General features: G+C 63.6%; 55 protein-coding genes, 1 tRNA gene and 1 pseudogene (1 of these 57 cut by a window edge). 26 read left to right on the top strand and 31 right to left on the bottom strand.

The features are described 5' to 3' along the window. Positions 1-82 precede the first annotated feature (82 nt). The gene (locus MLE18_RS01635; protein ID WP_243366730.1) at positions 83-1,339 is read right to left on the bottom strand and encodes a DUF3300 domain-containing protein; all 1,257 of its coding nucleotides are present in this window, start codon (positions 1,337-1,339) and stop codon (positions 83-85) included. A 311-nt stretch (positions 1,340-1,650) separates the two neighbouring features. On the opposite strand from MLE18_RS01635, the gene MLE18_RS01630 reads away from it, so the two are divergent. The 6 genes from MLE18_RS01630 (at position 1,651) to MLE18_RS01605 (ending at position 10,243) form a co-directional block, all read left to right on the top strand. Continuing rightward, positions 1,651-2,124 carry a hypothetical protein gene (locus MLE18_RS01630; RefSeq protein ID WP_243366728.1) on the top strand — a complete coding sequence of 158 codons (474 nt, stop codon included), beginning with the start codon at positions 1,651-1,653 and terminating at the stop codon, positions 2,122-2,124. A gap of 433 nt (positions 2,125-2,557) precedes the next feature. Next, a complete protein-coding gene (locus MLE18_RS01625) occupies positions 2,558-3,205 on the top strand; it encodes a hydrolase (protein WP_243366726.1) in 648 nt (215 codons plus the stop codon). 298 nt (positions 3,206-3,503) lie between these two features. Beyond that, a complete protein-coding gene (locus MLE18_RS01620; protein ID WP_243366724.1) occupies positions 3,504-5,018 on the top strand; it encodes a metallophosphoesterase in 1,515 nt (504 codons plus the stop codon). 1,197 nt (positions 5,019-6,215) lie between these two features. After that, positions 6,216-6,761, top strand: coding sequence for a hemerythrin domain-containing protein (locus MLE18_RS01615; RefSeq protein ID WP_243366722.1), 546 nt, complete (start codon positions 6,216-6,218; stop codon positions 6,759-6,761). Between the two features lie 171 nt (positions 6,762-6,932). After that, positions 6,933-7,223, top strand: a complete 291-nt coding sequence (locus MLE18_RS01610; RefSeq protein WP_243366720.1) for an antibiotic biosynthesis monooxygenase family protein — start codon at positions 6,933-6,935, stop codon at positions 7,221-7,223. Between the two features lie 542 nt (positions 7,224-7,765). Then, a complete protein-coding gene (locus MLE18_RS01605) occupies positions 7,766-10,243 on the top strand; it encodes a PAS domain S-box protein (protein WP_243366718.1) in 2,478 nt (825 codons plus the stop codon). Positions 10,244-10,787: 544 nt separating this feature from the next. Here the strand turns inward: MLE18_RS01605 and MLE18_RS01600 are convergent. The 4 genes from MLE18_RS01600 to MLE18_RS01585 all read right to left on the bottom strand — a co-directional run bounded on the left by MLE18_RS01600 (position 10,788) and on the right by MLE18_RS01585 (position 12,893). Further along, positions 10,788-11,039: an Arm DNA-binding domain-containing protein gene (locus MLE18_RS01600; RefSeq protein WP_243366717.1), complete on the bottom strand. Its 252-nt coding sequence runs from the start codon at positions 11,037-11,039 to the stop codon at positions 10,788-10,790. 216 nt (positions 11,040-11,255) lie between these two features. Beyond that, positions 11,256-11,349: transfer RNA gene (locus MLE18_RS01595), tRNA-Ser, on the bottom strand. A 149-nt stretch (positions 11,350-11,498) separates the two neighbouring features. Continuing rightward, positions 11,499-12,020 carry a tRNA adenosine(34) deaminase TadA gene (gene tadA / locus MLE18_RS01590; protein ID WP_243366715.1) on the bottom strand — a complete coding sequence of 174 codons (522 nt, stop codon included), beginning with the start codon at positions 12,018-12,020 and terminating at the stop codon, positions 11,499-11,501. A gap of 60 nt (positions 12,021-12,080) precedes the next feature. After that, positions 12,081-12,893, bottom strand: a complete 813-nt coding sequence (locus tag MLE18_RS01585) for a phosphoribosylformylglycinamidine synthase subunit PurQ (RefSeq protein WP_243366713.1) — start codon at positions 12,891-12,893, stop codon at positions 12,081-12,083. A 138-nt stretch (positions 12,894-13,031) separates the two neighbouring features. Between MLE18_RS01585 and MLE18_RS01580 the strand changes: the two genes are divergently transcribed. From MLE18_RS01580 to MLE18_RS01530, 11 genes and pseudogenes are all read left to right on the top strand, one after another. After that, complete coding sequence (locus tag MLE18_RS01580) at positions 13,032-14,666, top strand: CTP synthase (protein ID WP_243366710.1); 1,635 nt, start codon at positions 13,032-13,034, stop codon at positions 14,664-14,666. Beyond that, positions 14,666-15,208, top strand: coding sequence for a KdsC family phosphatase (locus tag MLE18_RS01575; RefSeq protein ID WP_243366708.1), 543 nt, complete (start codon positions 14,666-14,668; stop codon positions 15,206-15,208). The genes MLE18_RS01580 and MLE18_RS01575 overlap by 1 nt, the downstream gene beginning before the upstream one ends. 115 nt (positions 15,209-15,323) lie before the next feature. Next, positions 15,324-16,769, top strand: coding sequence for an RNA polymerase factor sigma-54 (gene rpoN, locus MLE18_RS01570; protein WP_243366704.1), 1,446 nt, complete (start codon positions 15,324-15,326; stop codon positions 16,767-16,769). A 38-nt stretch (positions 16,770-16,807) separates the two neighbouring features. Further along, on the top strand, positions 16,808-17,347 hold the full coding sequence (gene hpf / locus MLE18_RS01565; protein WP_243366702.1) for a ribosome hibernation-promoting factor, HPF/YfiA family: 540 nt from the start codon (positions 16,808-16,810) through the stop codon (positions 17,345-17,347). Further along, a complete protein-coding gene (locus tag MLE18_RS01560; RefSeq protein WP_243366700.1) occupies positions 17,347-17,799 on the top strand; it encodes a PTS sugar transporter subunit IIA in 453 nt (150 codons plus the stop codon). The genes hpf and MLE18_RS01560 overlap by 1 nt, the downstream gene beginning before the upstream one ends. Positions 17,800-17,896: 97 nt before the next feature. Beyond that, the gene (gene rapZ, locus MLE18_RS01555; protein ID WP_243366699.1) at positions 17,897-18,784 is read left to right on the top strand and encodes an RNase adapter RapZ; all 888 of its coding nucleotides are present in this window, start codon (positions 17,897-17,899) and stop codon (positions 18,782-18,784) included. A gap of 10 nt (positions 18,785-18,794) precedes the next feature. Beyond that, on the top strand, positions 18,795-19,232 hold the full coding sequence (locus tag MLE18_RS01550) for a PTS sugar transporter subunit IIA (RefSeq protein WP_243366698.1): 438 nt from the start codon (positions 18,795-18,797) through the stop codon (positions 19,230-19,232). A 3-nt stretch (positions 19,233-19,235) separates the two neighbouring features. Beyond that, positions 19,236-19,691 carry a PTS sugar transporter subunit IIB gene (locus tag MLE18_RS01545; RefSeq protein ID WP_243366697.1) on the top strand — a complete coding sequence of 152 codons (456 nt, stop codon included), beginning with the start codon at positions 19,236-19,238 and terminating at the stop codon, positions 19,689-19,691. A gap of 184 nt (positions 19,692-19,875) precedes the next feature. Beyond that, a pseudogene (locus MLE18_RS18175) lies at positions 19,876-20,103 on the top strand (PTS sugar transporter subunit IIC); the annotation flags it as partial. Between the two features lie 159 nt (positions 20,104-20,262). After that, positions 20,263-20,493, top strand: coding sequence for a hypothetical protein (locus tag MLE18_RS01535; RefSeq protein WP_243366695.1), 231 nt, complete (start codon positions 20,263-20,265; stop codon positions 20,491-20,493). Between the two features lie 96 nt (positions 20,494-20,589). Beyond that, positions 20,590-21,513, top strand: a complete 924-nt coding sequence (locus tag MLE18_RS01530) for a manganese-dependent inorganic pyrophosphatase (protein ID WP_243366694.1) — start codon at positions 20,590-20,592, stop codon at positions 21,511-21,513. A gap of 79 nt (positions 21,514-21,592) precedes the next feature. Here the strand turns inward: MLE18_RS01530 and MLE18_RS01525 are convergent, their stop codons facing one another. From MLE18_RS01525 to MLE18_RS01460, 14 genes are all read right to left on the bottom strand, one after another. After that, on the bottom strand, positions 21,593-22,153 hold the full coding sequence (locus MLE18_RS01525) for a DUF2087 domain-containing protein (protein ID WP_243366693.1): 561 nt from the start codon (positions 22,151-22,153) through the stop codon (positions 21,593-21,595). Between the two features lie 460 nt (positions 22,154-22,613). Next, positions 22,614-23,498, bottom strand: a complete 885-nt coding sequence (dapA, locus tag MLE18_RS01520) for a 4-hydroxy-tetrahydrodipicolinate synthase (protein ID WP_243366692.1) — start codon at positions 23,496-23,498, stop codon at positions 22,614-22,616. 48 nt (positions 23,499-23,546) lie between these two features. Next, the gene (locus tag MLE18_RS01515; RefSeq protein WP_420705176.1) at positions 23,547-24,452 is read right to left on the bottom strand and encodes a UshA-like (seleno)protein family 2; all 906 of its coding nucleotides are present in this window, start codon (positions 24,450-24,452) and stop codon (positions 23,547-23,549) included. 10 nt (positions 24,453-24,462) lie between these two features. Next, entirely contained in the window at positions 24,463-24,738 is a 276-nt protein-coding gene (locus MLE18_RS01510) for an HU family DNA-binding protein (RefSeq protein WP_243366688.1), read from the bottom strand. Between the two features lie 103 nt (positions 24,739-24,841). Continuing rightward, positions 24,842-25,669 (bottom strand): MinD/ParA family protein, encoded by an 828-nt coding sequence (locus tag MLE18_RS01505; protein WP_243366685.1) that lies wholly within the window; start codon positions 25,667-25,669, stop codon positions 24,842-24,844. Next, positions 25,666-26,535, bottom strand: a complete 870-nt coding sequence (locus tag MLE18_RS01500; RefSeq protein WP_243366684.1) for a GGDEF domain-containing protein — start codon at positions 26,533-26,535, stop codon at positions 25,666-25,668. Before MLE18_RS01500 ends, MLE18_RS01505 begins: the two co-directional genes overlap by 4 nt. Then, a protein-coding gene (gene prfB, locus MLE18_RS01495; protein ID WP_243367469.1) for a peptide chain release factor 2 occupies positions 26,522-27,632 on the bottom strand; the annotation gives its coding sequence in 2 pieces (ribosomal slippage) (positions 26,522-27,556 and positions 27,558-27,632; 1,110 coding nt in all). Before prfB ends, MLE18_RS01500 begins: the two co-directional genes overlap by 14 nt. An 11-nt stretch (positions 27,633-27,643) precedes the next feature. After that, positions 27,644-29,167, bottom strand: coding sequence for an apolipoprotein N-acyltransferase (lnt, locus tag MLE18_RS01490; protein ID WP_243366683.1), 1,524 nt, complete (start codon positions 29,165-29,167; stop codon positions 27,644-27,646). Further along, entirely contained in the window at positions 29,145-29,960 is an 816-nt protein-coding gene (locus MLE18_RS01485) for a hemolysin family protein (RefSeq protein WP_336605550.1), read from the bottom strand. The genes lnt and MLE18_RS01485 overlap by 23 nt, the downstream gene beginning before the upstream one ends. An 81-nt stretch (positions 29,961-30,041) precedes the next feature. Beyond that, a complete protein-coding gene (locus MLE18_RS01480) occupies positions 30,042-31,115 on the bottom strand; it encodes a hypothetical protein (RefSeq protein ID WP_243366679.1) in 1,074 nt (357 codons plus the stop codon). Positions 31,116-31,127: 12 nt separating this feature from the next. Continuing rightward, complete coding sequence (mnmG, locus tag MLE18_RS01475) at positions 31,128-33,008, bottom strand: tRNA uridine-5-carboxymethylaminomethyl(34) synthesis enzyme MnmG (protein WP_243366677.1); 1,881 nt, start codon at positions 33,006-33,008, stop codon at positions 31,128-31,130. A 7-nt stretch (positions 33,009-33,015) separates the two neighbouring features. Further along, positions 33,016-34,248: a M20 family metallo-hydrolase gene (locus tag MLE18_RS01470; RefSeq protein ID WP_243366675.1), complete on the bottom strand. Its 1,233-nt coding sequence runs from the start codon at positions 34,246-34,248 to the stop codon at positions 33,016-33,018. A gap of 148 nt (positions 34,249-34,396) precedes the next feature. Then, positions 34,397-34,633 carry a PxxKW family cysteine-rich protein gene (locus tag MLE18_RS01465; protein WP_243311537.1) on the bottom strand — a complete coding sequence of 79 codons (237 nt, stop codon included), beginning with the start codon at positions 34,631-34,633 and terminating at the stop codon, positions 34,397-34,399. A 131-nt stretch (positions 34,634-34,764) separates the two neighbouring features. Then, positions 34,765-36,087, bottom strand: coding sequence for an amidohydrolase (locus tag MLE18_RS01460; protein ID WP_243366673.1), 1,323 nt, complete (start codon positions 36,085-36,087; stop codon positions 34,765-34,767). Between the two features lie 173 nt (positions 36,088-36,260). On the opposite strand from MLE18_RS01460, the gene MLE18_RS01455 reads away from it, so the two are divergent. The 3 genes from MLE18_RS01455 to MLE18_RS01445 are packed head-to-tail and all read left to right on the top strand — an operon-like array spanning position 36,261 to position 38,271. Beyond that, positions 36,261-36,776: an adenine phosphoribosyltransferase gene (locus tag MLE18_RS01455; RefSeq protein WP_243366671.1), complete on the top strand. Its 516-nt coding sequence runs from the start codon at positions 36,261-36,263 to the stop codon at positions 36,774-36,776. Between the two features lie 2 nt (positions 36,777-36,778). After that, positions 36,779-37,528, top strand: coding sequence for an S-methyl-5'-thioadenosine phosphorylase (mtnP, locus tag MLE18_RS01450; RefSeq protein ID WP_243366669.1), 750 nt, complete (start codon positions 36,779-36,781; stop codon positions 37,526-37,528). Then, complete coding sequence (locus MLE18_RS01445; RefSeq protein ID WP_243366667.1) at positions 37,525-38,271, top strand: alpha/beta hydrolase; 747 nt, start codon at positions 37,525-37,527, stop codon at positions 38,269-38,271. Before mtnP ends, MLE18_RS01445 begins: the two co-directional genes overlap by 4 nt. 3 nt (positions 38,272-38,274) lie before the next feature. On the opposite strand, the gene MLE18_RS01440 is transcribed toward MLE18_RS01445, so the two are convergent. The 5 genes from MLE18_RS01440 to MLE18_RS01420 all read right to left on the bottom strand — a co-directional run bounded on the left by MLE18_RS01440 (position 38,275) and on the right by MLE18_RS01420 (position 44,162). Then, entirely contained in the window at positions 38,275-39,888 is a 1,614-nt protein-coding gene (locus MLE18_RS01440; protein ID WP_243366665.1) for a PAS domain-containing hybrid sensor histidine kinase/response regulator, read from the bottom strand. A 382-nt stretch (positions 39,889-40,270) separates the two neighbouring features. Beyond that, entirely contained in the window at positions 40,271-41,869 is a 1,599-nt protein-coding gene (gene cimA / locus MLE18_RS01435) for a citramalate synthase (RefSeq protein ID WP_243366663.1), read from the bottom strand. Positions 41,870-41,975: 106 nt separating this feature from the next. Next, positions 41,976-43,208 carry an aspartate kinase gene (locus MLE18_RS01430; RefSeq protein WP_243366661.1) on the bottom strand — a complete coding sequence of 411 codons (1,233 nt, stop codon included), beginning with the start codon at positions 43,206-43,208 and terminating at the stop codon, positions 41,976-41,978. Then, positions 43,205-43,705: a tRNA (adenosine(37)-N6)-threonylcarbamoyltransferase complex ATPase subunit type 1 TsaE gene (gene tsaE, locus MLE18_RS01425; protein ID WP_243366659.1), complete on the bottom strand. Its 501-nt coding sequence runs from the start codon at positions 43,703-43,705 to the stop codon at positions 43,205-43,207. Before tsaE ends, MLE18_RS01430 begins: the two co-directional genes overlap by 4 nt. Positions 43,706-43,709: 4 nt before the next feature. Then, positions 43,710-44,162 (bottom strand): CBS domain-containing protein, encoded by a 453-nt coding sequence (locus MLE18_RS01420; protein ID WP_243366657.1) that lies wholly within the window; start codon positions 44,160-44,162, stop codon positions 43,710-43,712. Between the two features lie 592 nt (positions 44,163-44,754). Here MLE18_RS01420 and MLE18_RS01415 point away from each other — a divergent pair. Further along, on the top strand, positions 44,755-46,368 hold the full coding sequence (locus tag MLE18_RS01415; RefSeq protein ID WP_243366655.1) for an SGNH/GDSL hydrolase family protein: 1,614 nt from the start codon (positions 44,755-44,757) through the stop codon (positions 46,366-46,368). Between the two features lie 146 nt (positions 46,369-46,514). Here the strand turns inward: MLE18_RS01415 and MLE18_RS01410 are convergent, their stop codons facing one another. The 3 genes from MLE18_RS01410 to MLE18_RS01400 are packed head-to-tail and all read right to left on the bottom strand — an operon-like array spanning position 46,515 to position 49,176. After that, positions 46,515-48,068 carry an NAD(P)H-hydrate dehydratase gene (locus tag MLE18_RS01410; RefSeq protein ID WP_243366653.1) on the bottom strand — a complete coding sequence of 518 codons (1,554 nt, stop codon included), beginning with the start codon at positions 48,066-48,068 and terminating at the stop codon, positions 46,515-46,517. Beyond that, positions 48,065-48,448 carry a holo-[acyl-carrier-protein] synthase gene (locus tag MLE18_RS01405; RefSeq protein ID WP_243366651.1) on the bottom strand — a complete coding sequence of 128 codons (384 nt, stop codon included), beginning with the start codon at positions 48,446-48,448 and terminating at the stop codon, positions 48,065-48,067. The genes MLE18_RS01410 and MLE18_RS01405 overlap by 4 nt, the downstream gene beginning before the upstream one ends. Continuing rightward, the gene (locus MLE18_RS01400; RefSeq protein ID WP_243366649.1) at positions 48,445-49,176 is read right to left on the bottom strand and encodes a pyridoxine 5'-phosphate synthase; all 732 of its coding nucleotides are present in this window, start codon (positions 49,174-49,176) and stop codon (positions 48,445-48,447) included. Before MLE18_RS01400 ends, MLE18_RS01405 begins: the two co-directional genes overlap by 4 nt. Positions 49,177-49,330: 154 nt before the next feature. Between MLE18_RS01400 and MLE18_RS01395 the strand changes: the two genes are divergently transcribed. Further along, a complete protein-coding gene (locus tag MLE18_RS01395; protein ID WP_243366647.1) occupies positions 49,331-50,668 on the top strand; it encodes a UDP-glucose dehydrogenase family protein in 1,338 nt (445 codons plus the stop codon). A gap of 86 nt (positions 50,669-50,754) precedes the next feature. Here the strand turns inward: MLE18_RS01395 and MLE18_RS01390 are convergent, their stop codons facing one another. Next, the gene (locus MLE18_RS01390) at positions 50,755-51,351 is read right to left on the bottom strand and encodes a nitroreductase family protein (protein WP_243366645.1); all 597 of its coding nucleotides are present in this window, start codon (positions 51,349-51,351) and stop codon (positions 50,755-50,757) included. A gap of 199 nt (positions 51,352-51,550) precedes the next feature. On the opposite strand from MLE18_RS01390, the gene MLE18_RS01385 reads away from it, so the two are divergent. Then, positions 51,551-51,913, top strand: a complete 363-nt coding sequence (locus MLE18_RS01385; protein WP_243366643.1) for a PilZ domain-containing protein — start codon at positions 51,551-51,553, stop codon at positions 51,911-51,913. A 22-nt stretch (positions 51,914-51,935) separates the two neighbouring features. Here the strand turns inward: MLE18_RS01385 and MLE18_RS01380 are convergent, their stop codons facing one another. The 3 genes from MLE18_RS01380 to hisH form a co-directional block, all read right to left on the bottom strand. After that, positions 51,936-52,277, bottom strand: a complete 342-nt coding sequence (locus MLE18_RS01380; protein ID WP_243366640.1) for a hypothetical protein — start codon at positions 52,275-52,277, stop codon at positions 51,936-51,938. 70 nt (positions 52,278-52,347) lie between these two features. Then, complete coding sequence (hisF, locus tag MLE18_RS01375; RefSeq protein ID WP_243366638.1) at positions 52,348-53,127, bottom strand: imidazole glycerol phosphate synthase subunit HisF; 780 nt, start codon at positions 53,125-53,127, stop codon at positions 52,348-52,350. Then, a complete protein-coding gene (hisH, locus tag MLE18_RS01370) occupies positions 53,117-53,758 on the bottom strand; it encodes an imidazole glycerol phosphate synthase subunit HisH (RefSeq protein WP_243366636.1) in 642 nt (213 codons plus the stop codon). Before hisH ends, hisF begins: the two co-directional genes overlap by 11 nt. 196 nt (positions 53,759-53,954) lie before the next feature. On the opposite strand from hisH, the gene MLE18_RS01365 reads away from it, so the two are divergent. The 3 genes from MLE18_RS01365 to MLE18_RS01355 form a co-directional block, all read left to right on the top strand. Next, positions 53,955-54,275, top strand: a complete 321-nt coding sequence (locus tag MLE18_RS01365) for a saposin domain-containing protein (protein WP_243366634.1) — start codon at positions 53,955-53,957, stop codon at positions 54,273-54,275. Positions 54,276-54,484: 209 nt separating this feature from the next. Then, complete coding sequence (locus tag MLE18_RS01360) at positions 54,485-55,162, top strand: type 1 glutamine amidotransferase domain-containing protein (protein ID WP_243366632.1); 678 nt, start codon at positions 54,485-54,487, stop codon at positions 55,160-55,162. A 94-nt stretch (positions 55,163-55,256) separates the two neighbouring features. Beyond that, positions 55,257-55,708: the 5' portion of a TIGR00341 family protein gene (locus MLE18_RS01355; RefSeq protein ID WP_243366630.1), read on the top strand. Its footprint extends 556 nt past the window's final position; only the first 452 of its 1,008 coding nucleotides appear in the window; its start codon is at positions 55,257-55,259; its stop codon lies off the right edge, out of view.

The following is a 55,708-nucleotide window of genomic DNA, read 5'->3' as shown; positions in this document are numbered from 1 at the left end:
CGCCCGGCTCGTTCGCGCCCTCCAATGACCGAGCGGGAGCGTGATGTCCAAACATAAATGTACCCGGAAGGCTGGGCGATGGTCAGCGGTGCCCGCCGCCTCTGCCTCCTCCGCCATGTCCTCCACTCGGGCCTCCGTAGCCACCTGGAGCGGACGGCCCTGGTCCGATATACGGATTCTGGAAGCGTCCGCCCTGGGGGGGAGCCGGAGGAGGCCCAACCTGACGCCCGGGATTGGCCGCCGGGAGCGAGCCTTCACGGCCGCCCCATCCGTGCGGCGTCCCTTCGGGGTGGGGCTGATGGGCGGGCGGGGGAGCAGCCACGGCGGGCGGGGTCTGACCGCCAGCTTGCCCCTTGAAGCCCGGCGGAGGCGCGGCCACGGATGGAGGCTCCGCATGGCGCGGCGGAACCGTCTGCGGGGGAGGGAGAACGCGTGCCGGAGGCGCTGCCACAGGCGGCGCTCCATAGGCGGGCCCTCGCTGGATCGGGGAGGCCACGGTCCCGGGCTGGCCGTAACGATGCCCAGGGGTGCCGGAGGTGTGCCCGTAGCCCTGCCGGCGCGAGGGTTCGTACACCCAGGGCCTGTAGGCGGGAGCGCCCGTGACCACCACCCGGTTGAACGAGGCCACGCGGTAGGGGTTCACGACGACGCTGCGCCTGCGGTAATCGAAGCGGCACCAGTCGGTCACGGCGATGCCCACGGTCACTCCGGCCGCGAATACGACCCCGTAGCGGGGATAGTATCCCGGGAACCAGGCCACGGGCTGATACGACGGATACCGCCAGGAGCCATAGACCGTCAGCGGGTCGTAGTAGGGGACGTACACCACTCCGGCCGCCGCCGGCTGCACCAGGATGTCTTCGTCTTGGTAGGTCACGCTCTGCCGGGAATCCGAGACCAGTGTCCCGGCATTCCGTGCGCTGCGGCGCAGTTCCTGGATGACGTCCGTCACCTCGGCCTCCTCCGACAGGAATGCGTCCCCAAGCCTGGCGGTGTTGTCCAGATTGCGGGCCATTTCGGACAACACCGCGGGATAATGGCAAAGGGATTTGACGCTGGCGTCCCAGGGCTGGTCCAGCAGGGCGGCGTTGAGGCGGTCGGCGTCGAGGCTAGGATACTGCCTCAGCCAGGCGTCGGCCTCCCGAAGCTCGCCCGGATAGGTGGAGGCCATGAGGATCTGCGAGAGCAGCGGGTCCGGGTAGAGGGCGATGGGCGCGAGAAGCTGGGCCAGTTCCGCCCGGGAAAAGGAGCCCGGTCCATGCTGGGCCTCGGCAGTGCCGGGTATGACCCAGGCTACGGAGAGCGCAGCGGCGAACATCATGAGCCGAAAAATCTTCACGGTAGCCTCCAAGTCCCCTTGCGAGACGAAAGGTACTTTGGCGCTGGGCAGGGCGACCCGGTGCTCCCAGCTCGATACTCATCATATAGCGCCATCCCGATGGGTTGCCAATGGCGGTCGGGAACAGGGGAGGGCGCCCCTGCCGCCATGCCTTGTGAGGTCTGGCTTCGTTTAGTATAAGCGGCAGCTTCGGTGCGCGCCTTCAATAGAATGCGTCCCAACCTCAGCCTATTCGATGCCGGGAGCCGTACGTCATGTCTGGTCAGTCAGGCTGTTTTTCCTTCTGTCGATATTGAAAAAAGGAGATTGCAATGTCCAAGGCGTCCAAATTTGTCACTTCGACTTTTTTTGCAATGTGTCTTTGTGTCATTCCGCTATTTGCATCCGTGTCCTCGGGTATGGATATGACATCCGGAGTTCCTCGCATCGGAGACACTTCCAAAAGAGATGCAAAGGCGATGGCTGAAGAGAAAATGAAGTATGACTCCGTCAATAAGGGCGTTGATACGATGGTTGAGGGCTCTGATATGATGCTCAAAAAGGACAAGCAGGCGATGTCTGATGGGCAGAAGCTGATTGTCAAAGGGCAGAAAATGATCAAATCCTCAGCGCCGAAGGATAAGGCGGGCATGAAAATGTTGAGCGGCGCGGATATGATGTTGAAGGCCTCAGAGCTTATGATGGGGAACGTCGAGTCGGACATGAAGCAGGGCGAGACCATGATGAAGGACGGTGTTTATATGCTTCTTCAAGGGAAGGGGATGCTGATGGATGGTCTAAAATAGGACGTTCTCCCGAGTTTGCTGATTTGCGCTGTACGTCTAGCGGAAGTTGTTCCCCAAATTACGGCGGATCGCATCCGTTTTGTTTGAATGGCTTCTGGTGACAGTGCTGATGTCAGAGATTGTTGGGGACGACCGCTCGTGGGTCGTCCCCTTTTTATTGGGCACTTTGAAGGTTCCAGCGCGCGGATGAATTTTCCCAGGCGAAATGTCCGCGCCCTATTCTGGCGGCAGAATCCCTTCAGATCTGGTCAATCGTACAGGAGCAAGAACCGGGAGGAGAGCGGAGGCGGGTCAGTTCGAGAAACCGCTTGAACGGGTGTTTCGGCTGTCCTAGATTGCATACAATTGTGATCTGTTCCGAAACCCCGCCAACATCCGCTCGAAAGGGCCATGCGAGATGAAACGTATTCCAATGGCCTGAAAGGAGAAAATCATGAAAACGGAACTTCTGAATCCTCAAAACAGTGCGGTGATCTTCATCGACCACCAGCCGCAGATGACCTTCGGCGTGGAAAGCATCGACCGCCAGACGCTTTTCAACAACGTCCTGATGCTGGCCAAGGCGGCCAGCATCTTCAAGGTGCCCACCATCCTCACTACAGTGGAAACCAAGAGCTTTTCAGGGAACATGTGGCCTCAACTGCTGGACATCTTCCCGGGACAAGAACCCATCGAGCGCACCAGCATGAACTCCTGGGAGAGCAAGAGCTTCGTGGAGGCCGTGGCCGCCACCGGCCGTAAAAAGCTGGTCATCGCCGCCCTCTGGACCGAAGTCTGTCTGGCGTTCCCGGCGCTGGAGGCCCTCGGCGCGGGCTACGAAGTCTATGCGGTGGAGGATGCCTCGGGCGGGACGAGCCTCACCGCCCACAACGCCGCCATGCGCCGAATGGAGCAGGCCGGGGCCGTGCCGGTCACGTCGCTGCAGGTGCTGCTCGAATACCAGCGCGACTGGGCGCGCAAGGATACCTACGACGCCTTGCTGGCCGTGGTGAAGGAGCACGCGGGCGCCTACGGCCAGGGCGTGGAGTACGCCTACACCATGGTGCATGGAGCGCCCGCCAGCCGGGCCAAGGGCAAGTAGGGGCGGTGCTGTCCCGGCCGCGGCCTCAGTGATCGCGGCCGGGGATCGCATTCGAACAGCGGCGGGGAGCACAGCTGGATGCGGTGTGACCCGCCAATTGTTTGGCGTCATCCGCGCGTGAACACCCCGTGAGTCGATGCCGAAATTCCAGGGGGATAACCACCGCTCGCCTATCCTTGCAGTCGAGGCCGCGGACTTGACAAGCAGGGCCGAAAACTATTTGTATTAGGAACACTTCCGTACGGGCATACTCCCTCGTGACGATTCAGCACCGGCAACGAGCCATATCGGAACAGCCATGGACCTACTCGATTCTTCGCAGACGAACGTGCTTGAGCTTTCGTGCCGTGTAAGGCGGAGGGACTTCCTGCGCGTTGCCCTCTCCGGGGCAGCCCTCTTGGCCGCGCCAGCCATTTGCGGCGGTTTCAGCCCTGCCTGGGCCGCGAAAAATCAAAGCCGGCCCGCCAACCCCGTTGTTGGGGCAGTCCCCGCCGATGTCTGCACGGGCGGAGATCCCGCTTCCTTTACGGCCGCTTCCGCTGACCGGGCCGGAATGTTCCTGCTCTTCTCCGACGTTCATTTCAACCCATTCGCCGACCCAGGCAAGGTAAAAGCCCTCGCGGCCGCCCCGGCGGCCGAATGGGGGGCCATTCTCGCCGATGCCGCCCCGGTGTACAGCCCTTACGGGCAGGATTCCAACAACGCACTTTTCCAGTCCTTCCTTGATGATATGGCAAGCCGCGCGCCCAGGCCGGATTTCCTGCTGTTCCCCGGCGACCTGCTGTGCCACGGTTTCTGGACCCTGTATCCGCGATTGACCGGAGACTCCTCGAGCGGTGGGCTCCTGGGCTTCATCGGAAAGACCGCCGAGTATTTCCTGGCCGAGGTGACCCGCCGTTTTCCCGAGGCCCCTCTGTACCTCGCCCTGGGCAACAACGACAGTTTCGAAGGGGATTTTCGGATCGTCCCGGACAGCCCCTACCTTTCGGTCACCGCCTCCAGCATTGCGCAGCGCGCGTTGAAATCCGAGGCCGACAGGGCGGCCTTCCTGGAGTCCTACCCCCGATACGGATGCTACTCCTTGCCCCTGCCAGGCCACGGCGGCAGGATCGTTGTCTTCAACAACATTTATTGGGCCAAAAGGTACCCCAATCAAGGTGTCGGAAAGCCGGTGCTGGACTTTCTCACCCAGGAGCTGGCCACCGCTGGCCGCCGAGGCGAGAAAGTCTGGCTGATGGCGCACGTTCCCCCTGGCGACAACTCCAAATCGAGCGCCGCCAAATATCTCAAGACGGGGAAGAACGTATACGCTCCCTTGCTCGCCGATGCCTGGAACGACGCTCTGGCCAACCTCCTCGTGGCTCATTCGCAGACCGTCAGGGCGTCCTTTTGCGGGCATGTTCACCGGGATGAATTCCGGCTCGTGTACCCCAAAGGGCGGGAGCTTCCCGCCGCTTCCCTGCGCCTGGGGCCGTCCATTTCGCCCGTCACGGGCAACAACCCGGGCTATCAGGTCTATTCCTACGACAGGCAGAGCTTTGAACTGCTCGACACGGCAGTTCACTACCTCGACATCGGTGCCTCCCGGCCTGCGTGGGAGGTTGAATACACGTATTCGCGGGCATACGGCAGAGGGCTGCGCTCGCCCGGGGACTGGCAGGCAATGTACCAGGAACTCAAGACCTGTTCCGGCAGGCGCAAAACGTTCGAAGAGGCGTTTGATCTGCGGAGCACGCACATCGACGAAGTCAACGGGCGCACCTTCCCCATATACTGGGACGCACTCGGGGTGACCGCACAGACGTCAATCTGATCGCCCTGGTTCAGAACGTTCAATCAAGCAGAGTTATTCGGTAGCTGGATTTGATCCAGACCGTTGCCCGGACGCGAGTGGAGCATAAAAAAGCCCGGACTGTTCAGTTCGGGCTTTCGTTGCGATTTCAGGCGGCCTGTTGCTGCTCGAGGGGGTGTCCGTCAGATCAATAGTCTTTCAATTTGTATTGGTTGTATGTTTTGAATGTGATTTTTTGAGTTACCCGGAAAGTTACCAGGGTTTGAAATTTCTTCCGCCCATTTTGGGGGCCAGAAAACTACCCCCAAATTAGGCAGAAACTGCGAGTGGTTTTCCTTCACCGGTCCAGGTTTGGAGATGCCCAGACATCTGCCTCCCCTCCCCAATTTCCATTTTGCACGAGTGAAAAATGAGAGCGCATCCGGTTTACAACGCGTAGACTACAAGTATTTAGCCTGCCCCTTATCCGCTCTGTCCCGGTCCTGTTCTCAGGTCGTCAGCGACCTGCTTTTGCCTACCGCCCCGCGCGCGTAGTTGTGCATTCTAGGGGCCTACGACATGCTCACATATCTCATCAGGATACGTATGTTTTGCAAACCCAAACCAAGCAAAACGCCCCGTATTTCTACAGGGGCGTTCGCTGTATCGGTGCTCAGGAAGGGGACTTTTCAACTCCATTGGGGCGTTTGCTTGTCCCTGGCATGTATTCCCCGTCTAAAGGCTTATGATTCATCTTAGGGCCAGAATCTGGCTTGTGGGGCAGTGAAGTTCATCTGACGTTTGCCTTGTTCACGACGCATGGAGCCAGCATCCTTCCCGATGATTGAATTACCCCCTGCCGAGCACACACAAGTCCACAATATTCAGGAACACCCTTTATGGACCAACCCAAGGTGAGGTCTCAAACGCGGACGACGGCTTAACAAGGGTTCCTCAACTTGTAAGGTTGCGGAATACTGGGCTTGGTGAGTTAGAGGGGTTATTTGGGCAATGAAGGGATAAAACACTGGCAACAATTGGCAGTAATAGACTACTGTTATTTTCAAACCCGTTAACTCCTGTCCCAAAGTTTACGAGAAAACCGGGTCAGGATTTTTCGAGCCCCAGCTTGGGGTAGCCCATCGCCAGCATAAGAGGGGGGAGTTCATTGTCGGGAGACTAACCTCGCTGGCTATTGGCTTTGTATAACCGTCTGAGAAGAACCTAAGGAGCGTCCCTGTGCAACCTATTGGCCCCCTCATGCATGAGCATCGGCTCATCGAACGCCTACTTAAACTGGTAGCGCACGAAGTGGAGCATATCGAATCAGGCCAGCAACCCGACAGCGATTTCATTGATCAGGCAGTGGATTTTTTTAGGATCTACGCCGATCGCTGCCACCATGGCAAAGAGGAGGAGATCCTGTTTCGCGAATTGGCGAAAAAGCCGCTTTCACCGGGAGAGCAAAAGGAATTGGCTGAACTTATGGAGGAGCATGTTCAGGGTCGCTTTTTAGTGCGAGCCATCTCCGAAACAAACCTCGGTGTCGGGCGTCACGACAACACTGTCTCGGTAAAAACCCTCGTTTCACTTTTGCGCCAGTTGATCGACTTCTACCCGCTGCACATTGCGAAAGAGGACAAGCATTTTTTCCATCCAATCATGAGCTATTTTTCTCGCCAGGAAATGGATGCCATGCTCCAGGAGTTTGATGAGTTCGATCGACAGATGATCCACGAGAAATACACAAACCTCGTGAGTACCCGAGAGGACGCCCAAAACTAGCATCAATGAATTCCGAGCGATCACACCCGACAAGGTCCCCGACTGTTGCCCTCTACGTCTAGGGTCAGGTGAAGCTGGTAGGTAACCTTACAAAGGCAAGAGCTACTTTTGGTAACAGATTTGGGTTAAGTTAAACCGAAATACACTGTAACACGTATTGGGGGTGTCAGCATGTATGTCGTCATAATCTCGTTTCCACCTATAGTGGCAGGCAAAGATGCTGAGTTTATAGAATGGTTTGGTTTAACAAACAAACAATTTTCAACGTTTAAGGGCTTTATCAAAAGACGGCTTTTAAAATCTTTCGGGGAGGGAAACTATGCGGCCATCGTAGAATTCGAAAGCAAAGATGCTTTCAACGCAATGCATGGCAGTTCTGCCCATGACATTGCCGGAGAGCATGTGAAACCGCTATTCGACGGGAGCCCAACGCCTCAATTTTATGAGGTGGTCATAGGTTAGGTCCAGAAATCAAGGCCGAGCAAGATGAGGATGTGTCTTGCTTGGACAAATACTGTTGGTTGGCGAAGTTGAGTCGGACCAGTTCTCAATGGGCCACAAGCTGGTAAGGGAGGCACTCCGACAAATCGGCGTACCTTCCCCTGTTCAACAGGTGGGCTTTTTCGTCGTTGGTTTGCGGTTCGATCGTTCGGAAGGTGGAGCGCTCTCAGAGCCAGGATTGATTCTAGGGGCTAAATCCGGCTGTGGAGCAGTGAAGTTCATCTGACGTTTGCCCTGCTAATAACGATTTATTATCAGCTCCAGTCCGATGTCCGGATTGTGCCCAGGCCGGGTACACATCTTCCCCGCCATTTCCCTGTACTTTTGTGGTTTCACCCGAGGGTTGGATAGCAGGCTAAACTAGCCGATATGCTTGCTCAGCCGACGCCAATCACTTGCGACCCTGTATAAATTATGGCACGAAATGTTTAATTTAAATGGAGCGAGTGTGTCGTGCAGCAGAAATTCTAGCCCTAGATGGGCCTAAACCTGGAGCGCGCCGCATGAACATAAAGGCGAAGTGGGGCACGTTTCGTAGGTCTGTTCGCTACAGGCTTACTTTTATTGTCCTGGCCAGCGTTCTGCCCGTTGGATTCGCAGCAATCGCCCTAGTATACAGCAGCTTCCAGCAAAGGCGTGAAAGTATCTGCCAGGACATGCTGGATACCACCCGCAAACTCTCCATGACAATGGATCGGGAACTAGAGGGAACTCTGGCGGACTTGCAGGTGCTGGCCAAGTCGTCTGAGCTTTCTTCTGGTGATTTTAAATGCTTGTATGACCAGACCCTTATAGCTCTTGTTAACCGACCCGGCGCTGACATCATTCTGGCCGACGAGACAGGGCAGCAGTTGATCAATAGCTATCTCCCCCCTGGGGCTCCTCTTCCCAAACGCAATGTTCCTGAACGAGTCCTGCGCATCTTTGAGACAGGGAAGGGGGGCGTGAGCAGTATATACAAAGGGGCTGTAACTGGACGTTACCTCATCAGCATTGATGTTCCGGTGTTTCGTGACGGCCGCGTGGCGTATGACCTTGCATTGACCTTGCCTGTAGATACGCTGTTGCAGGCTCTCGCCCTGCCTGCCTTGCCTCAAGAATGGACGGTTACGATTCTGGATAGCGCCGGTATGGTCGTAGCCCGTACACGGGATCAGGCACAATTTGTCGGCACAAAACCCAACTTGCCCGCGCTGACGAAGCACAAGGAAGTCGCAAATGAGGGGGTACTGGAGGGATTAGGCATGTCCGGGTGGCCGGTTCTGGCAGGGTTCAGCCACTCGACTGTTTCAGGGTGGACCTTGGTCATCAGCGTGCCCAAGGCTCATGTCATGCAGGGCTTGTGGCGATGGGTGGCCATGGCTCTTTTTGGTACGGCATTCCTTGGAGCTTTCGGGTTCGTCATCGCTTTGCGGCAGGGCCGCAAAATATCTTCTTCCATTACCGGACTCATTAAACTCGCAGAGGCACTGGGGAGGGGTGAAAGGTTAGAGGCGGAGAAGTCAAGATTTACTGAGACCCAGGTGGTGGCAGATGCTCTTCAAGGAGCATCGGACCTCCTCAGGCAGCGTGAGGTAGCCTTGATTTTGAGCGAAGCACGTTTTCGCACTGTTGTTGAGGACCAGACAGAACTTATCGCCCGGTACAAACCCGATGGCACATACACGTTCGTCAATGAAGTCTTTTGTCGCTTCTTCGGCAAGACAGAGACAGAGTTTGTCAACCATGGTTGGCAACCTCTTGCAGTTCCTGAGGATGTGCCGATGGTCGAGGAGCGCATTCGCAGCCTTTCCCCTGATAACCCGGTGGTTGTCATTGAGAACCGCGTCTTTGACGCCAAAGGTGAAGTCCGTTGGATGCAGTTTGTCAACCGCGCCTTCTTCGACAAGGACCATGCCCTTAAGGAAATCCAGGCTGTTGGGCGCGACATCACCGAACTCAAGCGGATTGAAGCATTGTTACGGGAGAGCAATGAACGCTTCAGTCTGCTGGTGCAAAGTGCCGGGGATGCCCTCTATCTAGCGGACTTATCTGGCAGGCTATTGGACGTGAACCATGAGGCGGAACGCCAGTCCGGTTACACAAGAGAGGAATTGCTGGGTATGCATGTCGTTGACTTGGATGTGAATGACACACCACAGATGAATGCTTTCATCGATCCAGTGAACGATGATGCGACGGTTTCATTTGAGACCAGACACCGTAATAAAAGCGGCCTTATATACCCTGTGGAAGTCAGGGCTACCCCCATCAGGGAGAATGGAAAGAAACTGTGGCTAGGCTTTGCCCGGGACATCACTGACCGCAAGAATGCGGAGAAGTTCAAAGCCGATGTTGAGGGCATCATCCGGCACGACATCAAGTCCCCCCTGACGAGTTTGCACGCCCTAACCGAATTGGTTGAGCGTGGTTCGATCAACGGGTCGATCATCTCACACATTCCGAAAATCCGGCGTTCCATCAGGCAAGTCATCATGCTGGTGGACTCATCTGACAAAATCATGAAGATGGAACAGGGCGAGTATGCTCCAATCAGTTCCAGATGTTCGCTCCGGGCTCTTTTCGAGGACATCCGGCTGGCGTTGGCCGACCATCTAGCCGCAAAAAACGTCAGGCTTGAGTTGGTTCATACACAGCAGCATCTTTACGGAGAGGAATTCCTTCTCGAAGACATGCTACTGAATCTAGTCAAGAACGCAGTGGAAGCCTCACCTGAGGGTGGCTGCGTGATGGTTACTTGCCGGAAGGAGCCACCCTGGGACCACATTGACATACACAACCAGGGTGCAATTCCTCCTGAAATCAGGGAGCGCTTCTTCGACAAGTATGTCACCAGCGGCAAACGATTGGGCACCGGCCTGGGAACCTATAGCGCTCAACTCATCGCCAAGGCGCACGGCGGTCGCATTGATTTCACCACTTCGGAGACGGAAGGGACAACCGTGACGGTCATCCTGCCCTGTTCAAAGGCTTCTTCATAATTCCGATGCCGCCAGGCAAACCTGTCAAGGCCCGGTGGTGCTATCTCAGTCCATGAGCGCGCGCATTTTTCATTTTTACAAGAGCACGATAAGCTTAAGGGAGGCACCCCGACTAATCGGCGTACCTCCCGCCATCCAACAAATAGGCATTCCGCGACTGGCTTGCCGTTCATACACTCGGAAGGGGAATGTATACGTCCTCAGAGCTTGGGATTCATCCTAGAGCCCGAATCGGGCTGTGGAGCAATGTAGTTCATTTGCCTTTTGCCCTGTTCGCTGCGCTCCCTGCGGACCCGTTGCCTATGTTCGGATTGCGCCCCAGGCGATACGGCCAGAGGGGGCAGGGTAGGATAGCTCATACGGCGTGTTCACGTCGCAGTCCGTGAGGCCGTCCGGCATACAGTCCCGGCAGAGTGCCTTGATGGCCAAGAGCAGGGAGCGGGAAACGTTGGGCGGTATCTTTCCGAAGCTTTAGTGCCAGAGGTCGCAGGGGTGTCGCTCGTCTGGTCCGGAGACGCATATGGCCACCTCACGGGTTGGTCCGCTAGAAAACCAGACGCAGAACGCCCGAAGGGCATCCAGCGGGGAACGGCGCTTGCCCTGGAGCACGTTCGTGGCGCTGTCTGGCGTCTTTCAAGCCCACGTCCGGGTAGACGCCAAGCGAGAGCATCTTTTCCTTGCCCTCGAATGAGTAGCGCAGCCGCCACCACTTTCCGCCGTTGGGGCGGACCTCCAGGACAAGGCCGCGCTCGTCAGGGAGCTTGCAGGGCTTGGGTCCGGGCTTGGCGTTCTTCACGCCAACACCCGCCAGGGGGGGATCCCGGCATGGCATCCTCCGAGCCGTGGTACGGAAAAGAGTTACCAGGCGCCGAAACCTGTTGCCCGGATTGACACCCAGGTTGTTACCCGGATGTCAACGGACCATACTGGACCGGCCCGGACTGTTCAGCCCAGGCTTATATTTTAATTTCAGGTGTTTATGGACTTTGTTGGACTTGCGTGGAAGTTGATATGGCGGAGAGGGTGGGATTCGAACCCACGTGCAGGTTATTAGCCCACAAACCGATTTCGAGTCGGTCCCGTTACGGCCACTTCGGTACCTCTCCGCGCCGTGAAGGAAAGGCACCTTAGAGAAATCCCGCCTCGGTTGCAAGCCTTCGGTACGCTTAACGGGGATCATTCTTGCGGCCGTTTGGTCGCACGCGCTGCGGGGGGCTGTTCGGCGCGGGACTTGTGCTTGGAATTGGAACGAAGCTCAGGCGTTGCGGGCCTTGCGCCGGGCGGCGAAAAAACGCGACAGCGTTGCCCCGCACTCCTGGGCCAGCACGCCCTCCAGCACGGCCGGGCGGTGGTTCGTGAAGGGCAGGGCGGCCCCGTCCAGGTTGGAGACCAGGGCCCCGGCCTTGGGGTCGCGCGCGCCGAAGACCACGCCGTCCAGCCGGGCGTGGATCACCGCGCCCACGCACATCAGGCAGGGCTCCAGGGTCACGGCCAGGATGCAGCCGCCCAGGCGGTAGTTGCCGATGGCTTGGCCGGCCTGTCTGATTGCCAATATTTCAGCGTGGGCCGTGGGGTCGCTCAAGCCGATGGAGGCGTTGCGGGCCTGCGAGAGAATCCGGCCCGTGGCGGTCTCGATCACCAGCGCCCCGACGGGGGCCTCCCCGGCCTTGCCCGCCAGCCAAGCCTGGCGCAGGGCGCGGGCCATCACCGCCCGCCAGGACCGCCAGTCGGTGGGGGGGGTGTTGGCGTCCAGCGCGCGGGTGCGGGGGAAATTCATCGTTTTAGAAGAGCGGGCGCATCCCAGGTGGGATGCGCCCGCATTCGTTGCGGCCTTGGTTCAGGCGTTTTCCTTGATGTGGCGCACGGCGTTCTCCAGGATGGAGATGCCGAGCCTCGGCGCTTCGCCGCGCATCCAACCCGGATGGTTGGTGGGGTGGTTGAAGGCCTCGGGGTGGGGCATGAGCCCCAGGATGCGCCCGGAGGGGTCCGTGAGGCCCGCGATGGCCATGGGCGACCCGTTGGGGTTGGCTGGGTATTCCATGGTGGGCTTGCCCGTGGCCGGATCGGCGTATTGCAGGGCGATGAGGTTCTCGGTGACGATGCGCGAGAAGGTGGCGTTGTCCTCGGGGATGATCATGCCCTCGCCGTGGCGCACCGGAAGATCCAGCTGCTCCAGGCCCTTGGTGAACACGCAGGGGCTGGCCTGGTTGACGCGCACGGTGACCCAGCGGTCCTCGAAGCGGCCGGAGTCGTTATTGGACAGGGTGACCTGGCGCTCGAAGTACTTGCCGTCCAGGGCGGGCAGCAGCCCGAGCTTTACCAGCAGCTGGAAGCCGTTGCAGATGCCCAGGATAAGGCCGCCGTCCTCGAAGAAGGTGCGCAGCTGCCCAAGCAGGGCCTCGCCCGCGGCGGTTTTCGCGTATTTCCAGCGGATGGCCCCGGCCTGGCCGGCGCCGAGGTCGTCGCCGTCGAGAAATCCGCCGGGAAAGATAAGAAAGTTGTAGCCGGGCAGGCTCACCCGCCCGGCCGTGATGTCGGAAAAATAGACGATGTCGGTCTGGTCGGACCCCGACAAATTGGCCGCGTGGGCGGACTCCGCCTCGCAGTTGGTGCCGTATCCGGTGATGACCAGGGTTCTGACTCGGGCCATGAAAGTCGCTCCAGGGGTTTCTTGAAAAAATCGGACCGGTCGCTTAGACGTGTTCGGAGACATTACGTGCCCCCGAGCGAAGCGTCAACCGGGAGGGGGCTTTATACACTTTTGCTATCGGCAAGGAGGCCGGGCTTCATGAAAACCAAGTTTATTTTCGTCACCGGGGGCGTGTTGTCCTCCCTCGGCAAAGGGTTGTGCGCCGCCTCCATCGGCGCGCTGTTGCAGGCGCGCGGCCTGAAGGTGACCATCCAGAAGCTCGATCCTTACATCAACGTGGACCCTGGCACCATGAACCCGTTCCAGCACGGCGAGGTGTACGTCACCGACGACGGCGCCGAGACCGACCTCGACCTGGGCCACTACGAGCGCTACCTCGGCGTGCCCATGAGCCAGAACAACAACTTCACCTCCGGGCGCGTCTACAACACCGTCATCCAGAAGGAGCGCCGCGGCGACTACCTGGGCGGCACCGTGCAGGTGATCCCGCACATCACCGACGAGATCAAGCGCTCCATCCTTGGCGTGGCCCGCGACGAGGACGTGGCCATCATCGAGATCGGCGGCACCGTGGGCGACATCGAGGGCCAGCCCTTCCTGGAGGCCATCCGCCAGCTGCGCTCCGACCTGGGCAAGGACAACGTGCTCTACATCCACCTGACGCTCATCCCCTACCTGCGCGTGGCGGGCGAGCTCAAGACCAAGCCCACCCAGCACAGCGTCAAGGAGCTGCGCTCCATCGGCATCCAACCCGACATCATCATCTGCCGCTCCGAGATCGAGCTGGACTCCTCGCTGAAGTCCAAGATCGCCCAGTTCTGCAACGTGGACGCCGACGCCGTGTTCACCGCCGTGGACGTGAAGAACATCTACGAAGTGCCCCTGAAGCTCTACGCCGAAGGCGTGGACCAGAAGATCGCCATCCTGCTGCGCCTGCCCGCCAAGAACGCCGAGCTGCGCCCCTGGGAGGAGCTGACCCACGCCCTGGCCAACCCCAAGGGCGAGGTGTCCATCGGCATCGTGGGCAAGTATGTGGACCTCAAGGAGGCCTACAAGAGCCTGCACGAGGCCCTGATCCACGGCGGTGTGGCCAACAACTGCCGCGCCAACCTGGTCTACGTGAACTCAGAGGAGATCACCCAGGAGAACGTGGTGGAGCGCCTGGGCGAGCTGGACGCTGTGCTCGTGCCCGGCGGCTTCGGATCGCGCGGGGTGGAGGGCAAGATCATCGCCATCCGCTACGCCCGCGAGAACAAGGTGCCCTTCTTCGGCATCTGCCTTGGCATGCAGCTGGCCTGCATCGAGTTCGCGCGCAACGTCCTGGGGCTCACGGAGGCCAACTCCGAGGAGTTCAACCGCTTGAACCCCGACCCCATCATCTACCTGATGCGCGAGTGGTACGACTTCCGCACCAAGAAGCTGGAGCGCCGCGACGCCGACTCCGAGATGGGCGGCACCATGCGCCTGGGGGCCTACCCCTGCGTGGTCAAGCCCGAGACCAAGGCCATGGAGGCCTACGGCAAGCCCCAGATCGAGGAGCGCCACCGCCACCGCTACGAGTTCAACAAGGCCTACTACGCGCGCATGGAGGAGAAGGGCATGGTCTTCTCCGGCCTGTCGCCCGACGAATCCCTGGTGGAAATGGTGGAGCTGCCCGAGCATCCGTGGTTCCTGGGCTGCCAGTTCCATCCCGAGTTCCACTCCAGCCCCATGAAGCCGCATCCGCTCTTCAGGGAATTCATCCGCGCGGCCAAGGCCCGCCGCAAAGCTTGATGAGGAGGCGCGCCCGGCCCGGCTTGACGAGCCGGGCGCTCCGCCTTGCCAGGGACGCGCGCATCCTGGTCCTGGATGTGGACGGGGTGCTCACCGACAACGGGGTGCTCTACGACGCGGACGGCCTCGTGCTGAAGCGCTTCAGCGTGCTCGACGGCCTGGGCATCAAGCTCTTGCAGCATGCGGGCGTTGAAGTTGCTGTGATCAGCGGCCTGGACAACGCCCAGGCCCGCCGCCGCCTCAAGGAGCTCGGAGTGGCCGAATTCAACGGCGGCCACAGGCGCAAGCTCCCCATCCTGGAGGATATGCTGCGCGTCCGAGGACTTGAGTTCCGCCATGTGGCCTACATGGGCGACGACCTGCTGGACCTGCCGGTCATGGCCAAGGTGGGCCTGCCCATGGCTCCGGCCGATGCCCAGCCCGAGGCCCTGCGCCGGGCGGCCTGGATATCGCGCAGGCCCGGCGGGGGCGGCGCGGTGCGCGAGGCGGTGCGCCTGCTGCTGACCGCCAGGGGCGCGAACCTGACCCCGCAGGAGGATTGATCCCCAGGACATCTTGCGTGAAGCCAGGAATTAGTGCATAAGCAGCCTTCGCGGCGGATATTCGGCATTTTTCTTGCTAGCCGTCATATTCCGTACCGAGGAGGAAACCCGGCCGATGGCCCTGGAGCTCAGACAGCAACTCAAACTCTCTCAGCAGCTGGTGATGACCCCCCAGCTGCAGCAGGCTATCAAGCTGTTGCAGTTGTCCCGACTGGAACTGATGGAGACCGTGCAGCAGGAGCTGCTCGAGAACCCGCTGCTGGAAGAGGTGCTTGTCGAGGATGAGCGTCCCGCCCCGACCATAGCCGAGGATTCCCATTCCCCCGACGCCACCACCGATGAAGGCGCCATGCAGCGCGAGCTGCTCAAGACCGCCGAGTGGGACGACTACATCGGCGACTTCGCCTCCACCTCCCGCCAGGCCACGGTGCGCGAGTACGAGGCCCCGGAAGAGGGCTTCTCCTTCGAGGCCAGGCTGACCTCCAAGACCTCCCTTGAGGGGCACCTCTCCTGGCAGATCAATCTTTCCGAATTCACCCAGCAGGAGCGGGCCGTGGCCGACGCCATCGTCGGCAATCTGGATCATATGGGCTATTTCCGCTCCTCCCTTGAGGAGATCGCCCAGGAGACCGGCGCGGACGAGCCCCTGGTGGAATCCGTGCTCCACAAGCTGCAGCGCTTCGACCCCGTGGGCGTTGCTGCCCGCACCCCGCAGGAGTGCCTGCTGGTGCAGCTGGAGGTCTATGGCTACACGGACCCCATCCTGCTCGAGATCGTGAGCGACCACCTCGAAGACCTGGAGAAGAAGCGCTACAAGCCCCTGGCCAAGAAGTTCAAGCTGAGCCTGGAGGATATCAGGCAATACCTCGATATCATTCAATCGCTGGACCCAATGCCCGGCTCGCACTTCAGCTCTTCCGAGCCGGTGTACGTGAACCCGGACGCCTTCGTGTACAAGTACGGGGACGACTTCATCATCGTGCTCAACGAAGATGGGTTGCCCAAGCTCCAACTGTCTCCCTACTACATGGAGGACATGAGCCGCGGCAGCGGCGCCTCGGGCTCCGACAAGGACTACCTCCAGGACAAGATGCGCTCCGCCCAGTGGCTGATGAAGAGCCTCTATCAACGCCAGCGGACCCTGTTCAAGGTGCTGGAGAGTATCGTTAAATTTCAGAGAGGCTTTTTCGAGCACGGCGTGACCAAGCTCAAACCCTTGATCCTCAAGGACGTGGCCGACGACATCGGCATGCACGAGTCCACCGTGAGCCGCATCACCACGAGCAAGTACGTAGCCACTCCGCACGGGATCTACGAACTCAAATTCTTCTTCAACTCCTCACTGGAACTCGACGACGGCACCTCCGTCGGCTCCGAGTCGGTCAAGGCGCTCATCAAGCAGCTCATCGCCACCGAGGACTCCAAGAAGACCATCAGCGACGAGCAGATCGCCGAGATTCTCAAACAGAAGTTGCAAGTCAACATCGCACGCCGTACTGTGGCAAAGTACAGAATGGCCATGGGGATCGAATCGTCGTCCAAACGCAAGGAAATTCTCTAAAACCCCGCATCCCCATGCGGTAAGACCTTGGAGGCTCTATGAACATCGCATTCCACTTCAAGAATTTTGAACCTTCTCCCGGCCTGCGCGAATACGCCAGCAAGCGTTTCGAGAAGCTTTCCAAATACATGAGCAACGCCGACAACGCCGAGATGGTCGTCACCCTGATGGTCGAGAAGACCCGCCAGATCATCGACGTGTTGCTGGACGCCGACGTCATGCACATCTCCGCCCATGAGCGCTCCGACGACATGTACTCCACCGTGGACCTCATCACCGACAAGCTCGAAGCGCAGATCCGCAAGATGCGCGAGAAGATGAAGGACCGCCGCAAGCAGCCCGAGGCCCCCGTGACCATGGGCGTGGTCAGCTTCGACGAAGCGGGCAAGGTCAACGCCATCGAGGAGTCCGATAAGTACAACCCCAAGCCCATGAGCGTTGACGAGGCCGCCGAGCAGGTCACCGCCATGAAGTTCGAGTTCCTGGTGTTCCAGAACGCCGACACGGACCGCATCAACGTGATCTACAAGCGCAAGAACGGCGACTTCGGCCTGATCGACCCTGGAGTATCCAACTGATGCGCCTGGGCGAGTACCTCCGCAAGGACTTCGTGCTCGACAGCCTCGCAGCCGACAGCAAGCCCGACGTGCTCGCCGAGCTCGTGGCCCCGGTGGCGCAGGCCTTCCCGGACATCGACGCGCAGAAGGCCCTGCGGGTCCTGCTGGACCGCGAGAGCCTGGGCACCACCGGAATAGGCGACGCTGTGGCCATCCCCCACGGTAAGATGGACTCCCTCAAGGAGATCGTCATCGTGGCCGGACGCAGCAACGGCGGGGTCGACTTCGAAGCCCTGGATCACAAGCCCTGCCGCATCTTCTTCCTGGTGCTGGCGCCCGAACACGTTGCGGGAATGCATCTGCGCATCCTGGCGCAGATTTCGCGCCTGCTCTCGGACGAGAGCTTCCGGGGGGCATTCCTCGACGCCCCGGACAGGGAGAGCCTCTGGCGGGTGCTCACCAGCCACGCCTGATAAGCGTCATGTACTTGCGCCGGTAATCTGCTACTGTCCGTCCCCGCCGCGCCCCGAGCGCGGCGGGGACTTCCACATTCACAAGGAGCGTGCCGCTATGGACTCCGGCGCGAACAGGCTTTCCGTGGTGGTTATCACCGGGCTGTCCGGGTCTGGAAAATCCACCGCCATCAACGTTTTCGAAGACATGGGCTACTTCTGCGTGGACGGCCTGCCCGCCATGCTCATACCCAAGCTCGTCACCCTCTTCGATGAACAGTCCGCGCACCGCTACCGGGGCCTTGCCCTGGGCATGGACGTGCGCCAGGCGGATTTCGACTCCGACTGGCTGGACGCCCTCGAAACCCTCAAGGCTTCCGGCAACCCGCCGCAGATCATCTTCACCGAGGCCTCCACTCGGGAGATCATGCGCCGCTACGCCACCACCCGCCGCCCGCATCCCTTCGAGTCCGAAGGCTACGGGCTGGGCGAGGCCGTGGAGGAGGAACGCCGCCGCATGGCAACCCTGCGGGAGGCAGCCGACCTGGTGATGGACACCACCGACTTCTCCATCCACGACCTGCGCCGCCAGCTCCACGAAAAATGGATGTTCCTGGAGGGCAAGGGGCCGGACATGAAGGTGCACATCATGAGCTTCGGGTTTAAATACGGCCTCCCAACCGAATCCGACCTGCTCTTCGACCTGCGCTTCCTGCCCAACCCCTATTTCGAGCCCTCGCTCAAGGAGATGTCCGGCAAGGATGCCCCCGTGGCCGACTACGTGCTCAAATCCGAGGAGGGCAGCCTCTTCCTGCCCAAGTTCCTCGACTTCCTCTCCGGCTTGATCCCCCTCTACGCCAAGGAAGGCCGCTACCGGCTGACCATCGCCCTGGGCTGCACCGGCGGCAGGCACCGCTCCGTGGCCACGGCCGAGGCCCTCTTTGACACATTGCGGAAGGAGGGATACACCGTCTCCCTGGAACACCGGCATATCGAAAAAGGCTGACAGACCAACGATGAGCGATACTTCTACCGTCCCCGCCGCCGTAGGCGTGGTCATCGTGACCCACACCGACTACGGGCAGAAACTCCTGGCCGCGGCGGAAATGATCCTGGGGCAACAGCAGCACGTGCGCACCGTGAGCGTGGAGGTCGGCGTGGACACCACGCAGACCGTGCAGATCCTCGACGCATCCATCAAAGAAGTGGAGCAGGGCGGCGGCGTGATGATCCTTACGGACATGTTCGGGGGCACCCCCACCAACCTGTCCCTCTCACTCATGGCGCAACACACCATCGAGGTGGTCACGGGCGTGAACCTGCCCATGCTCATCAAGATTCTCTCCTCCCGCTCGAAACCCCTCTCGCAGCTGGCCGCCGAGGCCAAAACCGCTGGGGTGCAAGGCATCGTGGTCGCCGGCGAGATCCTGCGGAAAAAGGTGGCCGGGGAATAACGCGTGGTCTGGGTGCGCATCGACAACAGGCTGGTGCACGGCCAGATCATCGAGGCCTGGCTGCCCTATACCGACGCCAGGACGCTGGTGGTGGGCAACGACGAACTGGCCAAGGACGAACTGCGCCAGCAGATCATGTCCATCGCCATCCCCCTGGGGGTGGAGATCGTCTTTCTGGAGGTCGCCCAGGTTGGCGCCTACCTTGAGGACAAGAAGCTCCGCGACAAGAACGTCCTGGTGCTCTTCGCCGACTGCCGGGACGCCACCAGGAGCCGCAAGGCCGGGTTGGGCTACTCCTGCCTGAACCTGGGCAACCTGCACTACGGGCCGGGCAAGAGACAGCTCTGCCAGCATATCGCCCTGAGCAAGGACGACGAGCTCTGCCTGGAGGGTCTCCAGGCGGAGGGGGTGAGCATCGACTACCGCTGCATCCCCAGCGATCCCGCGGAGCTGGCCTGACGGCCGTTTGCGACGGAGCGGCGTGGCGGCTATGGCCCGGGCTTTTCTTTTCCGGGCGTGGCGGGTATGGTTTGTGTTCTTGAAATCCTGAAGACCGGGATGAAACGATGGAAATACACGCCGCCCTTTTTCCCTACGTTGTCGCCAACGCTTTTTTTTTGCCCTCTTTTCCTGCTTCCGCTTCCTGATCAACCTGCCCCTGCTTGACCGGCCCCTGGCCGTGGGCTTCTTCTGGGGCGCGATAACGGGCGACTTCACCGTAAGCCTGGGCGTCAGCCTCTTTTTCGAACTCGTCTGGCTTGATCTCTTCCCGGCCGGCACAATCATACCCCCGCAGTCCCTCGCGCCGACCCTGGCCAGCCTTGCTGTGGCGCATCACTTTGGCATAACGCAGCCTTCCGTCGCCGCCCTGGTCATGGTGGCGTCCCTGCCGCTGGGCCTGCTGTTCGCCCGGCTCGAGCGCTACCACCGACAATACGAGAACCGCGCGCATTCCAGCCTGCTGGCCTGGGCGCGCTATCCCGCCAGATCGTCCGGGCCCGTCAGACTCACACGCGGCTCGATCCTGGTGATGGCTCCCCTGAACATGGCCGTTTTCGCCCTGTCCCTCATCCTGCTCACGGTCTTCACCGCGGTGTTGCTGCCCATGGCCTCGCCCCTGCTGGGGCGCATCCCCATGACGTGGCCGCATCTGTGGGTCATCGCCAGCATCGGCGTGGTGCTTTCGCTCAGGCACCGGCCCGCCTACGCCATCCTTCTGGGGGGCGTGGGCCTGGCCCTGGCCACCCGGCTTGTGCATTGAGGCGCACCTTGCTGAGGATCGTGCTTGGCAAGGGACGACCTTTGTGATATTTGGCGCAAATTCATTTCGCATAATCACCTCAGGAGGGATTCGAACATGGCAGCGTACGTCGTTGGACACAAAAACCCGGACACCGACTCCATCACCGCGGCGATTGCCGTCGCCGACCTGATGACCAAGCGCGGCATCGAAGCCGTCGCCGCGGCCCAGGGCAAGACCAACCCTGAGACCGACTTCGTTCTCGGCAAGTTCGGCGTGAAGGCCCCCGAGATCGTCACCGACGCCACCGACAAGAAGATCATCCTGGTCGACCACTCCGACCTGGCTCAGAGCCTGGAGAACCTCTCCAAGGGCGAGATCCTGGGCGTCGTGGACCACCACAAGCTGGGCGACGTGACCACCCCCAACCCGCTGGAAATGTGGGTCTGGCCCGTGGGCTGCACCGGCACCATCATCAGCAGCATGTACGATTTCTACGGCATCGAGATGCCCAAGGCCATTGCCGGCATCGTGCTGTGCGCCATCCTGTCCGACACCGTCATGTTCAAGTCCCCCACCTGCACCCCCGAAGACAAGAAGGCCTGTGACAAGCTGGCCAAGATCGCGGGCGTGACCGACATGATGGCCCTGGGCATGGAGATGTTCAAGGTGAAGTCCGCCGTGGACGGCACCCCCATCCGTGACCTGGTCTACCGCGACTACAAGGACTTCAACATGTCCGGCACCGGCGTTGGCATCGGCCAGCTGGAAGTCGTGGACCTGTCCATCCTGGACAAGTACAAGGCCGAACTGCAGGCCGACATCGTCAAGGTGAAGGCCGAGAAGGGCCTGCACTCCGTGTTCCTGCTGCTCACCGACATCATGAAGGAAGGCTCCGAGATGCTGATCGCCTCCGACGACCCCTCCGTGGTCGAGAAGGCTTTCGGCCTGAAGCCCGAGGGCACCTCCGTGTGGATGCCCGGCGTTATGAGCCGCAAGAAGGATGTGGTCCCCAAGTTCGAGAAGGTGTTCGGCGCCTAGTCGCCCCCTGACCGGACAAAAGTCCGTCCGGCCCGGAGCGGGAAACCGCTCCGGGCCTTTTTTGTTTTGTTCGGGGGGGTCAGCTGGCTGTGGAGGTCGTGACGGTACGGACCTGCCGGATGAGCTCAAGGGCTTCGGGTGAAGGGCGCCGTTCGATCCTGCGGTATTCGCGGCAGTCCCGGCTGCGCTCCACCATGCGCAGGTCGCACAGCTGGCGCCGCAGCAGGGCGTGGTCCTCGAAGAGGTGCAAGGCGGCCAGGGCTTCGTTGATGCCCGCCTCATTGAGGACGGCGCCAGGGGTCAGGCGCGACCAGATCACCCACAGGCAGGGCTCGCGGTGGCTGAACTTGCCCGGCCAGCGGATCAGACGGCCCTGGGCGTCGAAGTAGCGGCTCATGCGCCGCACGCGCACGTAGTCGACCGCCGGTTCCTCCGGCTGGAACACGGGCTGGGCAAGCCGAAGGCGAGCCACGCAATTGGCCCGGTAGTGCTGGAAGTTGCGGAACCCGGCGGCCCGGGCCAGCATGTTCATAAGCTCCAGGTGGCTCGGGGTCGTTTCGGCCTGCTGGAGCTGGCTGCGCAGGGAGCGCGCGCATGCGCCGATGTCCTCGGCGTGGAAGGGCATGGGGATACGAGACATCGCTTATCCTTTGAGCGTGCCTGTCCTGGAGAGGATTCCGGTGATCGCCGACTTCCGGACCGGCACGGGATAAGGTGTCGGTGGAATGAAGAATGGCAGGTTTAGCTCCCCCTAGGGGGCGGCGATGCCTGGGTGAACTGCCGACCGAGGCCCTCGTAGCGCAAGGCAGCAGATTTGGCAATCAGTGCGATGTGTCGATCCGAGGTGAGTATCTTGGGGAGGCGCTGCCTCCCCAAACCCCACCGGCAGGGGAGTGGCTCCCCTGCACCCCCAACGGCTTCGCAACGTTCTCAGGTGCGCCCGGCCTGGGGATGCTGATAAAAGTTGAGGCCGCCCCGAAGGGCGGCCTCAATATTGTACCGAACATGTGACCAGGCGGCAGGGAAGATTAGGGGCCGGAATGGGATTCCAAAGGGAGGAACTCCCTTTGGCCGCCGGAGGCTTTCCCTCCCGATCACTTCTACGCGGCGATCAGCCCCGCCTTGCGCAACACGTCGGCCAGCTTGGCCTCGTTGTCGGCGGACAAGCCAACCAGCGGCAGGCGTATTTCAGGGGTGATGCGGCCCATGAGCCCCAGCGCGGCTTTGACCGGAATGGGGTTGGTCTCAAGGAACATGGCCCGGTTGATGGGGGCCAGCTTGTAGTGCAGCCGCTTGGCCTTCTTGACGTCGCCCTTGCGCCAAGCCTTGCAGAGCTTGCGCATCAGGCCGGGGGCGACGTTGGAGCTCACCGAGATGACGCCGTGGCCGCCGACCGCCAGGGTGGGCAGCACGGTGAAGTCGTCGCCGGAGAGGATGATGAAATCCTCGCCGCAGTACTCGATCAGGTCGGAGACCTGGCAGAGGTTGCCGGTGGCCTCCTTGATGCCCACAACCTCGGGGGCCTGCTTGCGCAGGGCCGCCACGGTCTGGGGCAGCAGGTTCACGGCGGTGCGGCCGGGCACGTTGTAGACGATGATGGGCATGGGCACTTCCTTGGCGATGGCCTTGAAGTGCTCGATGAGCCCAGCCTGTGTGGGCTTGTTGTAGTAGGGGGTGATGAGCAGTGCCCCGTCGGCTTTGGCGTCCTTGGCGCAACGGGTCAGGTCGATGGCTTCGATGGTGTTGTTGGACCCGGCCCCGGCAAGCACCGGAACGCGCCCTTTCACCTGGTCCACGCAGATGCGCACGACCTGCTCGTGCTCAGCGTGGGAGAGGGTGGGGGACTCTCCGGTGGTTCCGCAGGGAACCAGGCCGTCGATGCCCTCTTCGATCTGCCATTCGATGTGCGCACGGTACGCTTCCTCGTCGACCTTGCCGTTCTTGAACGGGGTCACGAGCGCCGTGAAGGCTCCTGAAAACTGCATTCTGCCCTCCAAAAGGTTCGGTGTCGCAGGGTCGGCCCGAGGGCCGGGTTACTGCTTCGCGGTCTTGTCGCCAGGGTCGGGTACGTCCTGCAGCAGTTCCGTCATCTCCTGGTCAGGCTGGATCTTCTCGTCCAGCACCAGGGCCTGGGTCGTATAGTTGCTGCCCATCTCCCACTTGAAGTTCCTGTCGCCGGGCATGGCGAGCAGATCAAGCGTGTAGATGGCCTTGCCCTTGCTGTAGCTGTGCATCCAGAGGATGCGTCCGCCCACGTAGGGCTTGGCGGAGAAGCCCACGCCGGGGCCGCTGCCCAGCAGCAGGTCGAGGTCCGGCCGGGTCTTCTCCAGATAGTCGGACTCGGCCTGCACGCCCCAGGGACTCACGCCGACGACCATCACGGACTGGGAGCGCAGCTCCTTGATCTTGCGGTTGATGGCCAAGGCCTGGTCCTCGGTGGGGCCGTCGCCCGGCTTCTTGCTCATGGGGAAGAACACGACGCCGATCTTGCCCTTGGGCGTATCGATCAGCTGGGTCCTGGGCTCCTTGGGGTCGAGCGTCACCCAGCCCTTGGGGGCGGCGATGCCCTTGGAGGCCAGTTTCGCCGCCTCGGCCGGGGTGAGCGCGCCCGCGTCGTAGCGCAGGGAGTCGTAAGCCTTCACCAGCGGCCCGTAGGCCTCCTCCACGGCGTGGTCCGCACCGTCGTCGGAGATGAACTCATACCCGCCCGCAATGAAGATCGCAGCCGGTGCGGAACCGGCGGCGGGGCGATACTGTTTGAAAGCGCTGGCCCTCCGGGTCAGCCCACCGATGGTGTGGTTGCCTCAGGTGGGGCAGGGCTTGAGATAGCCCCAGCTGTTGCCCGAAAAGACGACTGTGAGCACCGGTTCAGCCAAGGCGGCCCCGGCCAGAAGCGAAAAAAGAAGCATCGCGGCGAAAAACGCCGAAACATGGCGCATGAGGCAGAACCTACTTGTTGAGATATTCCTTGAGTTCCTTGCCGGGCCTGAAGAAGGGCAGGCGTTTGGGCGCGACGTTGACCACTTCCCCGGACTTGGGGTTGCGGCCGGTGTAGCCCTTGTAGCCCTTCACCTTGAAGCTGCCGAAGCCGCGAATCTCCACGCGGTCCCCATCGACGAGGGCCTGCTTGATGGAGTCGATGAACGAGTTGACCACGGCGGAGGCCTCGTCGGCGTGAATGTCGCGGCTTTCGGCCAGGGTGTTGATAAGCTCGCTTTTGTTCATTGCTGTCTCCGTATCGGCTTATCCGGCACACAGCCGGGAGGCCAGGGTTGAAACGGAAATTGACGTTTTCGTTTCTATCGCGGATACAGCGCAAGCAGTCAAGTTAACCATGCGTTATTTTTTTCAAAATCTCTTTTTCCGCCAATTCTGGTCTGCACTCCGACCTATATCGGGCGATCTTGATGGCCAGGCTGAGGATGTCCTGCGAGGCTCTGCACTTCGGGGCGTGCTTTATCAGGGGGGTCTGCCTGCGAACGGCATCCGGCACATTCGGGTCGCTGTGCACGCAGCCCATGTAGCTGATTTCCAGATCAAGGAAGCGTTTGCAGGCCCCGGCGAGGCGTTCGAAGGTCAACTGGCCCTCCTTGGGATCGCTGACCTGATTGACCACCACCTGGAAGTCCGAAATGCCGTGCTGTGAATTGAGCACCTTGATGACGGCGTAGCTGTCCGTGAGGGAGGTGGGCTCCGGGGTGACCACCATGATGCGCATGCGCGTCATGGCCGCCAGGGAGAGCACGGTCTTGCCGATGCCCGCGCCCAGGTCGAAGACGATGTAGTCGTATTCGCCCAGCGCCGAGTTGAGCTTGGAGAACACGGAGTCGCGCATGTCGTCGTCGAGTTCCAGCAACTCGGGCACACCGCTGGCCGCCGGCAGGAAGTCGAACCCCTCCGGCTCCACGCAGGCCACCACGTCCGCCGGGCTGACGCCGGGTTGGAGCAGGTCCTGCAGGTTTTTTTCGGGCGAGATGCCCAGCAGCACGTCCACGTTGGCCAGGCCCACGTCGAAGTCCATCATGAGCATACGGTAGTTCGCCCGGTACAAGGCGTAGGAAAGATTGAGCGCCAGGTTGCTCTTGCCCACCCCCCCCTTGCCGGAGAGGATGCACAGGCTCATGGTGCAGCGTGGGTTTGCGGATTGTTTGCTCATTTATCTGGCCCCGTGAAAAGAAACTGTTTTTCCTGCGCATGGACCAGGGTGGCCTGGGGGGCCTGCAGGAGGTCAGGGATAGGAGCCTTGACGATACGGTTCTTGCCCTGGGCCTTGGCCTCGTAGAGCGCCTTGTCCGCCATAGCGACGAACTGATCCACTGAGAGCGGCAGCTTGCCTTTGGTGCAGACCACGCCGGCGGAGCAGGTGACCCGCACGGGTTGTTCGGCCCCGTCGCAGGGCACAGATTGATCGCGCAGGGCGTCGAACATGCGCTCCAGGGACGCCTCGGCCTGCACCAGGCCCGAGCCGGGCAGCACCAGGGCGAATTCCTCGCCGCCGATGCGCGCGGCCAGGTCGTAGCCGCGCTTGCCGCCCAGCATGATCCCCGCGAGCATGGTCAGCACGCGGTCGCCGCAGATGTGGCCGTAATTGTCGTTGACGGCCTTGAAGTCGTCCAGGTCAAGGATGGCCAGGGAGAGGTTGTTGCCCGCCCGGTGGGCGCGCTCCAGCTCCATCTTGAGGGTCTTCTCGAAGGCCCGCCGGTTGGCCAACCCGGTCAGGGGGTCGTGGCGGGTCTGGTGGGTCAGCTCTTCCAGGGTGCGCTGGATGCGCGAAAGGTGCCTGGTGGCGTCGCCTTTCGCGGGCAGTGCGAGCCACTGCTGGAACTGGCCCTCCCGGCAGATGTGCTCCCATTCGTCAAGGTTCAGCCCCATGCACAGGCGCACCAGGATCAAGCCGTCCTCGCCGTCGGCGATGGAGGCCAGACCCTGGTGCTCAAGGACTCCGCGCAGGCGAGTGAGTTCCTCGAGGACCTCGCGGCTGCGCTGGGAGAGGTTGGTTTGCGGGGGCTTATTTCCCGGCATGGAAGTGCAGGAGGTAATCACGGATGAAGGTGTCGATGTCGCCGTCGAGCACCGCATCCACGTCTCCAGCCTCGCTGTAGGTTCGATGGTCCTTCACAAGCCGGTAAGGCTGCAGCGTGTAGGTGCGGATCTGGCTGCCGAACCCGATGGCGTCCTTGGATTCGTACTCAGCCTGCCGCAGGGCCTGCTGTTTCTTGATCTCCAGGTCGTACAGGCGCGCCTTGAGCACCTTGTAGGCAGATTCCTTGTTGCGGTGCTGGGATTTCTCGTTCTGGCACTGCACAACTATGCCTGTGGGCAGGTGCGTCAGACGGATGGCCGAGCTGGTCTTGTTGACGTGCTGCCCGCCGGGTCCGCTGGCCCTGAACACGTCGACGCGAACGTCCTCCTCGCGGATGTCGATCTGGATGTCGGCGCCCGCGTCGGGATAGACGTCCACCGAAGCAAAGGACGTGTGGCGACGCCCGGAGGAGTCGAAGGGCGAGATGCGGATCAGCCTGTGGATGCCCTTTTCCGCCTTGAGGAAGCCGTAGGCGTAGGCCCCGTTGATCTGGAGCGTCACGGACTTCACGCCGGCCTCGTCGCCGGGCAGGAAGTCCAGCATGTCCACGCCGAACTCGTGGCGCTCGCACCAGCGGCGGTACATCCGAAGGAGCATCTCGGCCCAGTCCTGCGCCTCGGTGCCGCCCGCGCCGGGGTGGATCTCCAGGATGGCCCCGGAGGCGTCCTCCGGGCCGGAAAGGAGCGTGGCCAGCTCGGCCGCGCGCACCTGTCCGGCGAGCACGCCAAGCTGGTCCTGCAGGGCCAGGAGCACCTCCTGGCTGGCGTCGTCCTGGGCCATGGAGAGCCATTCGTCCAGGTCTTCCCGGGAGGTGCGCAGGGTCTCGAACTGGGCGATCTTGCCGGTCAGGTCGCTTTTTTCGCGCAGGAATGGGGTGAGGCGCTCGGGGTTCTGCCAAGCCTCGGGCTTGGAGAGTTCGGCCTCAATAGCTTCGAGGCGCTTGGCCTTGCCTTCCAGGTCAAAGCCGCCCCCAGAGGGAGTCGAACTGGTCCTGAAGGTCCTTGGCCTGGCCTTTGAGATCGGGATACTGCAGCAGTGCCATATGTGTTACGTGTCGCGCTCGCGTTTGGTCGTGATCGCCGAACGGAGGAACAACGCCAGAGCCGCCAATGCAGCCCCGGCCTCGATCCAGCCGTGCAGGCGGTGGTAGGGGGAAGTCTCCGATACGAGGGGCACGCCGGATACGGCCGTGGCCGTCTGCGTGAACAACGCCGTTTCGGAGAGGATGCGCCCCTTGGGATCGATCAGGGCCGTAATGCCCGTATTGGTCGCCCGCAACATGGAGCGATTCTGCTCCACACAGCGCAAGGTTGCAAGCTCCAGGTGCTGCCTCGGGGCGGCCGAGAGGCCGAACCAGGCGTCGTTGGAGATGCTCACCAGGATGTTGGCCCCGTCCTCGACCCGTTGTTGGGCCAATTCTGGAAAGATTACCTCATAACATATCAGCATTCCCATTGCAAGGCGGCCGCTCCTGAGCGGCCCGACCCGGACCCCGGGCGTGAAGGCCCCGACGCCTTGCAGCAGGAAGGACAGAACAGGGACGTCGCGCCCGAAGGGAGCGTATTCGCCGAAGGGCACCAGGTGCTGTTTCTCGTAATAGCTTTCCTCGCCGCCGGGGCCGAAGAGGTAGGCGCGGTTGAAGATGTCCGCCTCGCGCGACGTGCGCTCGTAACCCGGGGCCCCGGCCAGCAGCGGTACGCCGGCCTTGCGCACGAAGGCCCGGACCATGTCTGATTCGCGGCTGCGGTCCTGCACGAAGAAGGTCAGGGAGGTCTCCGGCCAGATGACGATGTCGGGAGGGGAGGCCAGCAAGGGCGTGGTCAGGTCAATATAGGTCTGCACCGCGCGGGGCAGCAGCTCCTCGTTCCATTTGGCGGCCTGGTCGATGTTGCCCTGGACCAACACCGCGGAGGCGGCGCTGGTGGAGGACACGGGGCGTTCCAGGGCCCATAAGCCGTAGCCGAACACGGCCATGGCCAGCGCGCAGGCGGCCACCCTGGGGGCCGCGCCAGGCCCCGCGGCCCAGACGCCGCAGGCGGCCAGCAGGCCGGAGAGCCCGTAGGCGCCCACCACGCCCGCCGCCTGGATGGCCGCGGGCCAGGGGGAAAAGGCCACGGCCAGGGGCAGCCAGGGAAAGCCCGAGAACATCCAGCCGCGCAACGCCTCGATGCCGGTCCAGGCCAGGCCCGCCAGCACGCCGAGGGCCAGCGGCCCGAGGCCCCGCCGGGCCACGCGCAGCATCCAGCAGAACAGGGCCGTGTAGAGGCCCAGCACCGCCCCGAGGAGCAGGGGACAGGGCACGGCCAGAACCCACGGCAGGGAGCCGAAATCGTGCCCGGGGATGGCCGTCCAGTACAGGCTTGCCGCCGCGCCCAGGGAGCCGGCCAGCCAGCCCGATTTGGCGGCTTTGCCCGGAGTCGGGGCCTGGCGCGCGAGGCAGACCAGCCCCAGCGGCACCAGCAGCACCAGCGCCGGGAACCTGCCCCACGGGTTGGCGAAGGCGAAAAAGCCCGCCGCCGCGACAAGAAGCACCAGAGCCCAGCCCGCGTCAGGCCGGGAAATCGGTCTCATCCTGGCTCTGTTCCGGCAAGGGTTCCGCTAGGACCCAGCTGACGGCCCTCTTGTTGGCTTCGGTAACGGTGAAGCGATAGCCCGCCGCCTCGAAGGTGTCGCCCTGTCTGGGGACGCGTCCGCCCAGGTCGCTCAGGTAGCCCCCGAGGGTCTCCATCTGCTCGGACTCCAGGTTGATGCCGAAGCGCTCGTCCAGCTCCTCCAGGGGGAAGCGCCCGCTCAGGCGCAGGCGGCCTTCGCCCATCTCCTGGAATTCCGGTGGCCTGGTGGGATCATGCTCGTCTTCGATTTCGCCCACGATTTCCTCCAGCACGTCCTCCAGGGTCACCAGGCCGGACGTGCCGCCGTATTCGTCCAGGGCGATGGCGATGTGGATGCGGCGCTTGCGGAACTCGGCGAGCATGTCCTTGAGATTCTTGGTCTCTGGGATGTAGAGGGGGGTGCGCATCACCTGGGAGAGGGGCGGCGTCTCGCCGTGGGGGCCGACGACGAACTTCAGCAGGTCCTTGGCGTGCACCACGCCGATGATGTGGTCGCGGTTCTGGCGGTAGATGGGAATGCGGGAGTGGCCGTGCTCGGTGATCAAGCGGCAGACTTCCTGGATGCCGTCCTCCTCGTCGGCGCAGATCATGTCCGTGCGGGGAATCATGACGTCGGCCGCCAGCTTCTTCCCCAGGGAAAGCACCTTGAGCAGAACCGAGGCGTCCTCGGCGTTGATCTCGCCTTCCTCCTGGGCGGCCTGGATCAGCTCATTCAGGGGATGCTCCTGGCGCCCCCTGAAGAATTTGTTCACCAAATTCCAAAATCGTCCTTCCGATCCGTCGTCCAACTCGGTCCTCCGTTGCGAAATGTTAAACAGTCAAGGCGCGGCGCATTATGCGATGCCCTTGTTACGATACAGTTCCAGGTGCAGCCCGAAAACCCAGTCGTCGATGACGGGCACACCGAAATCACGGTTCACCAGGGTCCAGTTGAGCCCCGTGAGGGGGGCCTGCACCGGGGCGCCCTGGGCGACGAAGCCCAGCCCGAGGGAAAGGTCCAGGCGGGAGGCGCAGTCGTCGTAGCACTTCACCAGGCGCGACAGCAGATAGTGCGTCCTATGGCCGCCGAAGTCCACATCCGCGAGGGTGATGCGCATGAAATATTGCTGGCCGAGCCGGATGGGCAGGTGACGCCGGTGCAGGGTCTCGGGCGTCAACTGCACGCGCGCGCCGCCGCCGGAGAGGTTTTCCAGCAGCAGATCCTGCGAGCCGTCGTGGTCCAGCGAGAAGCTCGGGTCGCCCCAGGTGTCCGGGTCGTTGGGGTCGCCCCGGCGGCGCACCTCGTCCTCGGTCCAGAGCTGGAGGCTCCTGACGTACTTGTCGGGCACCTCCACGCGCAGGTGCTGGCGGTTCTGGTTGAGCTCCAGGCGCTGCGGCCGGGAGATCGTCAGCCGCACCACGCCGTCGGCGTCCTTGGAGACGTGCTCGATACCGGACATGAAGCCGAAAGTGGACTGGACCTCAGGCTGCTCGGGCAGGCGCAGGCGGAAGGCCAGCTCCAGCGTGCGGCCCACCCAGGCCTGGTTGGCGTTCCTCACGGAGGAAAGCTCCAGCTTCAGGGTGCGCGGCCCGGCCTCCAGAAGGACGCCGTCCGTGGAGCGGGTGGGCTTGTCCTGGTGGTGGAAGCTGACGCGGACCTTGCTGCGCTGGGATACCGCCGCATCCAGGAGCTGCGAGATGCGACTGGGAGTCGTGAGCCAGGTGACGGGGTGTTTGGGCAGGAAGCCCGTGGGCTTCTTGCCGAAGACGATGGAGAGGGCGGCCAGCAGGAAGAACGCGCCGAAAAAGCCGCCCACCAGGAGCACCGACTCCAGGGTGACCCTGCCCGCAAGGATGTCCTGAAACATCCGGGAGAAAAAATCCTCCAGCGCCGCCTGGTTTTGCAGTGGTGACGGGAGAATGTCCATGGCGGTTTCCTGCTAGGTCCGGCCGGTTTTTTTGAGGTGTATTTCCAGGCAGGCCAGGGCCGCAGGCGTGACGCCAGATATGCGCGACGCCTGCCCGACGGTTGCCGGCCGAACCGCCGACAGCTTCTCCATGACCTCCCGGGAGAGCCCGGCAACTACCGCATACTCCAATTCGACCGGAAGTTCCAGGGATTCCAGATGCTCCATGGATTCGACGAGCTCCATCTGGCGCTTGAGGTAGCCGTCGTACTTCACGCGGGTTTCTGCCTCCTGGAGCACTTCGTCGCCGTAGGCATCCAGGCCGGGCCAGAGCGGAGCCAGACTCCTGATTTCGAGCTGCGGCTGGCGCAGCAGGTCGGCCAGGCTCACGGCCTTGCCGGGCACGCTGGCCCCGATGGCGGCCAAAGTGTCGCGTGTGGCCGCATCGGGGCGCACGCGCACGGACTCCAGCCCCTCAAGCACCGCGCCCAGCTGCTCCCGTTTGGCGCTGAAGAGGCGCCAGTGCGCGTCGTCAACGAGGCCGAGTTCGCGGCCGAAAGGGGTCATGCGCTCGTCGGCGTTGCCCTCGCGCAGCAGCAGGCGGTGCTCCGCGCGGGAGGTGAACATGCGGTAGGGCTCGGTGGTGCCCTTGGTCACCAGGTCGTCCACCAGCACGGCCATGTAGGCCTGGTCGCGCCTGGGCAGGAAGGGGGGCATGCCCCGCAGGGCGCAGGCTGCGTTCAGGGCGGCCCAGAGCCCCTGGGCCGCGGCCTCCTCGTAGCCGGAGGTGCCGTTGACCTGCCCGGCCAGGTAGAGCCCGGGCAGGGTTTTTGTTTCAAGTGTCGCTTTAAGTTGCGTGGGGTTGGCGTAGTCGTATTCGATGGCGTAGCCGGGCCGCACGATCTGCGCCCTCTCCAGGCCCGGGATGGTGGCCAGCATGGCCTTCTGCACCGATAGCGGCAGGCTGGTGGGGATGCCGTTGGGGTACATCTCCGGGCTCTCGATGCCTTCTGGCTCCACGAAGATCTGGTGGCGCTCCTTCTCGGGGAAGCGGGCCACCTTGTCCTCGATGGAGGGGCAGTAGCGCGCCCCGGTGCCCTTGATGACCCCGGTGAACATGGGAGAGCGGTCGAACCCGGCCCGGATGGCCTCGTGGGTGCGCTCGTTGGTGTAGGTCAGCCAGCAGGGCAGCTGCGGCAGGACCACGCCAGGCGAGCGGAAGCTGAAGGGCGTGGGCGGGTCGTCGCCGGGCTGGATGGTCATCTGCTCGAAATCGACCGAGTCCTTGAGCAGGCGCGGGGTGGTGCCCGTCTTGAGCCTGTCCAGGGCGATGCCGTACCCGGTGAGGCTTTCGGAGAGGCCCTGAGCGGCGGGGTCGCCCAGGCGCCCGCCGGGAAAGTTGGTCAGGCCTACGTGGATGAGCCCGCGCAGGAAGGTGCCCGCCGTGATGAGCACGGCCCGGGCCGGATGCGTCTCACCTAGGCTGGTGGCCACGCCGGAAGCGCGCCCGCCCTCTGAGAGGACCGCCACGGCGGTGTCCTGGCGGACCCAGAGGTTCGCCTGGGAGAAGATGTCGCGCTTGACCACGCGCAGGTAGGCGTCGCGGTCGATCTGGGCGCGCGTGGCCCGCACGGCGGGGCCCTTGCGTGTGTTGAGCTGGCGGAACTGGATGCCGGCGGCGTCCGCCCAGAGGCCCATCATGCCGCCGAGCGCGTCGATCTCGCGGACCATGTGGCCCTTGGCCAGGCCCCCGATGGCCGGATTGCAGGAGAGGTGCCCGATGCGGTCGGCGTTGATGGTCAGCAGCAGCGTGGCCAGGCCCAGGCGCGCCGAAGCCATGGCCGCTTCGCACCCTGCGTGGCCCGCGCCCACAACGATCAGGTCGAAGCGGTCGGGGAAAGGCGGTTTGGGCATGGTGCGGTCAGGAACCCCCGGCGAACAGGGCCCTGGCCATCACCTGGGCGTCGCCGATGTTGTGCTTGATCTGGGAGCGCTCGTTGGGCTGGTGGGCGTTGGGCACCCAGGTGGCCCAGACCACGGCGTCGAATCCGGCGCGGCGCAGGTAGGCGCCCACGGTGCCGCCGCCGACTCCCTTGGGGGTGGGGTTGCCGCCGTACACGGCGCGCACGGCGTCCACCATGCGGCCCACGATCTCGGCCTCCACGGGGGTGGCTGGCGCGGCCTGCTCCTTCTGGACCACGTCGTAACGCATCTCGACGCCGTATGTGGAGCAGATCTCCCGGCCCATCTCGTAGATGGCCTCCAGCACGTCGTCGAGCTCGTACTGGGGCAGCACGCGGCAGTCCACGTAGAAGACGTCGCGCCCCGGGATGGTGTTGACGTTCTCCACGTTGGCCTCCTTCTTGGTGGGCTGGAACGTGGAGTTGGAGGGCTTGAACAGCGGGTTCACGGCCGGGAACCGGTCGTGCAGGCGGGTGAGCCGCAGGATCATGGCCGAGGAGGCCACCAGGGTGTTCACGCCTTCCTCGGGCGAGGAAGCGTGGCACTGCTTGCCGATGACCGTGATCTTGAGCCAGAGCATGCTCTTCTCGGCGATCTCCACCATCTCGGAGGAGGGCACGCCGAAATCGGGGATGAGGAAGAGGTCCTTGGGCCCGAACATGTCCTTGTGGTTCTTGAGCAGGTAGTCCAGCCCGTATTTGGAGCCGTTCTCCTCGTCGGCGACCAGCAGGATGCCGAAATTCACGGGGGGCTTGGCGCCAAGCTCCATGATGGCCTTGGCCACCAGCAGGGAGGAGACCACGCCCTGGTGGTTGTCCTCCACGCCGCGGCCCACGAGCGTCTCGTCTTCGATCTTGAGTTCGAAGGGGTCGGAGGTCCACAGCTCAAGATCGCCGGGAGGCACCACGTCCAGGTGGGAGATGACCCAGAAGGTGCGGGATTCGTCCTCGCCGGGGATGATCGCCGCCACGCTGGGCCTGTGGCCGCAGGGCACGCGGGTGTCGGGCGCGCGGTACTCGCGGATGCCCGTGATGCCGATGGATTCCATCCAGGCGATCATGGCGTCGGTCTTCACGCGTTCGCCCTGGCCGCCGTTGTCTGGGCCGATGGCCGGGATGGAGACGAGGGTGCGCTGCAGGTCTATGACGGTTTCGCGCTGTTTGGCGATATGTTCAAGAATGCCGGCTAGCATGTCGTGGGCTCCGGGGCTGAGGCTTCGGCGCGTCGTTGCTGGTTCATGATGCGTCGGTGTAGCCCGGCGAAGGGGGCGATGGCAAGGCGGGCGCAAAGAAAAAGGGCGGGGATGCGCACATCCCCGCCCGCAATACGCGAATGGGAGCCTAACGGCCGCGCGCGGCGCGCTTGGATGCCTTCAGCGGGTTCACCTTGACCTTGCCGCCGGTGTCCTTCTCAGCCTTGACGTGGGTGGCGAAGTTGCAGACGTTCTTGGCCCACTTGCGCTCCGGCAGGGGGTAGCTGGTGCAGTACTTGACGCCCTCGACTTCCTTGGTGCGGTCGCAACCGTCGCACTTCTCGACAATGGGATGGCACTCGATGCCGTTCACCGCATAGCTCATTGACTTTATCCTCCGTTCACGCCCGCAGGCGATATGCGTTCATCCCGGCAGGGAGCACGCGTTCACGCCCGCAGGCGGAATGATACTTGCCGTTCGGAAACCAGACCTTTTTCATCATTAACCGGGCGATGTCAAGCGCCTGCGAGCCATTTTCGCACCGAATTCATCTCGCGCAGCAGGGCGGGGTAATCGAAGCTTGTGAACCGCCCGTCATCGTAGAGCACGTCGCCCGCCACCATGGTCAGCCGGACGTCGCCCCCGTTGGCCGCGTAGGCCAGGTGCGACACTGGGTTGTTGAGCGGCTGCAGGTGCGGCAGTCCGCCGCGCAGGGCGGTCAGGTCCGCCGGGGAGCCCGGGGCCAACGAGCCAAGCTCCGGCCAGCCCACGGCCCGGGCCGAATCCACTGTGGCCATGTCCAGCACGGCATGGGCGGGCAGGGCGGTGGGGTCCATCTCGCGCACCTTGCCCAGGAGCGCCGCCGCGCCCATCTCCGCGAACATGTTCAGCGCGTTGTTGCTGGCCGCGCCGTCGGTGCCCAGGCCCACGGTCACCCCGGCGGAGCGCAAGGCCAGCACCGGGGCCATGCCCGAGGCCAGCTTCATGTTGCTGCGCGGGTTGTGGGCCACGGCCACGCCCTTGGCGGCCATGAGTTCTATCTCCTCTTGCGTCACGTCCACGGCGTGGGCCACCAGCAGGCCAGGGCGCATCAGCCCCAACTCCTCCAGTACGTCCACGGGCCGCTTGCCGAACCGCTCCAGGCACAAGGCCGTCTCGGAGGCTGTCTCTGCCGCGTGCAGGGTCAGGATCAAGCCGTTGTCCCTGGCGATGCCGTCCAGGCGCAGCAGGGCGGGGTGGTTGGTGGCGTACACCGAGTGGGCCACCAGGCAGGGGCGCAGCAGCGGCCGGGAGGCGCAGAAGGCAATCAGCTCGTCCACCTTTTCGAAGGCGCGCTCCTGGCTGGGGGTGGAGGGCGTGGGAGTGTCGAAAACGCCCTCGCCCAGCACGGCCCGGATGCCGATATCCGAGGCGGTGGCGGCCACGGTTTTCTCGAAAAGGTACATGTCGCAGAAGGCCGTGGTGCCGGATGCCAGCATCTCGGCGCAGGCCAGGGCGGTGCCGATGGCCACGATCTCTTCGCTGAGGCGGGCTTCCGCGGGCCAGATGTGCCTGGTGAGCCACTCCATGAGGGGCAGGTCGTCCTCCATGCCCCGGAAAACCGTCATGGGGGCGTGGGTGTGGGCGTTGACCAGCCCCGGCAGCACGATGTCCGCCGAGAGGTCCAGCGTGCGTTTGGCGGGCGTGGCGGACAGCTCGGACCAGGGGCCCACGGCGGCAACGAGGCCGTCCCGCACGGCGAGTGCGGCGTCCGTGAGCACCTGCCGTTGCCCGTCCTGGGTGACGAGGGTTCCGGCGCGGATGAGCGTGTCGCAGGGGGGGAGGGGGGCGGCTTTCATCGGCGGGTGATGCCAGCATGGGCGCGGAAGTCAAGCCCCGGCTATCCGGGGGTGAACGTAAGCGCTGCATTCAGCTAATGTTTTCAGGATGATGGCCCCACGCTCCGGCTTGACGCGCTGGGGGTTTACGCGTAGTTGGCTGAAGGATTTGACACCACTTCAGGAGAGTTCTCATGGATCTGCGCGCCTATATCCGCGACATCCCGGATTTCCCCAAGCCCGGCATCCTCTTCTATGACATCACCCCCCTGCTGGGGCACCCCGCCGCGTTCAGGCACTCCATCGACCTGATGGCCGAACGCTTCCAGGACAGCGGCGCCACCAAGGTTGCCTGCGCCGAGGCGCGGGGCTTCATCTTCGGCGCGGCCCTGGCCTACAAGATGGATATCGGCTTCGTGCCCGTGCGCAAGCCCGGCAAGCTCCCCTGGAAGACCACCACCGTCACCTACGACCTTGAGTACGGCACGGACACCCTCTGCATGCACGAGGACGCATTCCTGCGCGACGAGAAGATCCTGCTCATCGACGACGTGCTGGCCACCGGCGGCACGCTGCAGGGCATGCTCAAGCTCATGGACGCCTGCAGCGTGGACATCGTGGGCATCGGCGTTCTGGCGGAGCTGGTGTTCCTGCAGGGACGCGAGAAGCTCGGCAACATCCCCTTGGAAAGCCTGGTCAAGCTGGGGTAGCCATGAAAATTGCCATCATCGGCGGCAGCGGCCTGGACAACCCGGACATCCTTGAATCGCCTCGTGACGAGGAGTTTGACACCCCCTACGGCAAGCCCAACTCCACCCTGCGTCACGGCACCATAAATGGCAGGGATGTGGTCCTGCTGGCGCGGCACGGCCGCTCTCACACCTGCCCGCCCACCTGGGTGAACTACCGGGCCAACGTCTGGGCGCTGAAGAACGCCGGGTGCACGCACATCCTCTCCACCACGGCCGTGGGGTCCCTCAAGGAGGAGATCAAACGCGGCGACCTGGTGATCCTGGACCAGTTCATCGACTTCACCCGCCAGCGCGCCATCACCTTCCACGAGCGCTTCGAGCCCCACTGCCCCGTGCATACGCCCATGGCCGACCCCTTCGACGAGGGGCTGCGCCAGCGCCTTGTGGCGGCCTGCGCCCGCTTCGGCTACGCGCACCATCCCCGGGGGACGGTGGTCACCATCGAGGGGCCGCGCTTCTCCACCAGGGCGGAATCGCACATGTTCCGCTCCTGGGGCGCGGACGTGATCAACATGAGCGTGGCGACAGAGGCCATCCTGGCGGCCGAGGCGGGCGTACCCTATGCGGCGGTGGCCATGTCCACCGATTACGACTGCTGGAAAACGGATGAAGCCCCCGTCACCTGGGAGGACATCCTGCACATCTTCCAGCAGAACGCGAAGAAGGTCACGGACGTGCTCATCGAGGTCATCTCCGGCCTGGATTCATGAACGACACCGCCTGCCTGCTGATCCACGGCTTCGCAGGCACACCCTTCGAGATGCGGCCCCTGGCCGACACACTTGAGGCGGCCGGGGCGCGCGTGAGCACGCCTGCGCTCCCCGGCCACGCCGCCAGCGTGGAGCGGTGGGCAGCCACCCGCTGGGCGGATTGGCAGGGGTGCGTCGAGGACGAATATCTGCGCCTGGCGGCGGACCACGAGCGGGTCTTCGCGCTTGGTCTCTCCATGGGCGGCAGCCTCTGCCTGGACCTTGCGCGCAGGCACCGCCTGGCCGGGGTGGTCACCGTCGCCTCCCCAGTCTATCTGTACCGGTTCCTGCCCCCTTCCAGCTCGGACTGGCGCATCCCCTTCACCGGGCTGCTGCGTCGACTGCGCCCCATCTGGCCCACAACGCCGGGGCGGCCCGAGTCACGCGCCATCGCCCCCTGGCGTGGCTACGAGGGCGTGGTGGCCCTGGAGCCTCTGTACAGCCTGATCCACGGGCTCAGGGAGCTGCGCTGCAACCTGGGGCAGATCACCGCGCCGCTTCTGGCCATGCACGCCCCGGGCGACAAGCAGGTGCCCGCGGGGAATCTGTGGGAGATCGTGAGGGGGGTGCGCTCGCCGCTCAGGCGCGCGGTTCTTCTGGAGATTGAGGAGCGAGTGACCAGCCACCACATGCTGACCACCCACCGGGAGGCGGGGCCGGTGGTGAACAGGCTCTGCGCCCGGTTCGTGTCCGCAGGGGGCTGAGCTTCATTTCCCGCAGCTGGCGAGGGCCAGCTTGACCGCTTCCACCAGCTTGTCCTTGTCCAGGGGCTTGGCCACGTAGCCGTCCATGCCCGCCTGCAGGCAGATGTCCCTGTCGCCGTCCATGGCGTGGGCCGTCATGGCCACGATGGGCGTCCGGCTCTTGGAGGACGCAGCCGTCTCCGCCTCGCGGATGGCGCGGGTGGCCGCCAGCCCGTCCATGACGGGCATCTGCACGTCCATGAACACGATGTCGTATTGGCTGGAGCGGAACATCTCCACGGCCTGGTGCCCGTTCTGGGCGCAGGCCACCTCCATGCCCAGTTTCTCCAGCATGCGCGTGCCCGTGAGCCTGCCTATGGTGTCGTCTTCGGCCAGCAGGGCCTTCATGGGAGGAGGCAGGTCGGGAGAAGGATGCCGCTGCTTCCCTGAAGCGGGCCGCCGCAGGGGCTTCGTTTGCACCGGAAGGCTGATCACGAAATCCGCGCCTTCCCCAGGCGAACTGGAGACGCAGAGGCTGCCGCCCATGGCCGCCACCAGCTTGCGCACGATGGAAAGCCCCAGGCCCACGCCGCCGTACTGGCGGGTGAGGCCGCCATCCGCCTGCACGAAAGGCTCGAAGATATGGGGGAGCTTGTCCAACGGGATGCCTATGCCCGTATCCGAAACAATCAGCACGAGCCGCCGCCTGCCCTGACTGCCCGCCAGCCAGGCGGTGGTCGAGACGGTTCCGCCCGGCCTGGTGAACTTGATCGCGTTGCCCGTCAGGTTGAAGAGAAGTTGCCTGACGCGCACCTCGTCCAGCAGGACCAGCTCGCGCTCCAGTTCCTTGCCTATCGAGGTCTCCAATTGCAACTCGAGGTTCGCGGCCTCCACCTCGTAGACGCCCATTCCCTTGCGCAACAGCTCCCCAAGATGCAGCGGAGCCTCGTGAAGGTGCAGGTTGCCGGCCTCGATGCGTGCGGCGTCCAGCACGTCGTTGAGCACCCCGAGCAGCTGCCTGGCGGAATAGCCCGCGATGGAGAGCAGCTCGGACTGTTCCTCGGTCATGGGAGTGTCCTCCAAGGCGGAGAGCATGCCCATGATTCCGTTGAGGGGGGTGCGTATCTCGTGGCTGATGTTGGCCAGGAATTCGGCCTTGGCCTTGATGGCCTCCTGTGAGGCAGCATTGGCCCGGCGCAGTTCGACCTCCTGGCGGATGCTGTCGGTGATGTCGAAGCAGCTGCCGATGAGTCCCGCGAAACGGCCCTGGGCGTCATGGTAGGGCCGCCCCCTGTCCGCCACCCAGCGCCACTGCCCCCGGCAGCTCAGGCGGTACTGAACCTCCAGCGGTTCTCTATCGGTCAGGGAACGATTGAAGTTCTCCTGGTAGAGGTCCCGGTCGTCGGGGTGGATGTTGGCCAGTGGGCCGGACTCGAGCTCATCGCTCAGGGTGCGTCCGGTGAAATCATTCCAGGTGTGGTTGCAGTAGTCCAGGCGGCCGTTGGCGTCGGTGCGCCAGACCGGGGTGGGGAAATCCTCAAGATAGAGGAGCTGGCCGGAGAAGAGGGCTTCGCAGCAGCGGTCCCCCGTGCTGGGGCAGACGCTGTTGCAGGACGGGCAGCGCTCCGTTCGGGCCATGGAGCGTGCTCCCCTGCCTGGATGCGGGTTCTTGATTCCGGTACCGGGGGTGGAAGGGATTTCATCCGTTGCGTCTTCCAATGATACACCTTGGGCGACGTTCGCGCCATTTGGTTCTTTCTCCGTTCGTCCGGAGGAATGTGTCGTGCGTTTCGCCATGGACCGTTCCGTTGCCCCGTTGGTGAGGGCCTGACCTTCCAGTGACCCGGGTTCGCTTCTCTCATGCTTGCCCGAATGAGACAACTTACTCAACATTTTTCCGGAATTCATCTAGGGACGTGCATGACGCCCGCATGGGGCTGCCGGGCACGGCAGCCAACATCATGATCTCAGGGGAGGAAAGATGAAAACTGGAAGGGGCGGCTTGCGCCGCCCCGGGACATCATCTGATCAGTTTTTTCCGGTCTTCAAGAAGGAGCTTGTAGTTCACCGAATCCTCCAGAGCCTGCCAGCTGGCCTGGATGATGTTGTGGGAAACGCCCACGGTGGTCCAGGTGTCGTGATGGTCGCCTGATGATATCAGGACGCGCACGTTGGAGGCGGTGCCCGTGTCGGTCTTCGATTTGGAGTTGAGCACCCTGACCTTGAAGTCCAGGAGCCTGATCTCCGCGATGCGCGGATAGAAGCGGGAGAGGGCCTTGCGCAGGGCGGTGTCCAAGGCGTTCACGGGGCCCAGGCCCGAGGCGGCCGTGTGCTCCACGTTGCCCCCCACCTGGACCATCACCGTGGCCTCGGCCAGGGGGTTTTCGCAGTCGGCCTGCTTCCAGTCCAACATGCGGTATTTGATGAGCGTGAAGTAGCGGCGCGAGAGGCCCAGGGCCCGGCGCATGAGCAGTTCGAAGGATGCCTCCGCGGCGGAATACTCGTAGCCGTGGGCTTCCTTGTCCTTGACCTGCTGGAGGATGTCCAGGACCTCGGGCGAGCCCTTTTCCAGCATGATGCCGTATTCCTTGGCCTTGAACAGGATGTTGGACTGGCCGGACATGTCCGAAAGGACCACGCGCTGGACGTTGCCCACCTTCTCCGGCTGGATGTGCTCGTAGAGCATGGAGTTTTTGGCCACGGCCGAAACGTGGATGCCGCCCTTGTGCGCGAAGGCGGCCTCGCCCACGTAGGGCTGGCGGGAGAAGGGCACCCTGTTGGCCACCTCGTCCACGAAACGCGACACGGCCGTGAGCAGGGCCAGGTTGCCCTTGGGCAGCACGGGCTTTTTCAGCTTGAGCTCCATGGTGGGGATGATGGAGCACAGGTTGGCGTTGCCGCAGCGCTCGCCGAAACCGTTCATGGTGCCCTGCACCTGCACCACGCCCGCCTGCACGGCCATGAGCGAGTTGGCCACGGCCATGTCCGTGTCGTTGTGGGCGTGGATGCCGATCTTGGCCAGGGGCAGGGCCTTCATCACCGCGTCGCAGATCTTGCGGATGTCGCAGGGCAGGGTGCCGCCGTTGGTGTCGCAGAGCACGAGCACCTCGGCCCCGCCCTGGTGGGCGCGCTTGAGGCACTCCAGGGCGTATTCGCGGTTGATGCGGAAGCCGTCGAAGAAGTGCTCGGCGTCGAAGAACAGCTCCTCGCACTGAGGCTTGAGCCAGGCCAGGGAGTTCTCGATGAGCTCCAGGTTGCGCGGCAGGTCCACGCGCAGGGCCTCGGTGACGTGCTGGTCCCACGTTTTGCCGAAGATGGTCAGCACCGGTGCGCGGCTGGCCACCAGCCCCTTGAGGTTGGGGTCGGTCTCGGCGGTGTTCTTCGGGTTGTGCGTGGAGCCGAACGCCGCGATGCGGGCGTGCTTGAGGCGGTGGCCCTGCACGTCCTCGAAGAAGCGTTTGTCCGTGGGGTTGGAGCCGGGCCACCCGCCTTCGATGTAGTCCACACCAAGCTCGTCGAGCTTGAGCGCGATGCGCATCTTGTCTTCGGCGGTGAGGTTGATGTCTACGGCCTGGGCTCCGTCGCGCAGCGTGGTGTCGTATATCTGGACCTTGACCATTGGTGTGCCATGGCCGGAACGCCGGGCCGCTCCGGAAAGTGTTAGGAAGGTTGACGGACGGGGGGCAAGCGCCCCCCGTCCGTTAGTCGACAGGGCGTGAAGGCGGCTAGCAGGCCTGTACCGCCTTCTTGTCCAGGCCGAAGGCGGTGTGCAGCGCGCGCACGGCCAGCTCGATGTATTTCTCGTCGATCAGGCAGGTGATCTTGATCTCGGAGGTGGCGATCAGCTTGATGTTGATGTTCTCCTCCTGCAGGGCCTGGAACATGGTGGAGGCCACGCCGGAGTGGTTGCGCATGCCCACGCCCACCACGGAGACCTTGGCCACGTTGAGGTCGTGCTGGACGCCCTCGGCCCCGATCTCCTTGCAGACGCCCTCGAGGATGGCCATGGTCTGGTCCAGGTCGGCGCGGGAGATGGTGAAGGTCATGTCGGTGTAGCCGTCGCTGCTGGTGTTCTGGATGATCATGTCCACCAGGATGCGCTGCTTGGCGATGGCTCCGAAAATGGCGGCGGCAACGCCGGGCTTGTCCTTGACCTTGGCCACGGTGATCCGGCACTGGTCGCGGTCAAAGGCAATGCCGGAAATCACGAGATCTTCCATCATGGCGTCCTCCTGGGTGACCAATGTCCCCGGGTCATCAGTAAAGGTGGAACGGACCCTGACGGGCACGTTGTATTTCTTGGCGAATTCCACGGAGCGGATCTGGAGCACCTTGGAGCCGGAACTGGCCAGCTCCAGCATCTCGTCGTAGGAGACCACGTCGAGCTTGCGGGCCGCCGAGCATACGCGTGGGTCCGTGGTGAACACGCCGTCCACGTCGGTGTAGATCTCGCACACGTCGGCCTTGAGGGCCGCGGCCAGGGCCACGCCCGTGGTGTCGGAGCCGCCCCGGCCCAGGGTAGTCACGCGGCCGTGGCAGTCCACGCCCTGGAACCCGGCCACCACGAGCACGTCGATGTCTTCGAGCATGGCTCGCATCTTCTGGGCGTCGATGCTGACGATGCGCGCCTTCTTGTATGCGTCGGTGGTCAGGATGGGCACCTGCCAGCCCTGCAGGGACTTGGCCTTGATGCCGTTATCCTTGGCGAGGATGGAGAACAGGGCGACGGAGACGTTTTCGCCCGTGGCCACCAGGGCGTCCATCTCCTCGGAGTCCGGTTCGGATGAGAACTCCTTGGCCAGGCCGATGAGTTTGTTGGTTTCGCCGGACATGGCCGAGAGAACCACCACGACTTTGAAGCCTTCCTCAACGCCCTTGGACACCCGCGACAGCACCTTCTTCATCCGTTCGAGTCCCGCAACGGAGGTGCCGCCGTACTTTTGCACCATGATTTTCATGACAGGTCGCTTTTTAAGTAGGTTCTAGTTGTCCTTTCGAGCCAGAGTGCGGCTTTGGGGCCATGGGCTTCGAGCACCGCCCTACGCCCTTCGCCTTCCTCGCTCAATAGGATGGAGAGCCAGTCGTCGGGCAGGCTCCCCTCGGGCATGAACTGCGCCCACTCCACCAGGAGGACGCGGCAGGCGTCCGCCGGGCCAGCCTCCAGCAGCTCCTCCAGTCCGTCGCCCGTCAGGCCTTCGCCCAGACGGTAGAGGTCCAGGTGGAGGACCTGGGGCCGGGTGGGATAGATGTTGGCCAGGTTGAAGCTGGGGCTGGCCACCTCGGCCTGCTCGCAGCCGGGCAGGGCGGCCACGAAGCCCCGGGCCAGGGTGGTTTTGCCCGATCCCAGCTCCGCCCGCAAGAGGGCGGAGGGGGTCTCCCACCCTTCGGGGAGGCTCAGGGCCAGCGCCCGGCCAAGGGCCAGGGTGGCGTCCTCGTCGGGCAGAAAGAGCTCCACCGTGCTATTTGCCGCTGAGCGTGCGCAGGATGTCCTCCATGCCGATCACGCCCACCACCTTGCCGCCGTCCACGACCGGCAGGGTGTGGAAGCCGCGTTCAACCATCAGGGACGCCAGATCCTCCAGGGGGGTCTCCGGCCCGACGGACTCCGGGTCCGCGCTCATGGCCTGCGAGACCTTGATGGCCGCGATCTTTTCCATCTCGCGGTCCAGGTCGGCCATGGAGGTCATGGGCAACAGGCCGTCGAGCAGGGTGAACACCGTGGGCAGGGCCAGCTTCTTCTGCTGGGCCACCAGGTCGGACTGGCAGAGGATGCCCACCAGGGCGCCGCCGGCGTCCACCACGGGGCAGCCGTTGATGTGCTTGTCCAGCAGCGTGGCGGCCGCCTCGCTGATGGGGGTGTCCGGCGAGAAGGTGATGACGTCGCGGGTCATTATGTCTTTTGCTGATAACATCGGAATTCTTGACCTCACTCGTTTGAGACGGTTCGTTTTGGTAAAGCAATTCCGCAAGCGCGTTGCAGCTCAGTGCGGTAGTGGGTCGACCACGTCCTGCTTTGCCGGGGGATGACGGAGCTGGCAGGGATTCAGGGTGTAAACGACCCCTTGCCCCCCTTCTGATGACTGCCGTGAGAACCCGGGGGCGCGGTGTCCCGCAGGGGCCTCGTATGGCGCTTCCGCATCCCCGGGGGCCTGCGTGCTCCCTGCCAACCGTTGCATCCACATTGTGGTTGTGTCAGGAACTCCCTGGTTAGGCGCATCCACTTGGAGGAGTCAACGAAAACCTTGGTTCGCCAGGGGCTTTTCCGGGCTGGCGGGCGCCCGAACCGGCATGTGTCAGAGGCTTGTCCCCTGGCTATCCCGGGTGGCTCCCCCTTGAAGGCGCACTGGGGGGCCCGGCCCAATGCGCTTGCCGAACGCCTTTGGGTATCTCTTCGACATGCTTCACATAACGCATTTCAAGGGTTGATACATCAGCATGCAGACACAACCGGAGAGCAAGGATACGCCAGACCGGTCCGCACGGGCGGCGAGGTTCCGTGACGCATTGTTCGCGCTCGTCGCTGGCGTCCTGCTGATCGGCTTGCTGGAGGCTGGCGCCTATCTGGTGGTGGGTCCCGTGAACGTGGATGTGGGGGGCATCAACAAGCTGATGATGATGGGGGGGGAAGCCCCGCTGATGCAGTTCGTCAAAGACCCCGTCCTCGGCTACCGCCTCGCCAACAACAAACTGGACGACCCCATGTTCCAGGACCAGTGGGGGCAGAACTACACGCGCAAGAAGCCAGAGGGCGTCTTCAGGATCATCTGCCTGGGCGGCTCCACCACCTATGGCACGTGCGCCGATCCGCGGACGACCTATCCGGCCCTGCTGGAGTCGCTCTTCAACAAATCCCTGGGTGAATCCCCGCGCAGGTTCGAGGTCGTCAACGCGGGGACCATGGGCTACAACAGCTGGCACAGCATGCTCCGCGCCGCCCAGGAGCTCGACGCCATGCAGCCGGATATGTACCTGCTCATGGACGGCCTCAACGACGTGATAACCTCCATGAGTGCTTCGCCCGACACCCAGGATCAGATGGAGCGGCTCACCGCCCAGGTGAACGTCGGTATAACCGGCAGAACATCCTGGGTGTCCCGTCTGGATGGCGTGCTGCGTAAATCCGCGCTGTACAGGCTGATGCGGCGCTGGAGCGATTCGATCAAGACCGCGCGGCTCGAAAACAAGGGAGAGGCGGCCCGGAAGATCGCCTCGTTCGGCTACGAAAAGAACATGTCCACGTTCATCCAGCGCGCCCAGGAGAAGGGCGTCGGCGTCATGCTCGTGAACTATCCCTGGGTCGTGCGCCCGGACGAAAACTTCGAGCAGCTCTCGAATCGCATTCCCTACAAGTTGGACCGCAACTATTTCCCCTATTTCCAGGCTGGAAGGGAGTACATCTCAAAGGTCAATGCTGATCTGGGCAAGTCGCTCGGGGCGCTGGTTGCTGATCCGCAGCCCATCATCGACGATTCGCTCAAAACCGACAGGAATGTCCGCAGGATTTTTTGCGATACGGTCCACTTCACCCATCTCGGCAATTTCTACATCGCCGCCACAGCATTCAACATCCTCCAGCAGTACGCCCCCTTGAAAAACTATCTCGGGGAATACCCCCTGAAAGAACCGGAAACCAGGGTTCTGGAGACCATGCGGGCCATGGACATCCACCCCCACTATGCGGGCGGGGCGATCTTCCCCAAGCCAACGGAAAAGCCTCTGGACGCTCGCATTGTGGATATGCGCGACATTCAGGTATCGCCGGAGGCAGACATGCCGCCCTGGAAGGTCTATTCCCCGTCGCCCGGCGCGGGCAAAGGCACCTTGAGGGTGCAGGTGGGGAAATCAGCCGCCTTCAAGCGCGCCAACGACTTCAACGCCATCATCTACGTCCGGTTCTCCAACCCGCAGGAAGCCGCGATCATCCGCTTCTGGGATGGAACCTCCACCCAGATCAACCACCCCGGCGGCGCGGGGTGGTCGCCCATCTCGGAACGCTACGGCTTGCACATTCCCGACCCTGGCACCGGGAGCGGCATCATGGAGATCGAGTTGCACGGGTTGGCGCAGCTCTGGTCGCGGGAGGGCGAGCTGCTGTTTGAAAATCCCCAGGGGGACTGACGGGCGGGAGCGCAGCCACGCCTCTCGGCCCCTGAACAGCCCCCGGCAATGTTGCCGATAATGCGAGCCCCCCGCATATCCAGGATATGCGGGGGGCTCGCGGCTGTTGCAAAGTCTTATGGTGAACGGGTCAATGCGCCAGACGGTCAGCCGTCCGCATCGAGCCACTCCGTAAGGGCGCGGGGCAGGGCCTGTACGATCTCGGAGGCAAGGTTGCCCCGGTAGGGGAATTCGCCGGACACCAGACGCCCCGCAAGTCCGTGCCAGTACACTCCCAGGCAGGCGGCCAGCAGGGGGGAAAGCCCCCTGGCCAGCAGGCTGCCGGTCACGCCCGCCAGCACGTCCCCGGAGCCGCCCACCGCCAGGTTCGGCTCCGCGAAGGGGGAGAGGAAGACCCGCCCGTGCGGGTCGGCCCCGTCCGCGAGGGCGGAGGCCGGTCCCTTGAGCACCACCGTGCCGCCCGTCACTCTTGCCAGTTCGCGCACGGAGGCCTGCCTGTCCGCCTCCACCTGCTGGATGGAGCAGCCCAGGATGCGGGCCGCCTCCCCGGGGTGGGGCGTGAGAACCGAGCCGGGGAGCCTGCGCGGCGCTCCGGCCAGCCAGAAAAGGGCGTCCGCGTCCCAGACGGCCGGAGGGGTGCCCCCGGCGAGGATCTCCAGGAAACGGCCGGTGCGTTCCTCGCGGCCGATGCCGGGACCGATGACGACCGCGTCGTAGGCGTCCATGCGCGCCAGGAGTTCCTCGGCCATGGCCTCTGTCCAGGCGTCGGAGTCGCCCAGGGGCAGGGTCATCACGTCCGGGTAGCCGGACTTGAGCGTCGGCTCGATGCCACGGGGGCAGGCCACTGTCACCAGCCCGGCCCCGGCGCGCAGCGCGCCCATGGCCGCCAGCACAGGGGCGCCCGTGAGCCCGGGCGAGCCGCCGATGATGAGCAGCCTGCCTGCTTGGCCCTTGTGCATGGCCGCGTCCAGGCCGGGAAGCATCAAGGCCAGCTCCGGCCCCAGCAGGTAGTGCGCGGGGGGATGGGCCTCGCGCACGGCGCGCGGCACGCCGATGGGGCGCACCTCCAGTTCGCCCACGTAGGGCGAGGCCTGGGGCAGGCACAGCCCGATCTTGGCGGCCTCGAAGGTGACGGTCAGGTCCGCGATGACGGTTGGCTTGGCCGGATCGCCCGTGAGGCCCGAAAGCCCGGAGGGGATGTCCAGCGCCAGGGTGAAGGCCCGCTCGCCCATGCGGTTCGCGGCCTCGATCCAGGCGGCGTAATCGGGGCGAGGCGGCCCGGCCAGCCCGGTGCCGAGCAGCCCGTCCACCACGATGTCCGGCTGGGGAAAGGCGTTCAGGTCCGTCTGGTTGAGCTGGCGGATGGCCAGGCCGGCCTGCCGGGCGATGCGCAGGTGCAGCCCCGAAGCGCCGGAATACTGCCGCACGGGCTTGGCCAGCAGCAGGATGACGTCCGCCCCGGCGTCGTCCAGGTGGCGGGCCAGGGCGATGGCGTCGCCCCCGTTGTTGCCGGAGCCGGCGAAACACACGGCGGTCTTGCCGCGCAGGTCGCCCAGCTTGGCCTTGAGGGCGTGCAGGGCCTCTCGGCTGGCGTTCTCCATGAGGATCTCCGTCTTGAGGCCCATGGAGGCGGAAACCCGGTCCCAGGCGTTCATCTCAGCCGGGGTGAGCAGGGGGGAGCAGAACATGGTGTCGATCATGGGGCCTCCAGCACCACCACGGCGGCGGCCACATCCCGGCCGTGGGTGATGCTCAGGTGGGCGCGGGTGACGCCCAGCTGCATGGCGCGGTCCTCGGCCTTGCGGAAGAAGCGGATCAGGGGCTTGCCGCTTTCGTCCGAGGCCACGTCGAAATCCTTGATGGTTATGCCGCCGGAAAACCCGGTGCCCAGCGCCTTGGACGCGGCCTCCTTGGCGGCGAAGCGCGCGGCCACGTAAGACGCCCGGTTGCGGGACAGGGCGGGCAGGCCGCTGATCTCGTCCCCGGTGAGCACCTTCGCCAGGAAACGGTCGCCGTGGCGGGCCAGGGCGCGTTCGATGCGGTCCAGCTCCGCCACGTCGATGCCCAGCCCGACGATCATGCCGGGTCCGGGAAGGAGCCGACGATCGCGGCCATGCGCGAAACGGCCTCGTTCATGCCCGTGAGCACGGCGCGGGAGATGATGCTGTGGCCGATGGAGTACTCGCTCACGCCCTCCACCTTGGCGAAGGCCCAGATGTTGTCGTAGTTCAGGCCGTGGCCCAGGTTCACCTTGAGGCCAAGTTCGCGGCCCAGGCGGATGCCGGCCAGCACCTTGGCCAGCTCGGCCTGGCGGGCCTGGGGCGTGGGGGCGTCGGCGTAGGCGCCGGTGTGGATCTCGATGTAGTGGGTTCCGGCGGCCTTGGCGGCCTCGATCTGGGCCGGGTCCGGGTCGATGAACAGGCTGGAGCCGATGCCCGCCGCGTGCAGCGGCTCCAGGAAGGAGGCGATCTCCTTCTCGCGGCCGGCCACGGCCAGCCCGCCCTCGGTGGTGAGCTCCTGGCGCTTCTCGGGCACCAGGCAGACCATGTCGGGCTTGATGCCCAGGGCCAGGCGGTGCATCTCCTTGGTGGCGGCCATTTCCAGGTGCAGGCGCGTCTTGATGAGCTGGCGCAGCAGGGCCACGTCGCGGTCCTGTATGTGGCGGCGGTCCTCGCGCAGGTGGACGATGATGGCGCGGGCCCCGGCGATCTCCGCCATATGGGCGGCGGTGACGGGGTCGGGCTCCTGTGCCAGGCGAGCCTGGCGCAAGGTGGCGATATGGTCTACGTTTACTGCCAGTATGGGCATGGAATAACTCCTTGATCTCCGGATCAAACCTACATTATAGTGGAAATGTTTACCAGTCTCAAGGTATCTGTTGACAAACCAACCAGTCGCTCGTATCGGAGTCTGCCCCTCGGGAGGGGCCTATCAACTTTACTACAATGGAGATGCGCGGAACATGAACCTGTGCATTGTCGGAACCGGTTATGTCGGCTTGGTGAGCGCCGCTTGCTTCGCCGAAATGGGCAACGATGTCTGCTGCGTGGATATCAACCCCACTGTCGTGGAGAACCTTCGCAAGGGCAAGGTTCACATTTACGAACCCGGTCTTGACGAGATCGTCAAGCGCAACACCGAGCAGGGCCGACTGAAGTTCACCACCTCCATCGCCGAGGGTATGGAGAACGCGCTGTTCGTCTTCGTCTGCGTGGGCACCCCCTCGCGCCCCGACGGCTCCTGCGACCTGAGCTTCGTGCACCAGGTCGCCCGCGAAGTCGGCCAGAACATGAAAGATTACAAGATCGTGGTGGACAAATCCACCGTGCCCGTCGGCACGGCCGACAAGGTCCGCAGCCTGATCTCCGAAGAGCTGACCAAGCGCGGCCTGAACATCGAGTTCGACGTGGTCTCCAACCCCGAGTTCCTCAAGGAAGGCGACGCCGTCAACGACTTCCTCAAGCCCGACCGCGTGGTGGTGGGCACCGAGAACGTGCGCACCGGCGAGCTGCTCAAGGCCCTGTACGGCCCCTTCGCCCGCAGCCGCGACAAGGTCATCGTCATGGGCGTCCGCTCCGCTGAGATGACCAAGTATGCCGCCAACTGCATGCTGGCCACCAAGATCTCCTTCATCAACGAGATCTCCAACATCTGCGAGCGCGTGGGCGCCGACGTGCGCGACGTGCGCATGGGCATCGGCAGCGACAGCCGCATCGGCTACCAGTTCATCTACCCCGGCATGGGCTACGGCGGCTCCTGCTTCCCCAAGGACGTCAAGGCGCTGATCGACACCTCCCGCCAGTACGAGTTCGAGCCCCAGCTGCTCGCCTCCGTGGATGAGGTCAACAACCGTCAGAAGCACGTGCTTTCGGGCAAGATCCTCAGGTACTTCGAGCCGCAGGGCGGCGTGAAGGGCAAGACCCTGGCCATCTGGGGCCTGGCCTTCAAGGCCAACACCGACGACGTGCGCGAAGCCGCCGCCTTCGAGCTGATCCGCGACCTCACCGCCAAGGGCATGAAGGTCCGCTGCTTCGACCCCGTGGCCGGCCCCAACACCCGCAAGGAGTTCGCCGACAACGACATGGTCGAGGTGGTCGACGAGCAGTACGCCGTGCTGGACGGCGCCTCGGCCCTGGCCATCGTCACGGAGTGGAACCAGTTCCGCAACCCGGACTTCGACCGCATCAAGAAGAGCCTGAAGGCCCCCCTGGTGTTCGACGGCCGCAACCTGTACTCCCCCTCGCTGCTGGGCGAAATGGGCTTCGCCTACTTCTGCATCGGCCGCAAGGACCCCGCCTAACCCCTAGGCGAACAGCCTCGACGACGAAGCGCCGTCCCCCCCGCATGGGAGGACGGCGCTTTTTTTGTGCCGTGCGGCCTGGGGCCTCAGCTCCAGGTCTCGTTGACGATCCTGTCGGGCTTGAAGCGGTTCTCGCGGCCGCCGGGCTTTTCGGGCCAGCCCAGGCAGACGAAGGCGAAAGGTACGATCTTCTCAGGGATGTTGAACATCTTGCGGTACATGTCCAGGCGGGCCTGCACCGGGTAGGACGCCGTCCAGACCGAGCCCAGGCCCAGGGCGTTGGCGGCCAGCAGGATGTTCATGGTTGCGTTGGAGCAGTCCAGGGGCCACATGTCCTTCTCCTTGGCCAGGGAGGGGTCGCCACAGACCAGGATGGCCGCGGCCGCGTTGGAGGCGGGGGCGGGGCCTGCGGAGCCCACGGCCCTGAGCTTCTCCTTGTCCTTGACGACAAGGAAGCGCCAGGGTTGTTGGTTGTAGGCCGAGGGTGCGGTCATAGCGGCCTCCAGCAGCTGTTTGATGACCTCGTCTGAAATAGGCTTGTCCTGGTATTTGCGGATGGAGCGGCGGGTGTGGATGCACTCCAGGGCGTCCATGCCTTTCTTCTGATCCTGCGCCAGGGCCTTGCCCGCGGCCAGGGCGGGCAGGGCGGCGGCCAGGCCGAGCACGTGTCTGCGCTTGAGCATGATGATGGTTCCTCCTGTTCGGTGGCCTATGGCCAGCCGATGAACACTCTATGAGTGCTTTCGCGGGCGGGAGCAAGCCGGGAAGTGTGGCGTTGGCCCAGGATCCGGCCGGGATTCCTGTTGCCTGCGCCGCCCGCCGTGATCTATGTCGTTCATTGAATCCACGGCGTTACCGTGAATCTCACTCCACGGGGGGAACATGCCCGACAATCGGAAGCGGACCAGGGTCCAGACGGCCATAGAGGCCTCGGCGGGCTGCGGCGGCCGGGAAAGACACCGGGTGCAGGTCCGCAACATCAGCCTCAAGGGCGTGCTGTGCGAACAGGAGCCAAGTTTAAGCGCCGCGGGAGACTGCGTGTTCGTGCTGCATCTGACGGACACGCTCCAGGTGGCCATCGAGGCGCGCGTGATCCGCAACGATGAGGGGGGAATGGCGCTCGACTTCGTGGGCATGGACGAGGAGGCTTTCTTCCACCTGCGCAACCTGGTGCGCTACCACTCCGACGATCCCGACGCCATCGACAAGGAGCTGGGCACGCCCGCATTCATCCCGGGCAGGTGAGCCCCGGTGCAGGCCTGCCCGGTCAGTGGGTCCGGGAGTTCCCGGGAACGCTTTCCTTTACGGTCTGCTGCGGGTGGAAGTGAAGCTTGATCTCCTGCCCGGGCAGCTCCTCCATGTCGTAGGTGCCGGACAACCCCAGGTCCAGGCCCATGTCCTCGGCCTTGGCGTAGAGCGTCAGGGCGGCGAGCGCCGCCTTGTCCGGCGGGCACTCCCGGTTGAAGCAGAGCAGGAAGAGGTTGTCATCCTTGGACTGGATGACCAGGAACAGGTTGTGCTCCACGAAGTAGATGTCGTCGAAGGAATGCGTGACCTTGAGCCCGAGCGGGGAGAGCAGCTCGGTGACCGTGTCTATGGCGTTGCTCATGATGTTTCCGTGATGCGAAGGCCCGGTCGTGCCGGGCCTGTGATTCATATGGGATGGTCTGGGGCTCGGCCTACCAGACCATGCGCGTCTTCACTCCCTCCCCGTGGAGGTACTCCTTGAGCTGGCTCACCGTGTATTCGCCGTAGTGCACGATGGAGGCGATGAGCGCGGCGCTGGCCTTGCCCTCGGTGAGGGCGTCCAGCATGTGCTTGGGCGATCCCGCTCCGCCCGAGGCGATAACGGGTATGGACACGGCCTCGCTGATGAGCCTGGTCAGGTTCAGCTCATAGCCTTCCTTGGTGCCGTCGGCGTCGATGGAGTTCACGCAGAGCTCGCCCGCGCCCAGGGCCTCCACGGTCTTGGCCCATTCGATGGCGTCCAGGCCCATCTTCTTGCGCCCGCCGTGGATCACGATCTCATAGCCGGAGGGAATCTGTTCGCTCACGCCCACGCGCAGAACGTCCATGCCGACCACCACGCACTGCGACCCGAAGGCCGCCGCGCCCTGGCTGATGATGTCCGGGGTCTTCACCGCAGCCGAGTTCACCGAGACCTTCTCGGCGCCCGCCAGCAGCACGGCCCGCATGTCGTCCACGGTGGAGATGCCGCCGCCAACGGAGAAGGGGATGAAGATGCGCGAGGCGACCTTCTCCACTACCTTGAGCATGATGCCCCGGCCCTCGGAGGATGCGGTGATGTCGTAGAAGACGATCTCGTCAGCGCCCTGCTCGTAGTAGGCCTGGGCGGTCTCCACGGGGTCGCCGATGTCCACGTTGCCAAGGAACTTCACGCCCTTGGTCAGCTTGCCGTCGCGGACGTCCAGGCAGGGGATGACGCGCTTACTGAGCATTGGAAACCTCCCCGCAGAAGGCCGCGAAGTTGGAGAGCAGCTTGAGGCCCGGGCGGCCGGACTTCTCCGGGTGGAACTGGACGGCCCACAACCCGGGGCGGCCATGCAGGGAGCAGAACTCCAAGCCGTAGAAGGTGGTGCCGAGCACGAACTCGGGGCTGGGCACCGGGTAGTAGCTGTGCACGAAATAGAACTCCGCGGAGGGGTCGATGCCGTCGAAGAGCACGCACTCCTTGACGAGCTTCACGCTGTTCCAGCCCATGTGGGGCACGCGGATGGGCTGGCCGTCCTCCTCGGTGAGTGCGCGGTTGAACATGGCGCACTCGCCGGGGACGATGCCCAGGGCCTGGGTGTCGTTCTCGGCGGAGTAGTCCAGCAGTATTTGGCAGCCAACGCAGATGCCCAGCATGGGCTTGCCCGAACGGACGATGTCGCGCAGCACTGCGTCCAGGCCGGTGCTGGTGAGCTCCTCCATGGCCTGGCCCGCGGCGCCCACGCCGGGGAAGATGACCCCCGCGGCGGCGCGCAGGGTCTCGGGGTCGGCGGTGATGGCGCAGGGTATGCCCAGGTTGTCGAGGGCGCGGCGCACGCTGGTCTGGTTGCCGGCCTTGTAGTCGAGAATGGCGAGCATGGTGTCCTCCGTGGGCGGTTGCTAGTAGAATTTCCGTCTGGAGGCAAGGCCCCCGTCCCGCTCCTCCCGGGGGGCCGCACTGTCCAGCCGGTTGATGCGCCGGGCAAAGAGCCGTATACGCGGCTGTCCCGGCGTCATTTGGGCGCATTGGAACAATCCCGCGCCGACGCTGGGCCGCGAATTGGAGACAAACAGCATGAAATGCATCCGTTTGGCCGTTTTTTCGGCTTTGATCACAGGCACGATGGTTTCCCAGGCCCTAGCCCAGACAGGCGACTACATGGAGTGCGTCGCCTGCCAGATGGTGCTGCGCCTGGTGGAGGCTTCAGCGGCGGACGCCAAGGATATCAGCGTGGACGCCTCTCGCCAGTGCTCCCTGCTTCCCGCGGCGGACCGCGAGGCCTGCGTGAAGTTCTACTCCACAATGGGCCCCAAGTTCATAAACGCCCTCAAGAGCAGGCGCGCCAAGGGCGAGAGCGTGGAGAGCATCTGCAGGAGCATGGGGTACTGCCAGTAATTCCCGGGGCCTGGGCTTGCGTTTACGGGCGTACGGCGATGAGCGTGCCGCACGTCCTGTTGCGGGCGCTGCCCGGCGTTTGACGATGCGCCAACGCCAGGCAGCCGGATGAAACACCGCATGGGCTGCCGTACCCGACGGCTTGAGGTTGAACGGGCCTGAACGGCGTGCTAGAGAGGGAAGGAATCGGAACCCGCCAGGAGGCGCGCATGGTCATCCTCATCGTCATCACGTCGCACGGCACCCTCGGAGAAACCGGCCACAAGACCGGCTACTGGCTGGAGGAACTGGCCGCGCCCTACATGGCCTTCAAGGAGGCTGGCGCCGAGATCGTGCTGGCTTCCCCCATGGGCGGCAACCCCCCCGTGGACCCCAGGAGCACCGAGGAGTCCTCCCTGACCCCGGCATGCCGCAGGTTCCTCAAGGACCGCGAGGCCCAGGCTGCTCTTGCCGACACACTCCCTCTGGCCGCCGTGCGAGCCTCGGACTACGACGCCGTATTCTATCCCGGGGGGCACGGGCCCCTGTGGGACCTGGCCCAAGACGACGACTCCATCGCGTTGATCGAGGAGCTTTTCGACTCCGGAAAGGTGGTGGCCGCGGTGTGCCACGGCCCCGCGGTGCTGCGCGACGCCCGCAAGGCCGACGGCGAGCCTCTGGTTGCGGGGCTCAAGCTGACGGGCTTCACCAACGCAGAGGAGCAGGCCGTGGGGCTCACGGCCGTGGTGCCCTTCAGCCTGGAGGATGCGCTCAAGGCCAAGGGCGGCCTCTTCGAGCACGGAGAGAACTTCCAGCCCTACGTGGTGGTCTCGGGCAAGCTGGTCACCGGGCAGAACCCGGCCTCGTCGGCGGGGGTGGCGCGTGAAATGCTCAGGCTGTTGCGCTGAAACGGAGCCGGCCGGGCACCCGCCCCGTGGATGGCTGTGACCAATCGGGGCATGGACTCCGGCGTCGGCCAGGAATCAGCAAAAGGACGAGCACATGGCTTTGCGGCAAATCGAGATGATCGTCGCCCGGGATGAGTACGACAAAGCCATGGAGACCATCGAGACGGCCGCATCCGAGGACGACCTCACCTGGGTGAGCATCCTCAAGGACGGCAAAGTGTCCGTGAAGACGATCATGGACATGGACGAGATCGAATCGTATACCGACAAGCTGGAGAAGCGGTTCCACGTCTCGGAAGGTTATCGAATCATCATACACCCGGTTGAGGCGGTGCTGCCGAGGCCGGTGGAGCCTGAACCAACCGGGGCCAAGAAGAAGCGACAGAACAACTCCGCGCGCCTGAGCCGCGAGGAGCTGTACTCCAAGGCCCAGGACATGTGCCAGTTCACCAGGCCCATAGCCGCGCTGGTGGTGCTTTCCGCCATCGTTGCCTTCATCGGCCTGCGCATGAACAGCGAGGTGATAACCCTCGCGGCCATGATTAT

It is taken from the genome of Fundidesulfovibrio soli (assembly GCF_022808695.1).
In the GTDB taxonomy this organism is placed as follows: Bacteria; Desulfobacterota; Desulfovibrionia; order Desulfovibrionales; family Desulfovibrionaceae; genus Fundidesulfovibrio; species Fundidesulfovibrio soli.
The sequence above is the reverse complement of the archived record's forward strand: the minus strand, read 5'-3'. Positions and strand labels throughout refer to the sequence as shown.

Bases quoted from the DNA above. Each gene is read 5' to 3' on its own strand.
- MLE18_RS01365 (WP_243366634.1), top strand. From the start codon at position 53,955: ATGAAATGCATCCGTTTGGCCGTTTTTTCGGCTTTGATCACAGGCACG.
- MLE18_RS01560 (WP_243366700.1), top strand. From the start codon at position 17,347: ATGCGCCTGGGCGAGTACCTCCGCAAGGACTTCGTGCTCGACAGCCTC.
- MLE18_RS01585 (WP_243366713.1), bottom strand. From the start codon at position 12,893: ATGGCCCGAGTCAGAACCCTGGTCATCACCGGATACGGCACCAACTGC.
- mnmG (WP_243366677.1), bottom strand. From the start codon at position 33,008: ATGCCCAAACCGCCTTTCCCCGACCGCTTCGACCTGATCGTTGTGGGC.
- MLE18_RS01605 (WP_243366718.1), top strand. From the start codon at position 7,766: ATGAACATAAAGGCGAAGTGGGGCACGTTTCGTAGGTCTGTTCGCTAC.
- rpoN (WP_243366704.1), top strand. From the start codon at position 15,324: ATGGCCCTGGAGCTCAGACAGCAACTCAAACTCTCTCAGCAGCTGGTG.
- MLE18_RS01360 (WP_243366632.1), top strand. From the start codon at position 54,485: ATGGTCATCCTCATCGTCATCACGTCGCACGGCACCCTCGGAGAAACC.
- MLE18_RS01620 (WP_243366724.1), top strand. From the start codon at position 3,504: ATGGACCTACTCGATTCTTCGCAGACGAACGTGCTTGAGCTTTCGTGC.
- hpf (WP_243366702.1), top strand. From the start codon at position 16,808: ATGAACATCGCATTCCACTTCAAGAATTTTGAACCTTCTCCCGGCCTG.
- MLE18_RS01380 (WP_243366640.1), bottom strand. From the start codon at position 52,277: ATGAGCAACGCCATAGACACGGTCACCGAGCTGCTCTCCCCGCTCGGG.
- rapZ (WP_243366699.1), top strand. From the start codon at position 17,897: ATGGACTCCGGCGCGAACAGGCTTTCCGTGGTGGTTATCACCGGGCTG.
- MLE18_RS01430 (WP_243366661.1), bottom strand. From the start codon at position 43,208: ATGAAAATCATGGTGCAAAAGTACGGCGGCACCTCCGTTGCGGGACTC.
- MLE18_RS01630 (WP_243366728.1), top strand. From the start codon at position 1,651: ATGTCCAAGGCGTCCAAATTTGTCACTTCGACTTTTTTTGCAATGTGT.
- MLE18_RS01405 (WP_243366651.1), bottom strand. From the start codon at position 48,448: ATGATCGTCGGGCTGGGCATCGACGTGGCGGAGCTGGACCGCATCGAA.
- MLE18_RS01530 (WP_243366694.1), top strand. From the start codon at position 20,590: ATGGCAGCGTACGTCGTTGGACACAAAAACCCGGACACCGACTCCATC.
- hisF (WP_243366638.1), bottom strand. From the start codon at position 53,127: ATGCTCAGTAAGCGCGTCATCCCCTGCCTGGACGTCCGCGACGGCAAG.
- MLE18_RS01410 (WP_243366653.1), bottom strand. From the start codon at position 48,068: ATGATCGACACCATGTTCTGCTCCCCCCTGCTCACCCCGGCTGAGATG.
- MLE18_RS01625 (WP_243366726.1), top strand. From the start codon at position 2,558: ATGAAAACGGAACTTCTGAATCCTCAAAACAGTGCGGTGATCTTCATC.
- lnt (WP_243366683.1), bottom strand. From the start codon at position 29,167: ATGAGACCGATTTCCCGGCCTGACGCGGGCTGGGCTCTGGTGCTTCTT.
- MLE18_RS01500 (WP_243366684.1), bottom strand. From the start codon at position 26,535: ATGCCGGGAAATAAGCCCCCGCAAACCAACCTCTCCCAGCGCAGCCGC.
- MLE18_RS01395 (WP_243366647.1), top strand. From the start codon at position 49,331: ATGAACCTGTGCATTGTCGGAACCGGTTATGTCGGCTTGGTGAGCGCC.
- MLE18_RS01420 (WP_243366657.1), bottom strand. From the start codon at position 44,162: ATGTTATCAGCAAAAGACATAATGACCCGCGACGTCATCACCTTCTCG.
- MLE18_RS01445 (WP_243366667.1), top strand. From the start codon at position 37,525: ATGAACGACACCGCCTGCCTGCTGATCCACGGCTTCGCAGGCACACCC.
- MLE18_RS01385 (WP_243366643.1), top strand. From the start codon at position 51,551: ATGCCCGACAATCGGAAGCGGACCAGGGTCCAGACGGCCATAGAGGCC.
- MLE18_RS01525 (WP_243366693.1), bottom strand. From the start codon at position 22,153: ATGTCTCGTATCCCCATGCCCTTCCACGCCGAGGACATCGGCGCATGC.
- cimA (WP_243366663.1), bottom strand. From the start codon at position 41,869: ATGGTCAAGGTCCAGATATACGACACCACGCTGCGCGACGGAGCCCAG.
- MLE18_RS01455 (WP_243366671.1), top strand. From the start codon at position 36,261: ATGGATCTGCGCGCCTATATCCGCGACATCCCGGATTTCCCCAAGCCC.
- MLE18_RS01550 (WP_243366698.1), top strand. From the start codon at position 18,795: ATGAGCGATACTTCTACCGTCCCCGCCGCCGTAGGCGTGGTCATCGTG.
- MLE18_RS01440 (WP_243366665.1), bottom strand. From the start codon at position 39,888: ATGGCCCGAACGGAGCGCTGCCCGTCCTGCAACAGCGTCTGCCCCAGC.
- MLE18_RS01610 (WP_243366720.1), top strand. From the start codon at position 6,933: ATGTATGTCGTCATAATCTCGTTTCCACCTATAGTGGCAGGCAAAGAT.
- MLE18_RS01575 (WP_243366708.1), top strand. From the start codon at position 14,666: ATGAGGAGGCGCGCCCGGCCCGGCTTGACGAGCCGGGCGCTCCGCCTT.
- dapA (WP_243366692.1), bottom strand. From the start codon at position 23,498: ATGCAGTTTTCAGGAGCCTTCACGGCGCTCGTGACCCCGTTCAAGAAC.
- MLE18_RS01510 (WP_243366688.1), bottom strand. From the start codon at position 24,738: ATGAACAAAAGCGAGCTTATCAACACCCTGGCCGAAAGCCGCGACATT.
- MLE18_RS01580 (WP_243366710.1), top strand. From the start codon at position 13,032: ATGAAAACCAAGTTTATTTTCGTCACCGGGGGCGTGTTGTCCTCCCTC.
- MLE18_RS01505 (WP_243366685.1), bottom strand. From the start codon at position 25,669: ATGAGCAAACAATCCGCAAACCCACGCTGCACCATGAGCCTGTGCATC.
- MLE18_RS01390 (WP_243366645.1), bottom strand. From the start codon at position 51,351: ATGCTCAAGCGCAGACACGTGCTCGGCCTGGCCGCCGCCCTGCCCGCC.
- MLE18_RS01480 (WP_243366679.1), bottom strand. From the start codon at position 31,115: ATGGACATTCTCCCGTCACCACTGCAAAACCAGGCGGCGCTGGAGGAT.
- hisH (WP_243366636.1), bottom strand. From the start codon at position 53,758: ATGCTCGCCATTCTCGACTACAAGGCCGGCAACCAGACCAGCGTGCGC.
- MLE18_RS01470 (WP_243366675.1), bottom strand. From the start codon at position 34,248: ATGCTAGCCGGCATTCTTGAACATATCGCCAAACAGCGCGAAACCGTC.
- mtnP (WP_243366669.1), top strand. From the start codon at position 36,779: ATGAAAATTGCCATCATCGGCGGCAGCGGCCTGGACAACCCGGACATC.
- MLE18_RS01400 (WP_243366649.1), bottom strand. From the start codon at position 49,176: ATGCCCATACTGGCAGTAAACGTAGACCATATCGCCACCTTGCGCCAG.
- tadA (WP_243366715.1), bottom strand. From the start codon at position 12,020: ATGAATTTCCCCCGCACCCGCGCGCTGGACGCCAACACCCCCCCCACC.
- MLE18_RS01465 (WP_243311537.1), bottom strand. From the start codon at position 34,633: ATGAGCTATGCGGTGAACGGCATCGAGTGCCATCCCATTGTCGAGAAG.
- MLE18_RS01460 (WP_243366673.1), bottom strand. From the start codon at position 36,087: ATGAAAGCCGCCCCCCTCCCCCCCTGCGACACGCTCATCCGCGCCGGA.
- MLE18_RS01535 (WP_243366695.1), top strand. From the start codon at position 20,263: ATGGCTCCCCTGAACATGGCCGTTTTCGCCCTGTCCCTCATCCTGCTC.